The organism is Anaerolactibacter massiliensis (assembly GCF_900290205.1).
Taxonomy (GTDB): Bacteria; Bacillota_I; Bacilli_A; order Erysipelotrichales; family Erysipelotrichaceae; genus Bulleidia; species Bulleidia intestinalis.
On record NZ_OLMH01000002.1, the window covers coordinates 645,597 to 703,267 of the forward strand.

Sequence of the window (57,671 nt, forward strand, 5' to 3'; positions counted from 1 at the left end):
ATGACGTGCTGGAATGCAAAGGAAGCTTTCCGTCATTTCAGAAGGAAGGAAACATTCATTGTCCTGTTTGCAGGACTCCTGTTTCTGTATCTTGCCTCGAAGAATCTGATGGTCTCTGCCGGGATTCCGGGGGGCTACTTCCATTGTCATGCCAATGAGATCGGATCCGGTCTGTTCCAGGTCTATCCCCAGTTTCTCAGAGTTCTGACCTGGCTCAATGAACTGCCCCATCTATTGCATCTGTCTTTTGTCCCGGCAGACTATATCTTCTGTGAGATGGTCGGCGGAGGACTGTTATTTGCGGTCATCAGCTCGATGTTCATCGTGAATGTCGTCCGCAGCTTCCATCTGCGCAATCACTGGCTGGAGTTCTCGATCATCGCGTTCATGTTAACGTATGAGAACTATGTGTCCTGGCACTTGAGCACCGCATATCTTGGCACGGCATGGTCGGAGCTGATGATGGCAGAAGGACTGTTTGTGATCTGGAGATGGCATCAGGAAAGCAATGAGCAGATCAAGTATCTGCTGATTCCGGTGCTGATGGCAGGACTTGCGTTTGATAACGGATTCGGCTTAGCCGGCATTGCCATTCTCTATGGCCTGCTTGCGTATCAGCTCAGAACACGGACGATCCGGTGCTTCTTCGAGCTGTTCAGCAATCTTGCCCCATATGTCCTGTATTCAGCTGCATTGCTTTCGAGAACTTCAGAAGCAGGTGCCTGGATCCTGTTCCTGTTCTATCTGGCATTTCTGTTCTTCCGCTATCGCAAGCCTTTCCGCAGATGGATCACGCTTGGCGAAGAATGGCTGTTCGATCACGGAGATCTGATTCTCTTCGGCATCATTCCGGCTGCCGCTGCCGGTCTCTCGCTGTATCTGAGCATTGCCGAGCCATGGGCAGCAACTGCCTATTCCTATTATTTCCAGGACTTCACGGAAGTAGGGGATGCCAGGGACTATCTGTTCATCCATTCCAGCTGGCTGGAAATCGTGCTGAACATCTTCCGCTGGGGCGGACTGGTCCTGCTGATCATCTTTGCAAAGACCAAGGATGAACAGATCATGCGGATCATGATGATCACGACATTGCTTGTCTTCCTGAATCCGCTCTGCACGCCGTTTCTGACCTATATCACCGGTCCGGCGTTCTACCGGACGTTCACGGTGCTCTTCAATCCGTTTACGGAAACCGTGATGTTCCTGAAGTTCTATCATCTGTTTGAATGGAATGCAGTCGGCCAGTGGATCCTGGAACTGGTGCTGTGCCTGGCTGCGTTCATGGGACTGATCACGATTCTGTTCTGAATGTTCTGCTAAGGGCGATCTGCCCTTGGCTTTTTTCATATGCTTCAGTCATTCCCTGCATGGTAGGACCAATCGGGCTGAAAAAAGGTATTTCTGACTGAAAAAAGGATGAATTATCTTGAATATGTCCTCAATCATCCCATCAATTATTTGATTAAAATAATTTATAAAAAAGCTGCAATATTGATGGGATAACTTTATCAATGAAACCGTTTATAACTGTTAAATCCTGACATAAAACGTTTCCAGACATCCTATAAGTACTGAAATATTCTGATTTTCATTTTCATTAGTCCTTGGGCTTTTGAATTTTTTTCCTGTTTCCATCCAATTTTTAGGGGAATGAATTATCATTCAAGTGCATCCGCAAAGAGGATGAATGAAAAAGGACCTGAGATCCTTGAGGAGAACAGATCAGAGAAATATGAAGAAGTTCATGAGAAAAATGATTGCAGCTGCAGCAGCGATGATGCTCAGCTTCACAGTAATCAGCGCAAAGGGAACCACGGTCCATGCGGAAGATGCCATGGGCACCGGCGGAAGAATCTATTTCAATAATGGATACAGTGTTGCATTGAACTGGGCTGATCCGTTTGATGCCTATGCAGTTCAGTCCATCACTGATGCACAGGATTCAGCCGTAGAAGAATCCTATGGCGGATCTACCCTGATCGCGGATCATAACACCCAGGGCTTCGATGTCATCAAGCAGTACGGAGTCGGCTCCACGATGAAGATCATCGATGAACAGGGCAATACCACCACTTATGTGTGCATCAGCTATTATCCGAGTGTCTCCTGGTACAATGGCATCGTGACGCTTCCGGATGGAAGAGATGCCTGGTATGGAGATTCCGCACTCTGGCTGAAGACCTGCAACAGCGACGGAACGAATACCGTTTCCTACTGGACACCGCTCTGGTACTGAGATCATAACTGAAACGGGATCTGACGAAATGTTCAGATCCTTTTCTTTCGCTTTCTGACGCGGCATAATGAAACAGAAGAAACGGGGAAAAAGATTATGCCAGATAACAGACCGCACGCAAGAACACGCGGGGAGCCGACCTCTTCAGGTGCTGTAAACAGACATGGAGCCGGACTGCATTCCGGATCTTCCGGACCGCGCATGTCATCCGGCGGAGACCGGATCTATTCGGGCGGCTTCGGCAGGGGACCGCGCAGATCTTCCGGCTTTTTCATGCTGGTGGTGATTGCGATCGTTCTGTTTCTGATCATGCCCTCCTGCGAAGAGAATACCTATGAGCCCTCAACCCATTACACTTCAGATACCACGACCAGCTCCTATGGCTACCAGCCTCCGGCAGCCCAGCATTCCGACACGAATATGAGCACGCCGGATCTCTCGGTGTCTTCTGAGGCAAGAGCGAAATATACTACTCTGCGCAATGATGGCACCGATGAGGCGACAATTCTCGTCTATATGATCGGAACCGATCTCGAGTCTCAGTACGGGATGGCGACCTCTGATCTCAATGAGATGCTGAAGGCAGAGAAGTCCGATCAGGTACATATTCTGATTGAAACCGGCGGCACAAAGCAGTGGCAGAACAATGTCATCTCCAGTCGGAACAACGAACTGTATGAAGTGACCTCGAACCATCAGCTGCAGCGGCTGGATACGTCCGCAAGCAGGGATATGACTGATCCGGATACGCTGACGGAGTTCATTCAGGATGGCGTTTCCAGATATCCGTCTTCCAACCGGGTATTCCTGATTCTCTGGGACCATGGCGGCGGATCGGTGAGCGGCTATGGTCATGACGAGCTGTATCCGAACGGAACGATGAATGTCTCCGAATTTGCGGATGCCCTGAAGAATGCGAATGTGAAGTTTGATGCGGTCGGATTTGATGCTTGTCTCATGGCCAATGCGGAAACCGCTCTGACTGCTTCTCCGTATGCAGACTATCTGATCGCCTCGGAAGAAACAGAGCCAGGCACCGGCTGGTACTATACGGACTGGATCACTGCCCTTTCGAAGAATCCATCTCTTTCTACTGTAGAACTTGGCAAGCAGATCATTGATGACTTCATCTCGGCCAATGCCTCGACCGGAGATAAGACGACGCTTTCCATCACGGATCTTGCGGAGTTTGAAACCCTGGTACCGCCTGTGCTGAATACGTTCTCGGAATCCCTCAACGAGGAAATCCAGGCAGGGGAGTATCAGAAAGTCGCAGACGCCCGTTCCGTGACAAGAGAATTCGCGGCTTCCAGCCACATCGATCAGATAGACCTCGTTCATTTCTGCGAGAATCTCGGCACTGACGAAGCAGAAGCACTTGCCGATGCGGTCCGTTCTTCGCTGAAATACAACCGCTCCAATGGCATCAGCGATGCCAGCGGCCTATCGATCTACTTCCCATACACCCGCACGAAATATGTGACCCAGGCTGCCGGCATCTATGATGAGATCGGCATGGACAGCTCGTATACCGAAGCCATCCGTTCCTTTGCAACCCTGGAAGCTTCCGGCCAGATCGTGACCGGATCTTCGACGCCGACGATCTTCGGACTGCTGAGCGGCAGCAGTTCCTATAACGGCAATGATTCCTGGAATTATTCTTCCGGAGATATCCTGAGTCTGCTCCTGGGTTCTTCCTCGGCTCCTGCTTCTTCCAGTTCTTATGGCAGCAGCCTGGAATCTCTGCTTGGCGGAAACAGCTATGACAGCGATCTGCTCAGCCAGTATGCCGCACTGCTTTCGGATCGGGGAACGTTTGATACCTCTGAACTGACGGTGAGTGAAGTCAATGGCAATGCCGTCCTGCAGCTCTCTGAGAGCCAGTGGTCCCTGATCCGTCAGATCACCCAGAACGTCTGGGTGGATGATGGCTTGGGGTATATCGACCTTGGCAGCGATAATGTCTTCAGCTTTGATGACGAGGGCAATCTTCTGGTGGACTATGACGGCACCTGGCTTTCCATCGAAGGCCAGCCGGTATCGTATCAGATGCTGAGCGATGAATATGACGACAGCGATGGATCCTATGTCACAAAGGGAAGTGTTCCGATCCTCCTGAATGACGAACCTGCTTCGCTGCTGGTCGAATTCACCGAGGAACATCCGGATGGATTTGTGACCGGAGTCCTGAAAAACTATGAGGACGGGGTTTCTTCCAGAACATTGCAGCTGGAAGAAGGGGATGCGATTGAATTCACCGCTGATTATTATTCCTATGGCGGCACTTATCAGGACTCTTACCGTATAGGTACGCCGATCACGTATGAGGGCAGTCTTGAGCTTGGCACGTACCGGATCAGCGGTCAGAAATGCATGTATACGTATGTGCTGACGGATGTGTACAACAATGAACTGCGTCTGCCGATGCAGAACTGGGAAGGCGAATAATCCGCTTCTGCCGTATAATATTCCTATGAAACAAATCCTGACTCTCTTAATCTGCACGATCCTGCTTGCCGGGTGTGCCAGCAGCGACAGCACTGCAGTCAGCACTTCTGATGACACCAACGGACCGTATATCAATATGGTTCAGTATGAATTCACGACGACTGTCAGCAATCCGATCGATTTTTCCAATATCTCCGGTTATGACGACGTCGATGGATTATTGCCTACTTCGGTGCGGGGCTATGTGAATTATGAGCAGCCTGGCGACTATTATCCGAGCATTGTCTGCACAGACCTTTCCGGAAATGAAACAGCTATTCCGATCACGGTCCATGTGCTGAATACGCCAGCCCCGGTTCCGTCTGCTTCTGCAGAACCTTCTCCTTTTCCGGAAAGCACTTCGTGTCCGGAAGGAAAAGATCCGGATCAGCCTTGCTCGATTGTCTTATCAGAAGATCTTTCTTCGTATCAGACAATCTATGAAGGCGAATCCGGATATGATGCATGTCTCAATGCCGCATACGGAGACGAAACTGCCTGCAAGATCATCACGGCCAATGACGGCTCCTTCTGGGGCTATGGCCTGAAATGATTCTCTGAGCAGAAATTCAGAGCGAAAGAATATTCCGATAGACCATGCGATCATACAGCATGGTCTTTAATGATTCCGGATCATCCGGTACGTGATCAAGAGAAGAAAGATAAGTTCTTGTCTTCTTCATGCGCGCTTCCCATCCGGGTGCAGTCTTCTGATGCACTCCGGTAAACCATTCATACATGGCCATGACCAGGAGCGTCCGCATAGGCAGAATACAGGAATCCTCAATCCAGAAATCTGCCTGATCCAGGGAAGGAACATCCTGCTCAAGCAGTTTCTCCATCCAGTCCAGGCCATCTTCCGAAGAACGCCAGATATCGGTATAGATATAATCAAACTCAGAAAGAGCATCTTTCTGAAACCAGTCCAGCGCATCTCCTTCGATCAGACGAAGCGGAACCTGATCCGGAAACTGCGGCAGCAGGTTCTTGCGGAACATGTCGAGCACTTGAGGAGATTTCTCTACCACGGTGATGGAAGAGACGCTGGGATTCCGCATGGTCATATACACAAAATACCCGATTCCGAGCCCGAAGGTCAGCACCTTGCCATGTGCCTTATGGGCAGGGGGATCATTCGTATATGCTTCTGAAGGGGCACACATCATCCAGTCTTCGTCATTCTGATACAGATAGATTCCTTCGACATCCTGATCCAGTGCCCGTAATTTCATCCAGTCTGCACAGCTTCGATCCGGATCATCCTGGATAGCTTCTGCATTGAACAGATATCCGCCCTCGATCCATTCCTTCTCATACCGGAATCCGCCATCTGATACCTGATCCAGACGGATGTTCTGATAATAAGGATTCTGCTTCCAGTCTTCTGCAGAAAGAAACAGCGAAGGCCATTCTGCTTCCGGACCATCAAATTCTTTCTGTCCGGCAGCTTTCAGCGCTCTCTGCATCTTCTTCTCGGTTTCTTTTGTCACATAGGCATCCAGATAGGCATTCTGTTCCTCGTTCTGAAGATTGCGCAGGCAGCATTTCAGATAGGATAAAACCTCCGGATTCGGTTTCTGTTTCATGGAAATTATGATAATCTGACTCCCGGAGGAGTACAAGATGCGGATCTTAGCAGTGAATGATGATGGAATTGACAGTGAAGGAATCCGGGAATTAGTCAGGGTTCTTTCGAAGAAATACGAGGTGGCAGTCGCGGCCCCGGATACTCAGCGCAGCGCTGCCAGTCATTCAGTCAGCTATTTCATGCATGATCTGCGGGCAGAAAAGAGAGCATTCCCGGGAACTGCTGAAGCCTGGGCCATCAGCGGAACACCAGCCGATTGCGTCTATGCGGCCTTGAATGGATTATGTGCAGAAGACTTTGATCTTGTGATCTCGGGCATCAACAATGGTCCGAACTTCGGCACGGATGTGTTTTATTCCGGAACAGTTGCTGCAGCTGAAGAGGCGACGATTCTCGGCAGGCCGGCAATGGCGGTTTCGCTGAATTCGCCAGCCGTCCACTATGAAGACGCTGCCAGCATCGTTCCTGAACTTCTGGAGCAGTATCTGAATGATCCGGATTGCCGGAACTACACCTTGAATGTGAATATCCCGGACCTGAGACGGACAGACTGGAAGGGGATCCTCGCAGCTTCGCTCGACGGCATCCGCGCATATGGAAGACCGCTAACGATCACAGACAATCCGGATGGCTCTAAGAACCTGCATTGTCCCAATGATACCGATCTCGCTATCCGCAATCCGGCAGTCTGCGGAGATATCACGAAGATCAAGGAAGGGTATGTGACCCTGACTGCACTTTCCCTGGATCCGGAACATTCCGGGTATCAGAAAAAACTTGAAAGCTGGTATAATCACTAACTATGAAACAGCGTACCGCCAGAACCTGGATCAATGTCCTTTTTGTGATTCTCATTGCGGCAAGCCTCGTGCTTGCCTTTATGCCGCGCTCCAGCCGTCTGCAGCTGTTCGTGCCGGAAAAGAGCCAGACCGATGCCAAGGAGCAGGTCCTTTCTGCAGCCGGAATGTATTCAGGCACTGCAGCAGAAGGAGTCAGCGATACGACGGACTCCGGCCAGGAATGCATCACGATTGAGCTTCCGAAAGAAGAATCGGATCAGGATTCCATTGCGGTTGTCAGCCAGAGCCCCGATCTGAATGCATATTACTACTGGGGCATCCAGTTCATGAAGTACTACAGTGCCAGCTCTCTGAATGCCTATTCCGAGACCACATTCACCCATCCGAAGAACACGTATTTCGAGGATAACATGACCTTTGCCGAAGCAGTCGAGAAATATCAGGCAGAAGGATATATGCTGCTGTTCAGCGTCAAAGGCGACAGCAGAAGAGGCTGGAGCGATGAGATGGAAGAAGCCATGCGCAGTGCCGGCATTGAAACCACACCGCGCAAAGGCACGTACTTCAGCGCCTATATCGCTTATGTGTATCAGGGCGAAACGTTCAGCGAGATAGACGATACCACCGTAACCAAATACATCACGATCAACGGCCATCGGATCTATATGACGAGTGCTGGGGTCTACCATGGCAACCGCAGCTCGATCCGCATTGACGGAGATGAATGCAGTGCTTCCGGAAACGGCATCAACCTGACGGTCTATGATCCGGAAACCGGAAGACTCATCGATGCCATTTCCTGGAATACGAATACGTCTGACCCGGTCATGACCAGAGACGACAGTCTCTTCTATACGGAATACACGATTACAATCAGCGGGCAGCTGCTCGACATGTTTGCCGTCAGACAGCAGATTGTGACCATGCTGTTCCGGGATCTGTATCTGCTGCTGGCCTTTGTGCTTGTGCTGATGTTCCTCGATGCTCGCAATATCGAGAAACATATTGCCCTCGGTACTCCGGTGAAGACGTGGACCATCATCCTGAAGCAGATTCCGATTGTTCTGCTCGGAGTCCTGGCAGCAGCTGCGGATATCGGCTATACGTATCTCCGCACGAGCTTCAAGGATGTCTCGATGGAGCAGCTCGTATTCCATATGAATACGAACCTCACCGGCACCAACTGGTCTACCTTCAGCGATCTCTTTGAGGGCATGGGCTTAGGAGCAGGCATCATTGCCGCATCCGGCATCCTGCTTGCCATCCTGTATGTGCACCTCGGAAAGCATCCGGAACAGAAGAAATGGAAATTCCGCATGCGCTCTGTCTTCTGGCTGCGCTGGACCACGGTCTTAGCTGCCATTGTCGCAATCAGCGTCGCCGTCGATTCGTTCTGGTGGAACTACGGGGTCTATGATTACCTCGTCAATTCGAACTTCGATGCCGAAGTCTTCGATGACTATTATGCTGATCCTTCTGAGGTGCAGATCATGTTCCCGGAAGAAAAGAAGAACCTGATCTACATCTACATGGAATCCATGGAAATCTCGGCCGCCGATGAAGCATCCGGAGGCGGAAAGGCATTCAATGCGATTCCGGAACTCACGGAGCTTGCCTTTGAAAATGATAACTTTGAAGGCGAAGAAACCGGTGTTCTGAACGGCGGCATCCCGCTGACCAACTGCACGTGGACGATTGCCGGCATCACGGCTCAGTCAGCCGGTGTCTATCTCGGCGTGGACAACGCTATGGCAAACCGCCGCGGCAGTATGGAGCAGTTTCTGCCTGGGGCGACCACGATCGGCGATATTCTCGAAGAGAATGGATACACGAATGTGTTCATGCTCGGCAGCGATGCCAAGTTTGGCAACCGCAATGAATTCTTCGGCGAACACGGCGACTTCGAGATTGATGACTATTACTGGGCGAAGCGGGAAGGCTTGATACCTCCAGACTACTTTGTCTGGTGGGGATATGAAGACAAGAAGCTGTTCGAGTATGCCAAGGATAAGGCGACGGAACTTGCCGAAGGGGATCAGCCATTCAATCTGACACTATTAACGGTAGATACCCACTTTACAGGCGGCTATCTCTGTGAAGACTGCCCGGATACGTATTCCCAGCAGTACAGCAATGTCATTGCCTGCAGCTCCAAGCGGGTCGCAGACTTCGTGGCATGGGTCCAGGAACAGGACTGGGGCAAGGATACGGTCATCGTGCTCTCTGGCGATCATCTTTGCATGGACAGCCAGTACTATTCCGATATGCCGTCGGGCTATGAACGCAAGACCTATGTCTGCATCATCAATTCCCAGAAAGAAGAAACCGACAAGCGCCGCACGTTTGCAACCATCGATCTCTTCCCGACCACGCTGGCTGCGCTCGGTGCGGAAATCGAAGGCGACCGCCTCGGCCTTGGAACCGACCTCTATTCCGATACTCCGACCTTGGTGGAGCTAAGAGGAGAGGACTGGATGAACAGCCAGTTTGCGATGAACTCTGATTTCTATAAGCAGAAGATCCTGTACGGAAACGACGATACCGACAGCGAATAGCAGAAAAAATCCCGCGGAATTCCGCGGGACAGGATTTATAACAGAATCGTCAGCACCTGATATGCAAGCAGGTAATGGCAGAGACTGCCGGCCATCACGAAGAGATGAAACAGCTCGTGATTGCCGAAGCCAGTCTCTTTTTCATTAGCAAATAATGGTTTCTTTCTGGCATAGATCACCGCACCAAGTGTATAGAAGATGCCTCCAAGAAGAAGCAGGGAGAAGCCGCTTCCAAGTCCTATCAAAAGTGCAGGAAGCTCTGTGAGGCATGCCCATCCCATCGCGGTATAGATGACGGAAGAAACCCATTTCGGACACGTTACCCAGCAGAGCTTGAAGACGATTCCGAGCAGAGCGATGATCCAGACTGCTGCTAACAGTATGACGCCGCTTTCTCCTTTCAGCACCGTCAGGCAGATCGGCGTATAGCTTCCGGCAATCAGCACGAAGATGCTGCAGTGATCCAGCTTTTTCAGAACCCGATCGATTCTCGGACTGATGTGAAATGAATGATAGGCAGCACTTGCTCCATAGAGCAGAATCATGCTCGCCATGAAGACGGCATAGCCGATCATCTGCACTTCTGAGGCACCAAGCAGGGAAGCATGGATCAGCAGGACCGGCATGCCTGCAATGGAGAGCAGGAACCCGATAAAATGAGTCAGAGCGCTGATTTTATCCTTTGCGACGAAGATTCCTTCCGGATGATTCAGATTCATTGCTGTCATAAGTTACCTCCTAATCGGTTATTAAATAACTGATTACATCGATAACTATATCGGTTAATAAATAACCTGTCAAGAGATATAACAAATTTGACTTCGAAGATTTCAGAAGCTATAGTAGAACTATGGAAAAACAGGATCTGAATCAGTTCAATCTTCCGGAATACCGGGAAATCCCGGATGTCGGTCTGTATCTGGATCAGGTGGTCAAATACCTGAATGGATATCTGGATCTATATCCGGAACTGCCGGTCACCGGCTCGATGATTTCGAACTATGTGAAACTCAAGCTCGTCCCGAAGGCAATGAAGAAAGCATACAGCCGGGATCAGATTGCGATGTTCTTCTTCATCGCCCTGGCCAAGCAGGTGCTGTCCATCGATGAGATCCGGGAAGCCCTTGCCATCTCTGCGGAATACTGCAATACCGAAAATGCCTATACTCGTTTCCGGGAAGAACTTCTGGAGGTGCTGGCTGGAACGGAAGAACCGTTTTCCAGCAGCCATGAAGAGCGGCAGTTGCTTCATCTGACCGTTCTTTCGATCGGCCATAAGATGGAACTCAGCCAGTGGTTTGCAAAGCGAAAAGAAAAAGTGCTCTGATCAGAGCACTTCCAGCAGTTCCGTCAGCAGGTGATACATCCGATCAAATGCCTTGAGATCCAGGCGCTCTTCCGGCGTGTGGATCTTTTCTTCGACCGAACCGATCGAGATGATATCGCTGTCCGGATGAAGACCGCTCCAGATGCCGGTCTCATTGCCGCCATGCGTTCCCTCGATCACGAGGTCTTTTCCGTAATGTTTCTGAATCAGAGGATTCAGTGCATCTCTTAGGGCAGACTCCGGATGGTAGTTCCAACCTGGATAGCGGATCAGCACTTCGACAGATGCCTGATTGAGTTCAGAGGCAATCCGGATCTTGCGCAGCTCATCATCCAGTCCGCTTTCATAGAGCGAACGGATCCGGAACAGAACAATCGCCTCGGATTCCTTCAGCTCCATCGTTCCGACATTATCAGAAGTAGCCGGAATATCGAGGGTGAGGTTTCTCTGGGTGACACCATTCGGAACAAGATTCATGAGAGCAATCAGACGTGCTCCGGATTCTTCCGAAAGGGGAGTGACTGCAGGCTTGCATGGATAGAGCTCGAGCTTCATGCCCGGATCCGTCGGACCGTATTCCGTGAATACTTCTTCTTTGAACTTTGCAAAAGAAGTTTCCAGCTTTTCAGTTTCTGCTGTTTCAAGCTGCAGTTCTGAAAACTGCGGAATCGAATTATCAGCAGCGCCGCCATTCCAGTTCACCAGCCGGAAGGGAACCTTCTGCTCCTGCAGTTCTCTGAGGAATCTGGCCAGAAGCAGAATCGGATTTGCATGTTCCTGGTCGATCTCAATGCCGGAATGACCACCCAGACACCCGGAGAAGGAAACCTTCATGCAGGTACCGGAATAGGTTGCTCTGCTAAACGGGACATGAATCGCTCCCTTGATGCCGCCGGCTGCACAGCACATCGTCGAAGTCTCGCTGCCTCCATCAAGAGAGATGACTCTACGCGAGCGGATGTTCTCGGGCTTCAGATGCAGAGCACCTTCTAATCCGATTTCTTCCATGACTGTGAAAACACATTCAAGCGGCGGATGGGAAAGCGTATCGTCTTCCAGGATTGCAAGCATGTAGGCAATCGCCACGCCGTCATCCGCTCCCAGCGTCGTTCCATCAGCCATCAGGTAATCTCCCTCGACCTTCAGAGAGAGGGGATCCTTTTCCCAGTCATGCACCACGCCAGGCGCACAAGCCGGAACCATATCCAGATGTCCCTGCAGCATGACTGAGTCTTCGTGTTCCCTGCCGGGGGAAGCTTCTTTATAAAGAATGGTATTGCCCCATTCATCCTGCCACCATTCCAGCTTATGGCTCTCTGCGAACGCCTTGACCCAGGCGGCTGCCGCTGCTTCGTGACGGGAAGGGCGGGGAATCTTCGACAGCTCATTGAAGTACCAGCACCACCGTTTGGAAAGATCAAATTTCATAGTCTGCCTCCATGTCCATTATCATAGCTCAGATTGATTCCGGAAGCTTTCCGTTTGTGCTAACATACTATTGCGAAATGGAGCTGACTGCATATGACTGAAAAACGAAAAGTCCTGCTTATTGAATCACTGATTCTCGGGTTAGCAGGAGCCCTGATCACCGATCTCGGCAATAATCGAAAAGGCATCGTCTCCTCCACCCCGCTCTGGGCCGTCTTTTTATACTATTTCCTGTTCGGATTAGTCTGGTTCTCGCTCGTGAACTGGCTTCTTGGAAAACGCGAACAGAAAAAGAAGAAATGAGAAAGTATCGCGCGCTTTCCAGCATTCTGCTCTATCTCCTGGTCTTCGTGGCAGCGGCAAGAAAAGATCTTGCGGCTTCGGAATTTCTGACTGCGCATGGCTGGAATGCGCTGATTTCGTTCGGCAAGCATGCCGGACCGCTGCCGATGTTTCTCGTACCGGCTTTCTGCTTTCTGGCCCTCAGCCGGATCAGACACCAGAAGCTGTTTCAGGCTGCAGGCTTCATACTTTGTCTTGCCGCAGGGATCCAGGTTATCGGAATGACCACGATCAATCTGCCGGAACTGATCGGAGCGACTGGTCTCGGGATTCTGTTCTTTGTGCTTCTGATTCCAGAAGCACAGCAGTTTCCGATCGCATCTGAAGCCGGAGCGAAGACGGCAAGAGCTGGTATCACGATGGCCTTCTGGTCGTTTCTGATCATCCAGGCGATGAAGATCATCTGGGGAAGACCCCGTTTCATCTCGCTGTCAGATCCCTCTGTCTCATTTGAGCCATGGTTCCATATCAGCGGACTAGTCTTCACGGATGATCTGTACAAGTCCTTCCCGTCCGGCCATACCGGAGCAGCGGCCATGATCTTCTGGATCACGTTACTGCCGTATGTCGATCCGAAGCTGAAAAAGGGAAGGCTGTGGGGCCTTGCAATTGTGTATACCGCTCTGATCGCCGTTTCCAGGATCATGGCAGGCATGCATTATATCAGCGACGTCATGGCAGGATGCGCAGTCACGCTGTCTATCTGCCGGATTCTGAGATACCGGTATTTCATTGCACCGGAAAAGGAGATACTGCATGAATAAATTTCAGCAGAAGATGTACCGATTCATGCAGGGGAGATACGGCTATGACAAGCTCAGCTCTTTCCTGTTAGTCTGTGCGGCAATTCTGGATATTGCCGGAACTTTTGCCCGCCTGACGATTCTCGTGCTTGTGGCTGAGGTGCTTCTGATCTATATCATCTATCGCAGCATGTCTCGCAACATGATAAAGCGGTCGAGCGAGAATGCGGCCTTCCTCGAGCACACCAGAGGCATCCGCAGAAGATTCCTGGTATGCTCAAGGAATCTGAAAGATAAAGAACACCGGTACAGTCTCTGCCCAGGCTGCGGCCAGATGGTGCGTGTGCCGCGCCATCATGGCAAGGTGGAAATCACATGCCCGAAGTGCGGACAGACGTTTGAAAGAAGAAGCTGAGAAAGGAATGGACCTATGAAACCGATTGAGATTGATGAATTGAAACAGCTGCAGGAAGAATACCGTAAGAATGATAAGGCAAGAGTCGTGCGCAATGCGCTGACCACGACCAGCATCACTTCCATCTCGAATGTGCTGGAAGCACAGGAAGCTAATCCGTTCTTCTTTTCCGTCGAAGTGCCGACGATGAAGGTGACCAATCAGCTGCAGTCCGGCCGCTGCTGGATCTTCAGCTCGATGAACGTGCTCCGCGAGATCATCGCGAAGAAATACAAGATCGATCAGTTCGAGCTCTCTCAGAACTATGTTGCCTTCTATGACAAGCTCGAGAAGTGCAACTGGTTCATGAACTGCGTGCTGGAGCAGATTGATCAGCCGTATGACGACCGCACGCTGCAGTGGCTGCTTGACAATGGCGTCGGCGACGGCGGCCAGTGGGACATGGTAGTTTCACTCGTCAAGAAGTATGGCATCTGTCCGAAGACGGCTATGCCGGAAACGTACCAGTCCAGCCATACGCATGATATGAACGGACTGCTGAACAAGAGACTGCGGAAATTCGCTTCTGAGGCAAAGGCGCTGAAACCGGAGAAGCGCGAAGAACTGCGCACGAAGGTGCTTGCGGAATGCTATACGCTGATTGCCGACTGCTTCGGCCTGCCTCCGAAGAGCTTCACATTTGAATACGTGGATTCGAAGAAGAAGTATCATTCGGTTTCCGATGTGACGCCGAAGGAATTCTATGAGAAATACCTTGGCGAGGATCTCGACCGCTATGCGGTCATCATCAATGCCCCAACTGAAGACAAGCCTTATCACAAGATGTATTCCGTGAAATACATCGGCAATGTCGTCTCCGGCAATGAGATCCGCTATCTGAACCTGCCGATGAACGAATTCAAGAAAGCTGTCATCGCGCAGCTCAAGGATGGCAAGCCGGTATGGTTCGGATGCGATTGTGGCAAGGACGGCAACCGTCAGTCCGGTCTCTGGGATGATCAGCAGTTTGACTATGAGCATACGTTTGATATGGATCTTTCGATGACAAAGGAAGAAATGCTCAATACCAGATACAGTGCAATGAATCATGCCATGGTGCTGACGGGCGTCAATCTCGTCAAAGGAAAGCCGACCCGCTGGAAGATCGAGAACTCCTGGGGAGACAAAGTTGCCCATGAGGGCTACTACATCGCCAGCGATTCCTGGTTTGAACAGTATGTCTATGAAGCCGCAGTTGATCGGGAATACCTCACGGATGCCCAGCAGAAAGTGCTGAAGCAGAAAGTGAAGCTCCTGGATCCGTGGGATCCGTTCGGAACCCTGGCTGACTGAACCATCTGCCCGCATTCCAAGCGGGCTTTTATCTGCTTCCTTTGGGAAAGAAGCAGTGTGATACAATAAGACAGATCGGAGAACATATGAAAGTCGGAGTAATATCGCTTGGCTGTGCCAAGAACCTGGTGGATACCGAAAATCTGCTCGGCATCCTGAAGGCAGGAAACGTTGAGGTCGTGACCTCCTGGAAAGATGCAGATGCAGTCATCATCAATACGTGCGGATTCATCGAGTCCGCAAAGAGCGAAGCGATCTCGACGATCCTTGAAGCAGCAGACCATAAGCAGGAAGGCCTTCAGAAGCTCATCGTCATGGGCTGCCTGGCCGAGCGCTACAAGCCCCAGCTCGAACAGGAGATGCCGGAAGTAGACCGGTTCATTTCCATCGATGAATACAAAAACCTCGGATCCATCCTCTCGGAAGTACTCGGAGTGAAGATCCCGAATACGTACGGAAAAGCCCCGCGCGTGCTTTCCGGAAAGCCATGGATGGCTTATCTGAAGATCGCTGATGGCTGCGACAACCGCTGCAGCTACTGCGCGATTCCGAATATCCGCGGACCGCTGCGTTCGATGAATGAAACCGATCTGGTCCATGAAGCAGAACAATTAGCTGCGTCCGGCGTGAAAGAACTGAATCTCATTGCCCAGGACAGTTCCCGCTACGGGTTTGACCGGGATCATCAGCTGCATCTTTCTGAATTACTGAAGAAGCTGGATCAGATTGACGGCATTCACTGGATCCGGATTCTGTATCTCTATCCGGATGAGATTCCGGATGATCTGATCCAGACTATCCATGACAGCCGTCATGTGATTCCGTATTTTGATATTCCGGTTCAGCATGGCAGCGACCGCATGCTGAAGGCCATGCATCGAAGAGGCAGCCGGGCAGAGATCATCGAACGCTGCGCGAAGATCCGTGCTTCGTTTGACTCGCCCGTCATCCGCACGACGCTCATTGCCGGCTTCCCGGGAGAAACCGAAGAAGATCATCAGGAGAATCTGTCGTTAGTGGAAACAGTGCGCTTTGATCATATGGGTGCCTTCACGTATTCCAGAGAAGAAGATACTCCGAGCTACGCGCTCGAAGATGATGTTCCGCCGGAAGTCAAGGAACAGAGAAAGGCAGAACTCATGAATCTGCAGATGAAGATTGCGGCAGAAGACCGGAAGAAATGGATCGGAAAGACGGAAGAAGTGCTGATTGAAGGAAGAGACGGACTGACAGGGATGTATCTTGGCAGATCGTGTCTCTATGCGCCGGACGGCGTTGACGGCATGGTCCGCTTCCGCAGCAATGTCCCGCATGAAGCAGGGGACTTTGCGATGGTGACCTTCACGAAGACGGCCGGTCAGAATCTGCTCGGGGAGGAAGTTGAACATGCCTGATCAGAAGACGCTGAGAAATTATGCCCGTCTGGCGATTGAGACTGGTGTCAATGTGCAGAAGGGCCAGCTGTTGGTGATTTCGTGTCCTGTCACGCATTCCGACTTTGCCCATCTCTGCATGGAAGAAGCATATCGCTGCGGGGCTGGCGAAGTATGGATGAACTGGGCAGATGAAGATGCCGAACGCATCAATCTGCTTTATGGCGAAGAAGCATTCCTTGCGAAAATCCCGGAATATCAGCTTGCTAGAGTGAAAGAAGCCCAGGAACGCAAAGCAGCTTTCCTGCATATCATCAGTCCGGTGCCTGGCATCATGGCCGGGGTTGATGAAGCAAAGGCCGGCCGCATCTCTAAATCCCGCCGGAAGGCAATGGCACCTTATCAGGCCTATTCGATGGCTTCCAAGGGACAATGGTCCATCCTTGCTCTGCCGAATCCGCGCTGGGCAGTACAGGTATTCCCGGAAGAAAAAGATCCGGAAATTGCCGAGCAGAAACTCTGGAATGCCATCCTGAACACCGTATATGTAAATGCTGAGGACGATCCGGTTGCCACCTGGAAGGCACACAGCAGAGAGATCCGCCATCATTGCGATCTGCTGGATCAGAAGCACTTCAAGGCCATCCATTTCCATAATTCCCTCGGCACGGACCTGACCGTAGGCCTTGCGGAAGAACACCTCTGGGGAGGAGGAGAAGAGAAGGCTTCTGAAATCGGCTGTCTCTTCAATCCGAATCTTCCCACTGAAGAAGTCTTCACGACCCCGGACCGCATGCATGTCGACGGAACGGTCTATGCAAGCAGGCCGCTGCTTTATGAAGGCCATCGCATCGAGAACTTCAGTGTGACCTTTGAACATGGGAAAGCAGTCTCCTGCCATGCGGATAAGGGAGAAGAGACTCTGAAGCAGATTCTTTCTTCGGATGAGAATTCGGATCGCTTAGGCGAAGTTGCTCTGATTTCGTATGATACGCCGATCTCGGAAATGAAGATTCTGTTCCTCAATACGCTTTTTGATGAAAATGCGTCGTGCCATCTAGCCTTCGGAGCAAGCTATCCGGGACAGATTGAAAACGGTACGAAGATGAGCGAAGAAGAACTGAAGGAACATGGCGGCAATGTTTCAGAGATCCATGTCGACTTCATGTTCGGTACTGCTGATCTTACTGCCGATGGCATCTATGAAGACGGAACTTCCGAACCGGTCTTCCGGGATGGCAGATTTGTATTCTGAAACAGAAAGGCTCTTCTATGTTCCATATTTCTGACCTGAAAAAATTCAATCGATGCCAGCGTCTGTTCGCACTGGATCAGGCTGCTCCGCCCCAGGACTGGGAGCGATATGTCCGTCTGGACGAGCAGGTCACCGACTTAGCAGCCCAGATGCTTGGCGTCACGGACCCATTCCTCGGTCAGCGCAATGATCCGCCTGAGCTTGCTATGCAGGCTCTGAAAGAGAAAGACTGGCTGATCAAAGCCCGGTTTGAATATCGGAATCTTCGGATCAAGGCGCCGTTTCTGCATCGCAATGGCGATGGATGGGATCTGTATTTCCTGTTTCCGGGATTATATCCGCACGCCGATGATCTGCTGTTCTACTGTGCCATGGTATGGGTTCTGGAGCATTTAGGCATCCATCTGAAGAATATCCGCATGGTTCATCTGAACCGGGAATATCAGCGGAAAGGGGATCTGGATGTGAAACAGCTGTTCACGGTCACGGATTACTTCTATAACGCTGCCAATCATCCGACTGTCCTGATCCGCGAAGCGATTGCGGATGGCATGCGCGATTACACATCCCAGCTGGATGCGATGGAAAAAAGTCTTTTGAAGCCTGCCCCATCTCCCGTCCGGAAACCGCGCTGCGCAAGCCGTCAGAAATGCCGCTTCTATGAGGAATGCTTCCCGGAAGAGCAGAAAGAACCATGCAACAGCATCCTGACGCTGATCGGCTCCAGATACCGCTATGAGATGAAGGCAGAAGGAAGAAATTTTCTGAAAGACGCCGATCTCAATCGCATTGAAGGCACCCGCCAGCAGTTTGCTCAGATCCGCGCAGATCAGAATGGGGGTCTGTTTGCCGACCATCTCGGTCTATCTGCCTGGCTGAGCGATATCAGATATCCGATCTCCTTCCTGGATTTCGAATGGGAGTGCTATGCGGTACCGCAGTACGAAGGCATGCATCCATATGATGTGCTGCCCTTTGAATACAGCCTGCATATCATGCAGAAAGACGGAACGATGACTCATCAGGTATTCCTCGGCATCCACGATGACCGCAGGAAGATGGTGGAGTCTCTCTTGAACGAAGTTCCTTCGGAAGGAACCATCATTGCCTATAATGCCGAAGGTGCAGAAAAGATCCGCCTGCAGGAATTTGCGGATCAGTTTCCGGAATACCGGGAACGGCTTCTGGATATGAAAGCCCGCATGAAGGATCTGCAGGTTCCGTTTACTTCCGGTCTTGTCTATGACACCCGGATGGGCGGGGCATGGAATCTGAAGCGCATCATGTCGATGATGGATGATCCGGGCTACAGAGATCTTGATATCCATGAAGGCATGGCGGCAGTATTTGCCTGGCGGCATCTGGACCGCGGCGATGAAGAGGCCGACCAGGAACAGATTATCCGGGAACTCAAGGAATACTGCGGGATGGACAGCTATGCTATGACGGTTGTCTACCGCTGGCTCACGCAGATTGCATGAAAGCTTTCTGCGTTTTTTTGTTCAAAATCAGAAGATTGTCTAGCAGAATTCACGAAGCTTTCACGCTTGTTCTGCTATACTGAAATCAGAAAGAGAAGAGTAAGAGAATTGTAAAGAAAAACGAAGGAGCATGTGCTCCGGTTTCATAGAAAATTCCACGCATAGAGAAACAATAGAAAGAGAGGTTCCAGTTATGCGTTTTGAGATTATCGGCAAGAATATCAGCGTTACCCCGGCAATGCGGGAAAAGATCGAGAAGAAGCTTTCCGGCCTGGAGAAATATCTCCTGATTGACGAGGACACCACCGCTCGGGTGGTCGTCCGTGTGTATCCGAATTCCCAGAAAATTGAAGTCACGATTCCTACCAGAGTCGGTATCCTCCGTACGGAAGTAGAGCAGGAAGACCTGTATGCTGCAATTGATCTTGCTGTAGACAAGCTCGAAGATCAGCTCCGCCGTCAGAAGACCCGCCTCAGCCGCAAGCATCGCAGCTCCCTGGCAGAGACCTTCGCTGCTGAAGAAATCGCCGAAGAACCTGAGATTCCGGTCAAGACGAAGACCATCAAGGCAGAAGTTATGGATCTCGATGAAGCAATCATGCAGATGGAACTGTCCAACCATGACTTCTATCTGTACACTGATGATGAGAGCGGCAAGATTTCCGTGGTCTATCGCAGAAACAGCGGCGGCTACGGTCTGATCGAAACTGAGTAAACCTGGAAACGTTCGTCCCTGATCGGGCGGACGTTTTTTTCTGTCCCGAATTTGCGGAAGGTCAGAAAAAGAAAATAGCTTTCTCAGAATGAATCGGGGGATTGCTGAAAACATAAGTGATGTTTCAGAAGCTGCTGAGAATTACAGCATCAGCTGAATGCAGAGGATCAGATAAACCGTACCCATGGAAAGAATTCCAGGCATCAGATTTCCGGACTGGTTATAGAGATAAGACAGGATCGTGACCAGGACGACATTGTAGAAATAGCCGGGAACAAACTCCGTCAGGGAGATCGGATAGCTGACTTCTGCCAGCGTGAAGCATAATCCGAACAGGAAGCCGGACATCAGGATCACGACTGCTTCCTGGGTCTGGATCTTGAAATGATCGGTCAGACACTTGAAGGTCATATTCACGACTGCAGACTGGCTGAAGCTGAAGGCTGCCAGGATCACCGGCACGGCCAGCGGATAGCGGGCAAGCGTATCCTTATCCGGAAGCAGGACAGAGCCATGCAGAAGCCGCTGATTGAAGAAGAACCAGAGACCGAGAGCTGCAAACCCGATCACCGCCCAGAGCAGGGATTCAGCAAGATGGTTCTTGAATCGGTTCCAGTGCAGACCGAACAGGTTCCAGTCATACATGATCAAGGCAGCCGCCCCGAGGTTCAGCGCAAACATCGTGCACAGTGTTTCGTTGAGAATATACTGATTCAGAAACCGCGAAAGCAGCGGAATCATCGCAAAGATCGCAAGCGAAATCAGAATTCGTCTGATGGAAAGAGAAGAACTGTATTCTTCGCGCATGGAACATTCCTTTCTGTCAATCAGTTTACCGGGATCAGCCATAGCATGCAAGCAGACGATCCTTTCATTGCAGGAAAGATATCGTTTCCGGGATTGTAGAAAACTGGAAATCGTATTCAAAACCGTAAGCGCTTACAGAACTGATCTTGAAGGAGAAGATTCCTTCGATTATATTGAGGACACGCAGAGGTCCGGAACTCATTGAATCCGGAAGATGAGGGGTAGAAAGGCTTCATATCATGTGTCCGAACAAACCTTTTTCTGATTCCGAGAAACACATCAGAACTTCTGAGGAGGCAATGGAGTTTATACGATTGCAGACGCTTCACTGCCTGATGATCATTCACCGATGCGCAGATGACCCGGAACACTCCGATCAGAACCTTCTGGATTCGTATTCCTGGATGCAGGAACTCAACCGGACACTGGAAATGATGGATCCGACTTCCCGGTTTCTGATGCAGAACCTGTTCCGCAATGAGAAAACGGACTGGTATAAGCCTTACTGGAGCAAGACTACGTATTACCGCCTGAAGAAGAAAGCAGTTCAGGAATTCCTGAATTGTTTCATGCCGGCTTTCTGAATCCGGTTGTGGAAGGGCTGGAACAATGATAAAATTCTGGCAGGGAGAATCTCTTATGAATTATCTTGAGGTGCTGGATCAGCTGGTCCGCGAGTATGCGCCGGATCACCATAATCTGACGCCGGAAACCACGTTTGAGGGGCTTGGAATGGACGGGATTGATCTCGTCGATTTCATGCTGAAAGTTGAAGAGAAATTCGACATCGTGGTCCCGGATTCGAAGATGCTTGATCTGCATTCAATTCAGGATGTTCTGGACATGATCTCGGAAAGTACCGGACAGGAGGAAAAATATTAAGTCATGCTGAAAGGAATTGCTGCATCACAGGGTATTGCGGTTGCCAGAGTCTATAAGCTTGAGCAGCCGGTGCTTCACATCGAAAAGCAGGAACATGCTGATGTGGAAAAGGAACTGGCACGTCTCGACGCTGCCTTTACGAAGACGGTGAAGGATATTGAAGGAATCAAAGCTGCTGCTTCAAAGAACCTGAAGGAAGAAGAACTTGCGATCTTCGATGCGCACCTGATGATGATCCAGGATCCGGATTTCCGCAGCCAGATTGAAGATGAGATCCGCAATGGGGAAGAGAATGCGGACTTTGCTGCAAAGAATGTATCGGATATGATGGTCTCCATGTTCGAAAGCATGGATGATGCCTACATGAAGGAACGTGCAGCAGATATCAAGGATGTTTCGTTCCGTCTGCTGTGCAACCTGGAAGGCAAGGAGATTCCGAACCTCGCAACGCTGAGCGAACCGGTTGTCATCGTTGCCAAGGAACTGACCCCGTCTGACACCGGCAGCCTGAACAAGGAATTTGCAAAAGGATTTGCAACGGAAATCGGCGGCCGTACGAGCCACAGTGCCATCATGGCGCGTTCGCTGGAAATTCCGGCAGTTGTCGGCATCACCGGCATCATGGATCAGGCGGAGAATGGCCAGCAGATCATCCTCGATGCCATTGACGGCACCGTGATCCTGAATCCGAGCGAAGCAGAGACGAAGGAATATGAAGCAAAGGCTGCTGCCTTCGAGAAGGAAAAGGAAGAACTGAAGACCTATGTGAATAAGGAAACCGTATCCACGGATGGTCATAAGGTTCTTGCAGTAGGCAATATCGGATCCCCGGCAGATGTGCAGGGTGTCATCGACAACGGCGGCGAAGGCGTCGGCCTGTTCCGCACCGAATTCCTGTACATGAAGAGCCAGGACGACTTCCCAAGTGAAGACGTTCAGTTCGAAGCTTATAAAGAAGTCCTGGAAGGCATGAAGGGCAAGCCGGTTGTCATCCGCACACTTGATATCGGCGGTGACAAGAAGCTGAACTACTATCAGTTCGAAGAAGAGATGAACCCGTTCCTGGGTGTCCGTGCAATCCGCTTCTGCCTGATGCGCAAGGATATCTTCCGGGTACAGTTGAGAGCTCTGCTCCGTGCCTCCGCATTCGGCAAGCTCTGCATCATGTTCCCGATGATTGCCACGCTGAATGAATTCCGTGAAGCAAAGGCAGTCTATAACGAAGAACGTGAAAAGCTCGTTGCAGAGGGCGTCAAGATCGGCGATGATGTCGAAGTCGGATGCATGATCGAGATCCCGGCTGCTGCAGTTCTCGCCGATAAGATCGCTGAAGAAGCAGACTTCTTCTCCATCGGAACGAATGACCTGATCCAGTACACGATGGCTGCAGACCGTATGTCCCAGCAGGTATCCTACCTGTATCAGCCGCTGAATCCTTCGATTCTCCGTCTGATCAAGCATACGATCGATGGTGCTCATCAGCATGGCCGCTGGTGCGGTATGTGCGGTGAGATGGCCGGCGATGAGATGGCCGCACCGGTGCTGCTTGGTCTTGGCCTGGATGAGTTCTCGATGAGCGCATCCTCCATCACCCGCGCCCGCCGCATGATTGACGGTCTCTCCTATGCTGAGATGCAGAAGCTGGCAGACCAGGCACTGAACTGCTCCACTGAGGAAGAAGTTACGGAACTTGTCCGTAAGGCCCTCGGCAAGTAGTGTATACTTAAGGTGCACAGAATCCTGTGTGCCTTATTTTTATTTTATGGAACCCAACACGAAAATACTCTTCATCTCAAGTACCGGCGGTCATCTGACCGAATTGCTGCAGCTCTCTCCGATGTTTTCTCATTGCGATTTTCATCTGATTACCGAGAAGACTCCTGCCAACCTCAGTCTGAAAGAAAAATACGGAGCAGATAAAGTGGACTTTCTTGCCTATGGCTCGAAAAGCCAGCCATGGACTTATCTGTTTCATTTCACGTATAACTGCATCCGTTCTCTCGTGCTGTATTTCAAGCTGAAACCAGACTATGTCATCACGACCGGAACGCATACTGCTGTTCCGATGTGCAAGATCGCACATCATTTCCATAAAAAGATTATCTGGATCGAGACGATGGCAAACAGCCAGACTCCGACCATGGCAGGCAAGATGGTCTATCCGATTGCCGATCTCTTCGTCGTGCAGTGGGAAAGCATGAAGAAGGTATATCCGAATGCCGTCTATGGAGGCTGGATCTTCTGATGATTCTAGTGACCTTAGGAACCAATGACAAGAAGTTCACCCGTCTGCTTGATGCTGTGGAACAGGCCATTCACGAAGGAGCCATCACAGGCAAAGTAGTGGTCCAGGCAGGCTTCACGGAATACGAGAGCAGCGACATGGAAGTGATCGCCTACATCGATCAGCAGAAATTCGCAGAATATATGAATCAGGCGGACCTCATCATCACCCATGGCGGCGTCGGCACGATCATGACCGCACTGCGCGAAAAGAAAAAAATTCTCGCCGCAGCGAGACTTGCAAAATATCACGAACACGTCAATGATCATCAGACCCAGCTGCTGGAATCCTTTGAGCAGGCGGGGTATCTGATCTATATGAGAGATCTGACGGATATCCGCCCGTATCTGAAACAGGCAGAGACCTTTGAGCCGAAGCCCTATGTCAGCCAGCGGGATCACATGGTCTCCCTCATTGAAAACTGGATCGATCAGGATCAGCACGCAGGACACTGAAGCCTGCGTGTTTTCTTAGGTTCTGACTTTCAGATACGGATACGTCGAAGGCACATAGAATTCCTTCTGATCCTCAAGCCTGACGCATCCGAGCCTTCTTCCGTAGACGCATCCGCAGTCGATATGGAAAATGGATTTCTTCTTTCCATGGATGATCTTCCCGTCATATTCCTTGCCATACAGGAACGTCGGCATATGCCCGACGATCATCGTCACATCATCATACGGATTATCTTCAAGACCAATATGAGGCCAGATCAGCTCGAACTCCGGAACTTCTGCCGGATTGACCCCGGCTCTGCACCAGCTTCCGAGTCCTGAATGAACCAGCAGGTACTTTGTTCCCCCGACTTCGAGAAACTGATACAGCTTATGTTCCTGCAGGTAGTTCTGGATGTCATAGCACGTCGGGTAATCAAGGTCCATGAACTGATCCGCGGTGGTCAGCCCGCCGTTGTAGCTCAGCCACGTCACGAAATCATCCGACATCGTCGGCATATAAAGCGTTCCTTCATCAGACTTCCCGCGGATCAGCTCCGGGATATATCTGGCCAGCCAGACATCATGATTGCCGAAAATCAGATGCATTGAAGGGCAGTGCATGATCTCGAGAAGCAGTGGAATCGAATCCCTGCCACGGTCGCACACATCGCCGACAATCCACATCTCATCATACTCCGCATGAAAATCGATCACTTTCAGCATATGATCGAACTCGGTTTTGCTGCCATGCAGATCGCTGATCACGTACGTTGCCATATCACAGATATTCTATCATCCCGAGTTCCTGAAACGTCACAAACATGCTTCGCCGCAAATCACTGATGAATAAGCATTTTTTCTTTTCATCAATGGAGGTCTTTGCTATAATGTCACAGGTATTTCTCTAGGAAAACTGAAGGGTGGTATTGATTATATGGGAAGAGCACATGAAGTGCGCGCAGCCTCAATGGCTAAAACAGCTGCTGCAAAGTCCAAGCTGTATTCTCGCTTCGGAAAGGAACTTTATATTGCAGCAAAATCCGGCGTGCCTGACCCTGATATGAACCTTGCTCTGGCAAGAAAAATCAAGGAAGCAAAGTCCAACCAGGTACCGGCAGACGTCATCAAGAGAGCAATCGAGAAAGCAAAGGGCGGTACAGACGAGAACTATACGGAGTGCCGTTATGAAGGATTCGGTCCTGGCGCAAGCACCGTCATCATCGACTGCCTCACCGACAACACAAACCGTTCTTATACTGAAGTGAAGACCGCATTCAACCGCTGCAAGGGCTCCAAGATCGCTAATGCAGGTTCTGTTTCCTTCGGCTATGAGCAGATCGGCCTCTTCGAATTCCCTTATGAAGACGAAGACAAGATGATGGAAGCCATGATGGATGCAGACGTAGATCTCAAGGACATCAGCGTTGAAGACGGCATCATGCAGGTCAAGACCTCATTCCAGGACTTCGGCAAAGCTCAGGACGCAATCGAGAAGCTTCTTCCGAATGTGGAATTCTCTACCTGCGAAGTGACGATGTATCCGAATGAATGGGTCACTCTGGACTCCGACGAAGACAAGGCCGCATTCCAGAAGCTCATGGATACACTCAATGACATCGATGATGTCAACAAAGTCTATTCCAACGTACAGGAAGGCTGAAGCAAACCCCGGCATCTGCCGGGTTTTCATTTGACTATTCATTCGATCTGAAACCACGGCCCTTCAGGACCGGAGTAATTGGGTTGCCCGGGTTTCTGATTCTGCTATACTGGAGCCATGATACGTGTAATTACTTATGGAACTTATGACCTGCTGCATTGGGGACATATCCGTCTATTGCAGCGGGCAAAATCCCTCGGCGACTATCTGATCGTCGGTCTCTCCACAGATGAATTCAATGCCGGAAAAGGCAAGCAAGCCTACCATCCTTATGAAGAACGGAAAGCAATGCTTGAAGCCATCCGCTATGTCGATCTCGTGATCCCGGAAGAAACCTGGGAACAGAAACGGTCCGATATCGTGAAATACCAGGCAGACATCTTCGTGATGGGCGATGACTGGAAAGGAAAGTTCGACGATCTCTCCGATCTCTGCCGAGTTGTGTATCTCCCTCGCACCGAAGGCATCTCCACCACCAAGATCAAGCATGATCTGGAACTGTTAGGCAGAAAGGGCTAATCTTTCACAAAATTTCATTCGGTAGAAGCCACGCCCCTTTACAGGGCGGTTTTACGTTGTTTAGCCCTGATTCTCAATATAGTTTTCAATGGTTTCCTGAGATACCTGTCCTATCGATGCAGCAAAATAGCCATCTGACCATAACGTTTTTTCTTTCCAGTAATGTTTTTTCAGCATATGCCCATGATTTTTCCACGCCTGATATGTGCTGTATTGTTTGAACACCGAAACGATACCAGTGATACTATCCATAGGATTATATTGCAGAAGAATATGGATGTGATCCTTATCTGTCTCCATACGCCTGATATACCAGTGATGTTCGATGCAAGCATCAAACATGTATTGCTTAACGTCAGTTCTGAACGTGCCGAACAGTAAGGCTTTGCGATACTTTGTCGCAAAGATCAGATGTACCATGAGCAGATTCTTGTTATGCCGTCGGTGCTGATAAATGTTATTCATATGCTTACATTCTCACTATAAATATTATATAATATTTATATAGTGAAATCATGTTCTCACGAAAAGGAGCAGGTCCAACATGCAGATTGGCGAAACGATTAAAGTACGTCTGACTTCTGAGAGTGGCACTAATCTGCTGTTTTTTCAGACCGCTTATCAATATATGCTTGGATGTAATTTTGCCTCCGAATGGATCTTTCAACATGACTTCTGCATCAATTCCAATGAGGTTCAGAAACATGTATATTACGATCTGCGTGAACTGTTTGGACTAAAGGCACAGATGGCTATCTCGTGCATTAAAACAGTTACTGCCAGATATCAGACCGTCGATACGCAGATGAGAAACAATCCGTACCGGTTTACCGCGGATGGTAAACACTACAGCTTTCATCGGGATATGACATGGCTTCAGAAACCAATTGCGTTCAACCGCCCGCAGTGCGATCTGGTACGGAACCGTGATTACAGTTTTGTACATAACAAAATCGACGGCCACATTCAGCTCTCCATCAACACGCTCGGCAAACGGGCTGTATGCGATTTTGTACTGCCCGAATCCATGCAGAGATTCTTTGACAGTAGCTGGACGCTTGGCACAGCGAAACTTGTGGAACTGAATGGCATCTGGTATCTGCATATTTCCGTAACAAAGAACGTTGATGAATTTGAAAGAGGTGATGTGAAGCATGTTGTGGGCATTGACAGAGGTCTTAGATTTCTGGCATCTGTCTATGACGAACAGCAGAAAACACAGTTTTTCAGTGGCAAAGAGATTTTACGCAAACGTGATAAATTTGACGCTGTACGTGCACAGCTTCAGGCAAAAGGAACACGGTCAGCCAAACGCAGACTGGCAAGTATTTCCGGGCGAGAGAACCGTTGGATTAGGGATGTCAATCACTGCATCCGCAAGGCACTCGTCCGGCGATACGGTTCGGGAACATTGTTTGTACTGGAAGATCTGACCGGTGTATCTTTTGAAGAAGAAAACATGCACGGCGCAAAGCAGACACACGACCTGCGGAACTGGTCATTCTATGACCTTGAAACAAAGCTGACGTATAAGGCAAATGAATCTGGCTCCAGTGTGCTGAAGGTAAACCCGCAGTACACTTCTCAGCGCTGTCCGAGATGCGGTGCTGTCGTAAAGGGAAACCGTGATCACAGAGAACACTTATACAGGTGCAGGCAATGTGGCTATACCAGCAACGACGATCGTATCGGGGCAATGAACATCTACACGCTCGGCACGCTCTGGGTCAGCGGAAATGAAAATCCGCAGTTCGATAAGATTAAGCTGATCGAGCCTGCGGAATCAGTATCAGTAAATTAAGCTAAGGCTTCGGTATACCGGAGCGCTATCAAACGGGTGTTGTCAATCATCCGGCGATGTGACGCCACAGGAGGTATAATCCTCGCTAGCAGAAACCAGGAGGCTTATATGAGCACGCTTGTACTGGTGGAGGCAGTCACAAGCCTCGGCCCTTTACGGGACGGGGTAATTGACATAATGAGCACCTGCAATCTCTTCTCTGAGAATGCGGGTGCGTTCTTTTTCCGGAAGCACTGAAGTATAAAGCAGACATGCACGGTACTCCATCTCCCGGTACGGATAGGGGACATCCGCAAAGCGGCTGGCAAATCTCACGCCGCTTTTGCGCATGTCATGGAGATACTGCCGTCCCCTGTCATTGAATGCCAGGACACGGATGGTGTCATAAGGAGGAAGGGAGTTTACTTCCTTCTTCTCCAGCTGCATCATTGCGGAAAGACATGTCCTGCGGATCCGTCCGGCCGTATAACGGTAATTCACGCATGCCGAAAGGAAGCCATCCCAGGTGCTTTCCTTCTTTGCGTTGGCAATCAGATGATTCTCAATTCCTTCCCGGAACAGGAAGAACTCGGCAAGCCGTTCCGGTCTGCTCGTCAGCAGGAACGTTCTGAGATATGGGTAGAACTGTTCCATATAGACACGATGCCCATTCAGCAATGCTTCTTTCATCGGCGTTGTTTCTCCGAGATCTTTTCCTTCCTTCAATGCAGTCCGGATGGCGAGCGCACTGCTGGTCTCATGAAGCTCCGGATCCAGATAGGAAGTCGTGCGCGGAATCAGAACCGGCTCAATCGCCGTACCGGCAATTTCCTTGAGGTAGGAGACCGCAAGGATATCATTCGGACGCATGCTTGTAGTCAATAGACTGTAAGCCCTCGGGAAACTCATGCCTGTATCCATGGACTGATGCAGATGATCCGGATTTACCGGAGTCTCTGCAATTTCTTTGAGATTTTCGAGATTGCCGCACTCGCTGCCGAAGCTGATATAGTTCACGCCCGCCGCCTTCATGACCGAAACTGCGCCATGGGCAAAGCCCGTGGCACTCTGAGTCGCATAAATATAAGGAAGCTCCGCCACCAGATCCACCCCGCCCCGGACCGCAGCTTCTGCTCTTGCAAACTGATCCAGGATCGCCGGCTCACCCCGCTGCACCCAGTTGCCGCTCATGACTGCCATCACGACATCGCAGTTTGTCTTCTTTCTTGCTTCTTCAATCTGATACTGATGTCCCTTGTGGAACGGATTATATTCTGCAGCTATGGCCAGAACACTTGTCATAATCTGTCTGATCCCTCGTCTTTCGAATTGTATTATACTGAACTCAGCGAAAGGAATTTCCATAATATGAATTCATTTGATACGATTTACCGTCCGGAAGGGGAGGTAAAAGGCGCAGTTGCCATCGTTCACGGCATGAGCGAGCACCAGAAGCGCTACCGGGACTTTGCCGAATACCTGAAGAACCGGGGCTATGGCGCAGTTACGTATGACCTGCCTGGACATGGCGAACACGCCGAAGAACTCGGGTGGTTCAAAGAAAGCGGCGGTGCGGATATGCTGATTGACAGTGCGGTCGACCGCCTTCGCGAGGCCAGGGAAACATTCCCGGATGTTCCGCTCTTCCTCTTCGGCCATTCGATGGGCACGATGATTTCCCGCTGCCTGCTGCAGGATCATGATCAGGAACTGGACGGCCTGATTCTCTCGGGCGCACCATGCTGGCAGAAAGCCGCAGACGGCGGCATCGCTGCCGGAAAGGTGATCCGCTTCTTCAAGGGAAAGAAGGGACACTCCCGCTTCATGGATCAGGCAGTGACAGGATCGTTCAACAAGTGTGTCAAGAATCCCCGCACCCAGTCTGACTGGCTGTCCTGCAACACGGCAAATGTGGATGCTTATCTGGCTGATCCGCTGTGCGGTTTCCCGTTCACGATCCAGGGCTATCTCGATGAGATGGAACTGATGAAGCGCATGCACAATGTCTCCGGGTATCATGTCACGAAGCCGGATCTTCCGATCTGGTTCATCAGCGGCGAAGGCGATCCGTGCCGCGGAGGAGATGAAGGCTTCAATGACAGCATCTCCACCCTCCGCCGAGCAGGCTATCAGGATGTAGATGCTAAACTATGGCCGAACATGCGTCATGAGATTCTGAACGAAACCGATCGCATGCAGGTATTTGAGGCCGTCGGGAACTGGCTGGACGAGCATTGCTGAGCCTGAAAACGTGCATTGACTTTGTTTCATGGTCTGCTATAATTGTGGCGTTAACGAGCGAAGGAGGCCCTGGCGGTGAAGTGGACGAGGTCTATGCTGAGCGGTTCTTCATCTGAAGAGATTCGCTTTGATGAAGCTGTTGAGATTGACCCGGAAGTATTCGCATCCAATTCCCGCATCAATGGAGTCAAGGATGTCCGGGTATCCGGAACTGGGCTGTATCAGGAAGCTTCAGAACGGTTCTATGTGAAGATGGAGATTCATGGCATCATGTGTCTCCCGGATGCAGTGACCGGTCTGGAGATTGAATGCCCCTTCGAGACGGAACGAGAACAGGTCTTCGCATTTGAAGACACTGATGAAGATGACGTCTGGGTCGTTAAGGATGAAGTCATCGAGCTGCTTCCGGTCGTGATCGAAGAGATCCTCTCCGAAGTGCCGCTGCAGGTGACGGAGGCCTCTCCTGAAGATTATCCGAGCGGCGATGGCTGGCGGGTGATTTCCGAAGAGGAGTTCGAGAAGAGTCAGGCAGAGAAGGGTGATCCGCGTCTGGCAAAGCTCAGAGATTACGGTAAAGAATAACAGGAGGTGTCAGACAGATGGCAGTACAGCAGAGAAGAAATTCCAAGACCAGAAGAGATAAGAGAAGAACGCATTATAAGCTCGCTGCTCCGACTCTGGTTAAATGCCCGGTCTGCGGTGCATATAAGCAGCCGCATCATGCTTGCCCGGTCTGCGGTTCCGTCGGCGATGCGAAGAAGACCGCACAGCCGGCTGAAGAACAGGCATAAGAAACAGAGAAGTCCGGATTTTCTGAAACCATTTCCTTCATGGAGATGGTTTTTTTTGCTGTTTCTTAAGTTTTTCTTAAGAGAGATTCTTGTAAAACGGTCCTCCTGTGGTAGACTTGTGGTAGAAAGTATCAGAAAGTGGAGGGAAGTAGAGTCTGATGTTCATCGGTGAATACCAGCATAGTCTCGATGCGAAAAACCGGCTCATCATTCCGTCCCGCCTCCGCGAGGAACTAGGGGATACTTTCGTTGTCACCAAAGGGCTGGATGGATGTCTGACCATCTATACCGGCCATGAATGGGACAAGGTTCAGAAACAGCTGGACGGCTTGCCGACCACGAACCGTGCAGCCCGCCAGTATATTCGCTTCATGACGAGCGGTGCCGCCGAATGCTCCTGTGACAGCCAGGGAAGAATCCAGCTGCCGCAGAACCTGGTCACTTATGCAGGGATTGATCATTCCTGCGTGATCATCGGGGCAAACGATTACGTCGAAATCTGGAGCGAAGAGCGCTGGCAGAAGTACAACGCCGATACGGCAGAGAACTTCGATGATTTGGCAGAGTCGCTGACGGAGTACCTGAAGTGATGGAACACAAGAGTGTGCTGCTGCATGAAACTGTCGATCTTCTGAAGGTCAGACCGGATGGCATCTATGTGGATGGCACCCTGGGAAGAGGCGGACATTCCAAACTGCTGCTGTCCAAGCTCACGACCGGTCATCTGTATGCATTTGACCGCGATGAGACTGCGATCGAAGAAAGCCGCAAGGTGCTTGCAGGGGACATGGACAAGGTCACGATGATCCACGACAACTTCAGCACCATGAAGGAACGTCTTTCCGAGTACGGCGTGACCGGAGTCGATGGGGTCATGATGGACCTCGGGGTCAGCAGCCCGCAGTTCGATGATCCTTCTCGCGGCTTCAGCTACCGCTTCGATGCAAAGCTGGATATGCGCATGGATCAGAGCCAGAGCCTTTCTGCCTATGAAGTGGTCAATACGTATTCCTATGAAGACCTGTGCCGGATTCTGTTCCAGTATGGCGAAGAGAGGAATGCAAAGCAGATTGCCCGTGCCATCGAGCGCGCAAGGGCAGAAGCACCGATCGAGACAACATTGCAGCTGGTAGAGGTCATTAAATCCGCACTTCCGGAAAAGGTGCTGCGGAAGAAGGGACACCCTGCTAAACAGACCTTCCAGGCACTGCGCATTGAAGTCAATCACGAACTCGATTCGCTCGAGCAAGGACTTCGCAAAGCCTGCGATCTATTGAATCCGGGCGGCCGCTGCGCCGTCATCACCTTCCAGTCGCTCGAAGACCGCATGGTCAAGAACTGTTTCAGAAGCTTATCCTCTGCTCCATTCAGAGACCCGAAGCTTCCGCTGAAGGAATCTGAACTGGAGCAGGCCTCCTTTGTACTTCTTACCAGGCACGCGATCACTGCATCCGAAGAAGAGCTTGAAGAAAATCACCGCTCGCACAGCGCCAGGCTGAGGGGCATTGAACGGAAAACGGGGTAAATGAACTATGGCAGCACGCAAGAGAAAAAAGAAGAGTCTGAAGCTGGTGAACTTTACGTTCTTCTGCTTCATGATATCTGTGATATGCTATCTCGTAAGCGCATTATTTCTGCGCTCTTTCAACAACAGCCTCAGCACTCAGTGCCAGGAGCTCGAAACGAAGATCTCGACGCTGGAAACCCAGAATGAGGCCGTTGCGGTAGAAGTGAATACCCTTAACAGCAAGGATCGTGTTTCCTCGATTGCCGAGGAAGACGGACTGTCCCTGAACCAGGACAACATCGTTACGATCACGAAGCAGGGTGACAGCGGAGACTGACGAATGAAAAAAAACCGCGGAGATCGGGCGGTGCGAAGCATATTTCTGCTGGCATTGGCTGTGATGATTCTGCTCGCAGCCGATGTTTTTTTCGTTGCTATCGAGAAAAAACATCTCCGCTCCGGCACGGATCTTTCCGCTTATGCTGATTCGGATAATCTGCGCACCGAGGTCACCAAAGCCATGCGCGGCAATATCTATGCTTCTGACGGCACCGTGATTGCCGAGGACAGCCGCACCTACAACATCATCTGCATCCTCGATTCCAGCCGTCCGTCGGTCGGCGATACGATCAGCTATGTTCAGGACAAGGAAGGAACGGCAGAACAGCTTTCGAAGATTCTGAAGATCGATTACGATACGTGCCTGAATTACCTGAATCAGGACGTCTATCAGACCGAACTCGGAACGGCGGGCAGAAATCTCTCCGAATCCGTGAAGGATGAAATCGAAGCATTGAACCTGCCTGGCATCGAATTCACGAATTCCATCAAGCGGGTTTATCCGCTCGGCCAGTTTGCCTCGAATCTGATCGGCTTTGCGCAGTCTGATGAAAACGGATCCGTCGTCGGCAAGATGGGAGCAGAGCTCTACCTGAACTCCTACCTCACCGGAACCGATGGCTATCGCACGTATCAGGCAGATAAGAACGGTTATATTCTGCCGGGCATGAAAGAAGATACCCAGGCTGCCGTCAATGGCAATGATGTCTATACAACTCTGAATGTCTCCATTCAGCAGGCCCTGGAAGATTCGTTCCAGATGACGGAAGATACATTCGGGGCGATCCGCATCTGGGGCGCCGTCATGGAAATCTCCACCGGGAAGATCCTTGCCTGGGGCCAGTATCCATCCTTTGACCCGAATACGCTCGATATCACCGATTACAACAACTACGGCTCTCAGCTTCCGTACGAACCAGGCTCTACGCTCAAAGGCATCACCTGGTCGGCAGCTATCAATGAAGGCGTCTACAATGGCGAAGATACGCTGTATTCCGGACCGTTCTATTACGACTGGGATGAAAACCGGAACCCATACCGGGTTGACTATCATAAGGACTTTGTCATCACGAACGCTTCCGGCAATAACTGGGGCTGGATCACCTATGACCAGGGCCTGATGCTGTCCAGCAACGTCGCTGCCGCAACCATTGAAACCTCGCTGATCACGCCGGATATCCTGCTGGAATACGAGAAGAAGTTCGGCTTCTTCCAGCCGGTCCGCTCCGATGGCATGCCGGAAGAATCCGGCTATCTGCAGTTTACATGGCCAGGCGACAAGATCTCGCTTTCCTACGGCCAGGGCTCTACCGTGACCATGCTGCAGATGCTGCAGGCATACAGCGCCATCTTCGGCGACGGCACAATGAAGCGGCCGTATTACATCGAATCCATCCGCGATGGCTATGACAGCAACAAGGTTCTCTACCAGGCATCCACGAAAGTCACCGGAACCCCGATCACCGAAGACACCGCTAAGCAGATGCAGGCCCTGCTGTATCAGGTTGTCAATAACGATACGTACGGCACGGCAAAACATTATAAGATCGATGAAACAGAAATCATCGGCAAGACCGGAACCACGCAGGTCGCTTCCAACGGAAACTACCTGTCCGGCTATACGATTGCTTCTCTGATGAGCGCCATGCCTGCAGACAATCCGCAGGTCCTTGTCTACTATTGCTTTGAAGCACCATACAACCATGATGCCCATTACAAGACCGATGCCGTGAAGAACCTGCTCAGCAGAACGGCCATTGAACTTGGCTTTGCAAGCAATACCTCCGCAGGCAGCTCTTCTGAATCTTCTGCCGGAGACGGCGATGCGGTTCTCGTATCCGGGACGATGCCGAATCTCGTCAACCATTCTCTGAGCTATGCAGATGAGAAGCTGAACGGACTGGATATCACGCTGTATACGCTAGGCAATGGCGATTCCGTGATTGCTCAGTATCCGGAAGAAGGCGAATCACTCAGCAATGGCGAACGCGTGTTCTTAGTCACCGATACGAACAGCTTCACGATGCCTGACCTGACCGGCTGGACAAGAAAAGACGTCACGGCCCTCTGGCAGGTCACTCAGTTCGGCTTCCGCCTGAAAGGCGAAGGCGTTGTGACGAGCCAGAATATCGCTGCCGGCACGACTGTGACCAAGGGTACCGAAATAGAAGTTGAGTTCGGCTGATTCCGGGAGTTATAATGGTCCCGTTTTAACAGCGATATCTGCAGATAAGATAAGGGGAAAACGATGATAGCACTGAAACTTCTTCTGGCTTGGGCAATCAGCCTGGCAGCCGTGCTGATCCTGATGCCGCACTGGATCGATTATCTGAAAAAGCTCAGTTTCAACCAGACTGTGAGCGAATACAGTCTGGAAGAATATAAGGAAAAAGCAAAGACGCCGATCATGGGCGGCGTGCTGTTCATCGTGATTCCGATTCTCGTGACGATTCTATTCGATCCGAAAGGGGCATTTGCACTGGAGAATACGATCGTGTTCATGACCTTTCTGATGTATGGTCTGATCGGCTTCATCGATGACTTCCTGATTGTCGTCAAGCAAAACAACGACGGCCTCAAGCCATGGCAGAAATTCGGCATGCAGATCTTCATGGCCATCGTGTTCTACGTGATCTACCGGAATAACGCGGACCTTGCGGTCCATATTCCGTTCACGGATCATGCCTGGGTGCTCGGCGGATTCTATGGTCTGCTGATTCTGTTCATGTTTGCAGGTGCATCCAACGCCGTCAATCTGACCGATGGCATGGATGGTCTGGCTGCTGGCTGCATGGTATTCTCTCTGATTCCGTTCCTGGTTTTCTGCCTGCAGCAGTCGAAGTTCACGCTGGCTACGTTCATCTGCGCACTGGAAGGCGCACTGCTTGGCTATCTTCACTACAATGTGAAGCCGGCCAGAATCTTCATGGGCGACACCGGCAGTCTTGCCTTAGGCGCAGTGCTTGCCGCATTGGCCATGGTCACGAAGAAAGAACTGGCCTTGATCGTGATCGGCGGCGTCTTCGTGATTGAGACGCTCTGCGTCATCATCCAGATTTCCAGCGTGAAGCTCCGTCATAAGAAAGTATTCCCGTATACGCCGATTCACTATGCCTTTGTGATCAAGGGCATGGGCGAACGTCAGGTCGTCCATCTGTTCTGGCTGGCCGCATTCCTGTTCATGCTTGCAGGTCTATGGGTTGGCCTGAACTGATCCATGCATTCTTAGGAATTTCTGAAGGATTATTTCTGAAACCGCATCATTAAGCCATTATTCTCATCTCTGAGCGAAGAGAGAACCGTCAGCCTCATTGCAGGAATGACGGTTCTTTTTTATACTGAAAGCGAACAAGCCGTCATTTCCGGATCTCTGACTGGCAATTTCAGAGCATCCGGAAACATGCCAGCATCCATGGCAGTTGAACACCATCCACAATAGAGAAGGGGGCTTTATGAATGCACTGAAACGTGCCTGGGCCTATGTCCGGCGCAGACCTGCCAAAACCATTCTTCTGATGATTACGTTTTTTCTGATCGGCAATCTGGTGATTCTGGGACTTGGAATCTCTGAGGCTGCAGACAATGCCAAGACATTGACCCGGAAGTCGATGCGGGCAGCAGTGAGCTATGAGGTGGATTACGATGGCTATTACAGCTATATCAATACGCTCACGGATCAGGATGAGATCAATGCGGCCTATGAGAACTACCCGCAGATTGATCCTGCTGCTGCCCAGGAATTTGCCAAGGATGAGCGGGTAACTGCATTCAATTACATGGCCACCTCGATTGCCTACAGCAATGGGTTTGATAATGTGCCGGTCGGCAATGAAGAAAATCGCTCCGATATGACGACTTATACCGATGAGAATGGCAATGAGGTTACATACCGGAATCCGAATCTCATGATCTATGCCATCAAGTATCCGAATCTGATTGAGTTTGCGGAAGGGACGTTCCAGATCGTTTCCGGTTCCATGTTCACGCAGAGTGATATCGATGACGCGAAGAACGTCGCTGTCATCACGCAGGAACTGGCCGATCAGAATGCGCTTCATGTCGGGGATACGATTTCTGTTTCCACACTGGATGATGATACGAAACGTGATGCTCTGGCAAATGGGGCAGCACAAGAAGACCTGGATATGGAACTGGAGATTGCCGGAATCTATACCACGGCAAATGATGTGGATCCTTCTTCCGAATATTATCAGTGGATGTATCCGTATGAGTCGCCGAAGAATATCATTCTTATTCCGATGAATGCTTATACCGAATACATAAAACAATATGTCTCCACGGTCTATCGGATTCATCCGGAGTACTTTGAAGATACGACCCTGGAGGAAGTTCTGTCCTCGTTTGAAGAGACGCCTACTTCTGTGGTCTATCTGCTGGATGATCCTTTGCATGTGGATCAGTTTGTGGAAGATCATAGCGGTGCTCTGACCTCCTATACGCTGCTCAATGCGAACAATGAACAGTTCAGGAAATTGTCCAGACCGCTGGATACACTGAGTTTCTTCTCGGACATCGTGGTATGGATTGTCGTGGTCAATGCGGTGGTGATCATCACCCTGGTGACTGCACTGACACTGAAGACACGGGAATTTGAGATCGGCGTGCTGCTTTCGATGGGCGTATCGAAATTTAAGGTAGTGCTGCAGTTGTTTGCAGAATTGTTCCTGATTGCGATCGTGGGCTTTGCACTTGCGTCGGTTTCGGGATCCCTGCTTGCCGGGAAAGTGGGGGACAGGGTGCTCAGCTATCAGACGGCAAATGATGCGCAGTATGCAAGTGATGACGATGATATGGGCTACTATTTCAGCGGGGATGTCGACTACTTCACGGAAGTAACGCAGGAAGATCTGCTGTCCCAGTATCATGTGTCGGTATCGCCGCTTCTGATCGGAAAGATCTATATGCTTGGAACGGGTGTGGTGTTGATTGCCATCATCATTCCTTCCTTCATGATCATGCGCCTCAATCCGAAACAGATTCTGCTGGAACAGAACTGAGGAGGTATTTATGTCAGCGATACTGAAACTGGAAGATCTCTGCTATGGCTACATTGACGGCGGCTATAAGCGTGAGATTCTGAAACACCTCTCCTACAGCTTTGAAGAAGGAACGTTCTATACGATTCTTGGTCCTTCCGGATCCGGAAAGACCACTCTGCTATCAATTATGGCTGGCCTGGATAAGCAGGAAAGCGGGCATGTGTACTATCAGGATGAAGACATCGATCAGATGGGACTCTACCAGTACCGCCGAAACAAGATCGGGGTGGTTTTTCAGTCCTATAACCTGATTACGTATCTCACGGGTCTTGAGAATATCCTGGTAGCGATGACGGAGACGGATAATGATATTCCGGGGAACCATAAAGACATGGCATATGCCTTGCTGAACATGGTTGGCATTGCCAATACGAAGGCAGATCGTCTGGTGACGCATCTCTCCGGCGGCGAGCAGCAGCGTATCGCAATTGCCAGAGCCATTGCCGCAAACGTGGATCTGATCTTCGCCGATGAGCCGACTGGAAACCTGGATACGGAAACAGAACAGGAAATCATCAAGCTGTTCCAGATGCTCAGCGAGAAATACGGAAAGACGATTATCGCAGTAACGCATTCCAATGAAGTATCCAAGCTCAGTGATCATCGGGTGCTTCTGAAGAATGGCGTGCTGCAGGATCTCTGAACGGATGCTGGATCTCATTTTGAGGTCCGGCTTTTTTCGGGGTCTTTGTGTGCGGCATGCGGTTCTGAGTGTTCTGAGCGGGCGGTTTCAATTATTTCTACCAAACGGTGCTTTTCCGGTATAATATACAGGTTGCACAGGGAGATAGGACATTTCATGAAAAGTGAGCAGTTTGATATCAATAATACGCAGGTACAGATGATCCTGGTAGTCAAGCTGCAGCAGCTTCAGAGGGAAGTCCTGCCGACCTTGACCTATGGATGCCTGGAAGAATATGTCAGTGAGAAGCTCTGGAAGGACAAGCTTCCTTCTTCGCTTCATGACGCGGCTGATCAGATCCTGAGAGTCACTGCTGATGATATCGTGCATTATATGTCAAGGAAGGCACTGTTTGAAGGAAGACGCGGAAAGCTGTCTGACTTCGCAGATGTAATTGGAGGAAAGTAGTCATGGAATCAAAGAAGAAAAAGAAAGGTCTGGCCGGGTTCTGGGCGGTCCTGGCAGTCATTGCCGTGCTGATCGGCAGTACTTTCGGCGTGATCCGGGAACATCTGAATCTCGGTCTGGATCTGGTCGGAGGATTTGAGATCCTGTACGAAGTCACGCCGCTGGAAGATGGCGGAACGGTCGATATGACCGCAGTCACCAACAGCATTCAGAAGCGTGTCAATGTGCTCGGGGTCTCGGAACCGGTCATCACCGTAGAGGGAGACAACCGGATCCGGGTTCAGCTGGCGGGTGTTGCAGATCAGGAAAGTGCCCGTGAGATGATCGGCACGACTGCCAATCTGACATTCCGTGATGTGAATAACAACCTGCTGGCGGATTCTTCCATCATCCAGGAGGGCGGCGCATCACTTGCCTATCAGGATGGCAAGCCGGTCGTCTCATTGAAGATCGCGGATGAATCAAAGTTTGCCGAAATCACGAGCACCGTCTCAAAGATGAGCAGCGGCGACAACATCATGGTCATCTGGCTTGATTATGAAGATGGCGATGATTACAAGACCGAAGCTGCCAAAGCAGCCCAGGGAGAAGAGCCGAAGTACATCAGCGCTGCGAGCGTCAACAGCACGATCAGCGGCGACTGCATCATCGAAGGAAACTTCACCGCTACGGAAGCTACCACGCTTGCCAATCTGATCAACTCCGGCTCACTGCCGGTGAAGCTGACGGAAATCAGCTCCAACGTGGTCAGTGCCGAATATGGCCAGGATGCCCTGTCCAGAACCGCATTTGCCGGACTGATCGGCGTCATTGCGGTCATCATCTTCATGATCTGGAACTACCGCATTCCGGGCGTCATCGCTTCGATCATGCTGGTGGCTTATCTCTGGACAGTATTCGGAGTATATGCTCTGATGGGGGCAGTCTTCACGCTGCCTGGCATCGGCGCACTGGTGCTCGGCGTCGGCATGACCGTAGATGCGAATATCATCAACTATGAACGCATCCGCCAGGAACTCTGGAAGGGACGTTCCGTACGTGCTTCGGTTGCAGAAGGCCAGAAGCTTTCCTTCTCGGCAATCTTCGATGCGCAGTTCACGACGCTGCTTGCCGGTCTCATCATGTATATCTGGGGCAATGGCGCCGTCAAGGGATTTGCGACGATGCTCATCGTGACCGTGTTCATGACTCTGATCGTCAACGTAGCTCTGTCGAGATTCTTATTGAACCTCGTGGTGAACAGCGGTGTCCTTGACGACAAGCCGCAGGCATTCGGCGTGAAGAAGAATCAGATTCCGGACATCACGAAGGGTCAGGAACAGTTCTACTTCGGACGCTTCCATGGCGTGGATTATCTCAGCTTTGCCAAGTATGAAATCCGTACGGCACTTGCAATTCTTGCGGTTGCTCTGGTCTTCGGCATCGTCAACACGGCAAAAGGCAATGGCTTCATGAACCTCGGCATCGACTTCTCTTCCGGTACGAAGCTGACCATCACGAGCGAATCGGCAGTCACGATCAGCGATGTGCAGACCGAGATGGAAAGCCTCGGCTATACGAACTTCAGCTACCAGGAAGCAGGCGATACGACCGTTTATGCGACGACGAAGGATTCTCTCAGCACCGAGGATCTGGAATCGATCAAGAGTGCGTTCAAGGATCTGTACGGCGAAGAGCCTGGCGACAACGTCGTCACTCCGGTCGTCGGCAGAGAACTCGTGCGCAATGCCTTCATTCTGACGATCGTCGCTTGGATCGCCATGCTTGCATACATTGCGTTCCGCTATGAATGGGACTACGCAATCGGATGTCTGGTCGCCCTGATTCACGATGTCCTGATCACGCTGGCCGTGTTTGCGATCTTCCGGCTTGAAGTGAATACGGAAGTTATCTCGGTGCTCCTGACGATCATCGGCTATTCGATCAATAACTCGATCGTCGTCTTCGACCGGGTCCGCGAGAATATGAAGAGCGAGAAGAACAATATGAAGCCGGAAGACTACCGCAGGGTCATCGATACGTCTCTGGATTCGACGCTGAGCATGTCGGTCTACAGCTCCTTGACGACGCTGCTTCCGGTCATCTTCCTTCTGATCTTCGGATCGGATTCGATCTTCACCTTCACGTTTGCCATGTTCATCGGCATGATCGCCGGAACGTTCTCTTCCCTGTTCCTGGCTCCGGATGTCTGGTATTACATCCGCACGCATCATAAGCCGAAGAACCGCAAGCCGAAGAAAGAACAGAAAGAAAAGCTTGACGAGTACACGATCAAGGGAATCAACGCATAAGGAATCCAACGGACAGCGGAAGAATCTGCTGTCTGTTTTTGAGAAAGGACAGAGTTTATGGAGATCCAGGCAGTACTATTTGATTGCGACGGACTGATGTTCGAGACGGAGATTGTCTCCCAGCTGATGTGGAAGAATCTCATGGACCGATACGGCGTGAAGCTGCCGCCGGACTTCTTTCTGAAGATCACCGGTGCTTCCAGAAATGACAGCGATGCGTATATGCGCTCGATTCCGGGTCTGGAAGAACATCTTCCGGAAATCTACCAGCGCCGCTTCGATCTGTCGTTCTGGGGTCATATCCAGAAAGACTGCCTGAACAAGAAGGGGCTGCTGGAACTGGTTTCCTATCTGGAAACTCATAAGTATCAAATTGCCATCTGTTCCAGCAGCTCTGAGGACTATGTGAAGGCGCTGCTGTCAACGGTGTCGAAGCCGATTTCCTATGATGCGCTGATCGGCGGCAATCAGGTGTCTCATGCCAAACCGGACCCGGAGATTTTCCTGAAAGGGGCTGAAGCTGTTTCTGTATCGCCGGAACACTGCCTGGTTCTGGAAGATTCCAAGCAGGGTATCCTGGCGGCCATGCGGGCAGGCATGCACCGGTGCTTCATTCCGGATACGATCGTTCCGGATGAAGAGATGAAGGAAGCTATGGAGTTTCAGTGCAGCGATCTTTCTCAGGTGATTGATCTTCTGAAACAGAGCAGGCAGGGGAATTGCCTGCCGCAGGAAAGAACTATATAATTTTCGAAGCGCAGCGGGGAGTGTTTTATGGAATGGAAAGATCTGAAGGGGAAGTATCCGGTATTCTGCTACCATGATTTTGCAATCATCGAGAGCGATACGGAACTGCAGGTGCATTTTGATTTTGAAATCGAAGGACTGAGTCATTTCAATCCGGAGTTCACGCTGAAGAAGCCGGAAGGCTCCGTGAATGCCGGCAATCTCAGGGTAGTAAGAGAGATGGCTTTCTCGCTCGGCATGATCGAGCTCATCTCCTACTGGAAGCTGACCTGCAGCCATCAGGTGATCGTGGAATGCGGCTTCCTCGATCAGAAGCAGATTGCCTGGTGGAAGCATCTGTATTACTGCGGACTCGGAGAATTCTTCTACCGCAATCACATTGATCTGACCGAGGAGAATTTCATGGATCTAACGGCCATCGGCGAACGGGCCATCGGCGAAGAGGATCCAAGAACCTATCACGGCAATCTGATCCCGGTTGGCGGAGGCAAGGATTCGTTCGTGAGCCTGGAGCTTCTGAAGGGCATGAAGGCAGATAACGATGCGTTCGTCATCGGCCAGGTTCCTTCGGCGATCCACTCTGCCGAAGCAGCTGGTTATACCGGTGTGCATCTGATCCAGGCGGAACGTTCGCTGGATCCGCGCATGCTGGAATTCAACAAGCAGGGCTATCTGAATGGCCATACGCCATTCTCCGCACTGGCCGCATTTGCCAGCTGTCTGACGGCAGTGATCTACGGTCGGAAGTATGTCTGCCTCTCGAATGAGGCAAGTGCCAATGAGTCGACGATCCATGGCTCGAAAGTCAACCATCAGTACTCGAAGACGTTTGAGTTCGAGCAGAATTTTACCCGGTATCTTTCCAGGTATGTCACGGATCAGGTGCACTACTTCAGTCTGCTGAGACCGCTGTCCGAACTGCAGATCACGAGCATCTTCGCAACCCTGAAGCAGTACCATTCCGTGTTCCGCTCGTGCAATGTCGGGCAGAAAGAAGAAAAATGGTGCGGGCACTGCGCGAAGTGCCTGTTCGTCTGCATCATGCTGAGTGCGTTCCTGAAAGACGAAGACCTGCTGAACATCTTCCATGCGGACATGCTGAATGATGAAACGATGCAGGATCTCTTCGAGCAGCTCACCGGCATTCTCGATGACAAGCCGTTTGAATGCGTCGGAACAAGAGAAGAAGTCAATGTGGCGATCGCGATGTCGATCCGCCATCACGAGGCTTCCGGCACGCCGCTGCCGAAGCTTTACGAATATTACAAGGGCACATCCTACTATGACTCTTTCCGCAATCGCACGCTGGACTATCAGATGTGGAACCGTGAGAATCAGGTGCCGGCAGAGTATGCAGAACTGATTCATGAAAAACTCAATGAGGCACAACGCATATGGAATTAGAATCCTGGAAAGCTGAATTCGAAGGAAAGAAAGTCCTGATCTGGGGCTATGGCATGGAAGGAAAGTCTTCCTATGCTTTCATCCGGTCCCTGCTTCCCGATCAGAAGCTGATGATTGCAGATTCCGGAAACGAAGACCGTCTGGAAAAGATCAGGAAGGAAACGTCAGATACGGAAGTCCTTTCAGACGCTGCCGTGGATTTCTCTGAGTATGATCTGATTCTGAAATCCCCGGGCATCCTCATTCCGGAAGGATTTCCGAAAGAACATCTGTCCGGCGAAGCCCAGCTGTTTCTGAAGCATTACCGCAATCAGGTAATCGGCGTCACCGGCACGAAAGGCAAGTCCACGACGACCAGCCTCGTCCATGCAGTATTATCTGAGAAGTACCGGACGCATCTCGTCGGCAATATCGGAAAAGCATGCTTCGACGTGATTCCGGACATGCAGGAAGGGGATCTCGCTGCATTTGAACTTTCCTGCCACCAGCTGGAATTCTGCCCGTACAGCCCGCATGCGGCAGTCTATCTGAATCTGTTTGAAGAACATCTCGATCACTATGGAACCCTGGAACGCTACGGGGCCGCGAAGGCAAATATCTTCCGCCACCAGCAGAAAGGCGATCTCACGATCCTGAATCAGAATCTCCCGTACTGCAGGGAAGTTGCGGATGCCATTCTGATCGGAAAAGACATCCGGGCAGAAGGCAATCATCTCATTGTCCCGGGACATGAGATCGATGTGAACGACTGCCGTCTGATCGGTTCGCATAACTATCTGAATCTGGCGGTGGCCTATGAGATCGGGCTTCGCTATGGCATCTCGGACAGCCAGTTCCTCCATGCGGCTGCAAATTTCCAGCCTCTGCATCACCGGCTGGAGGACCTCGGAGAATTTCATGGCATCCGCTATGTGAACGACTCGATCTCGACGATCGGCCAGTCGTGCATCCAGGCCCTCAAGACGCTTCCGGAAACCGATACGGTTCTTGTCGGCGGAATGGACCGCGGCATTGAATATCAGGAACTGGAAGACTATCTCGCTTCCCGGAAAGATCTTCATATCATCTTCATGTATGCGACCGGAAAGCGCATTTATGAAGAACTGAAGGAACAGGGCAGACTGACGGACAATATGGTGCTGACTGACGATCTTTCTTCCGCAATGGTAATTGCCAGAACGGCAACCCGCCCGCATCATATCTGCCTGCTGTCTCCTGCCGCAAGTTCCTATGATCATTTCAGGAACTTTGAAGAGCGCGGCGATGTATTTGCGAGGATGGCCAAGGATGAATTATAACCTTCACACCCCGGATCTCGCTTCCATCACAAAACGCTTTCCGACTTCGCCATTAGTTGCAGCGCTGATCGCTTCTTCTTCGCTTTCAGAAGAACAGATTGAAGAACTGCTGCATGGCTCTGATACGCCGACGGTCTCTTCGGCGATCTGCGTGCAGAAAGCTGCTGCCAGAATCCTTGCCGCAAAGAAAGCCGGCGAGAAAGTATTCATCGGCGGTGATTATGATGCCGACGGCATCTGCAGCACTGCGATCATGAAAGATACGCTCGACAAACTAGGCATCGCCAATGGCTACTACATTCCCAACCGCTTCAAGGAGGGCTACGGCCTATCTGCCTCGACAGTGGAAGCTGCGGCGAAGAAGGGCTATACGCTGATCCTGACCGTCGATAACGGCGTTAGGGCATTTGATGCGATCGCCAAGGCAAAGAAACTCGGATTATCCATCATCGTCACCGATCACCATGAAATCCAGGATCCCGTACCGGCAGAGATTGTCGTCCATCCGGATTACATGGAGCCGGACTATACAACGCTTTCCGGAGCCGGGGTAGCCCTGCAGATTTCCAGGACGCTGATCGGCGACTATGCGCCGCATACCTGTCTTGCCGCAATTGCGGCAATTGCAGATGTGATGCCGCTATGGAAAGAGACGAGGCGGATCGTGAAAGCAGGGATGCGCTTATTGAATCAGAATGCGCTGCCTTCGGCATCCGCACTGCTTCGGGAGGGCTCTGTCTTTGATGAGACTTCGCTTTCCTTCCAGATCATCCCGAAGCTTAACAGTGTCGGAAGGATGAATGACATCTCGAATGTGAATACGCTCGTGCCATTCCTGCTGAGCAGGAATCCGGACACGATCCTGCGTTATGCTGCTCAGCTCAATCAGGTCAACGAAGAACGCAGAAACCGTTCCCGTTCGATGAGCCTGAAAGCAGAAAAGATGGTGGATGAAGAAGACTTCCAGCTGATCTTTGATGAGTCGTTTGAAGAAGGTATCTGCGGCTTGGTGGCGGGGAGAATCGCCCAGGAAACGCATCACCCGACGGTCATCCTGGCAAGAAGCGGCAATCTCTATAAGGGCAGCGGCCGCAGCGTTGCCGGCTTCAATCTGTACGACTTCTTCTCGGACTTCAGCGAGCTTTCTGCCTTCGGGGGTCATGCGATGGCCGTCGGGCTTTCGATTCCGGAAGAACAGTATGAACCATTCTGCCGGCATGTGAAGGAGAAGATGAAGGAGACTTCGTTCATCTATGAAGAACCGGTTCCGGAAGCAGTGCTGATTCCATCGGATCTGATCACGCTGGATCATGTCGCGGATCTGAAGCTTCTGTCTCCGTATCCCAAGGAGATGGTTCCTGCCGTCTTTGCGATTCAGCGGCCTGTGACTGAGCATGTGTTCCGCAGCCCGAAGGTCGTGAAGTATTCGTTCGGCAATGACAGCACCGGGTTTGACGGGGTGCTGTACACGCGGAAGGGGATTCCGGCTCCGGAGTCTCCGGTCTTTGCGGCAGGACCGCTCTCGATCAATCGCTGGCGCAGTCTGGTCCGGGTGCAGATGGACCTGGAAGCCATTGAGTAACGCCTGTTTGACATAGACCGGAAAGTTGTATAATAACGATATTCACATGAGGGAGGAGAGATACACATTCATGGCCATTGATCTGAAAGACTACATTGCCAGCATTCCTGATTTCCCGACCAAGGGAATCCTGTTTCGCGACGTAACCCCGATTCTGGAAAACGGTCCGGCATTCCAGGAGGCAGTACGTCAGCTGACTGATTATGCAAAAAGCGTGAATGCGGATATGATTGCCGGTCCGGAAAGCCGCGGATTCATTTTCGGCTGCCCGGTTGCGATCAGCCTGGGAGTCGGATTCGCAGTTGTCCGCAAGCCGGGCAAGCTTCCGCGCGAGACCATTTCCTGCAAGTATGATCTGGAGTATGGTTCCAATGAGCTGTTCATGAACAAGGACAGCATCAAGCCGGGACAGCGTGTCGTCATCATCGACGACTTACTGGCTACGGGCGGAACTGCGAAAGCAACTGCTCAGATGGTAGAACAGATGGGCGGCGTTGTTGCGGGCTGCGCATTCGTCATCGAACTGGATGGTCTGCCTGGCAGAGAAACACTGAAGGATTATGATGTCTTCCGCATCATGAATCTCTCCGATCACTGATCTGGCTTTTAAGAATGCACTGAAAAATCGAAGAGCTCTTCTCTTCGGTTTTTTGTAAAGAAAGGGGGTGCGGGTCAATGGCAGAAGTCAAGAATGCAGGCGTCAGCGACGTGCTGGAGGAAGCGGGGAAGTATATTCATAAACCGGAGAATCTGGCGCTGATCCAGCATGCGGCAAACTATGCGGCAGAACACCATGCTGGCCAGTTCCGGCGCAGCGGCGAACCTTATACCGTTCATCTGAATAATGTAGCCTACATCCTGGCCACGCTGAAATGCGGACCGAAGACCATTGCCGCAGGCTTTCTGCACGATACGATTGAAGATACCGGCGTCTCGAAAGAAGAACTGGCCGCCGAATTCGATCCGGAGATCGCAGATCTCGTGGAAGCCGTCACGAAAGTCGGAACCCTCGAATACAAAGGCAAAGATGATCCGGAATACCAGGCAGCCAATCACCGCAAGATCTTCATTGCGATGGCCAAGGATGTCCGCGTCATCCTGATCAAGCTCGCCGACCGTCTCCATAATATGCGGACGCTGGAATATCAGCCGGAAGCCAGCCAGCAGCGCATTGCCGCAGAAACGCTCGACGTCTATGCGCCGATTGCCCACCGGCTTGGTATCAGTTCCATCAAGAACGAACTCGAAGATCTTTCCTTCTATTACCTGAACCGCGAAGAATACTACCGCATCGCGCATCTCGTTGAGGCCAAGAAGACCGAACGCGATGCGTCTGTGCAGAAGATGATTGCCGAGATTTCGGCCATGCTGAAAGAACATGGGCTGGAATTCCGCATCTTCGGCCGCTCCAAGCATCTGTACTCCATCTATCACAAGATGGTCGTCCGCAACAAGCGCTTCGATGAGATCCTCGATCTATTGGCGATCCGCATTGTCACGAAGACTGAGCTCAACTGCTATGAGATCCTCGGATACATTCATGCAAAGTACCGGCCGATCCCGGGCAGGCTGAAGGATTATATCGCCGTTCCGAAGACGAACATGTACCAGTCCCTGCATACGACGATCATCGGTGATGAAGGCAAGATCTTCGAGGTGCAGATCCGTACCGAAGAGATGGATGCCATCGCTGAACGAGGCGTTGCCGCACACTGGCGCTACAAGGAAGGCTCCAGATACGATCCGAAGACCGAGCAGAAAGAGATTGAAGACAAGCTCTCCTGGTTCCGCGACTTCGCCGTATTCACCGGTGAGAACGAGAACGAATCTGCTTCGGAATACATGGCCACCCTGCAGAAGGATGTCTTTGAGGCAAACGTCTATGTCATGACGCCGAAGGGCAGGGTCATTGACCTTCCGAATGGCGCCACCCCGATTGATTTTGCCTACCGCATCCATACCGATGTCGGCCATACCGCCGTCGGTGCGATCGTCAATGATGCGATGGTGCCGCTGAATACCGAGCTGCATACGGGCGATGTCGTTCAGATCAAGACGATGAAGGGCACCGGCCCTTCCGAAGACTGGCTGAAATTCGTCAAGACGAATCAGGCTAAGCAGAAGATCAAAGCCTACTTCGCCAAGAAGGAAACCGAAAAGCGCGAGCAGCTGATCGATGCCGGCGAGAAAGTGCTCAGCGATGAACTGCGCAAGCGCGGCTTCGATCCGAAAGACTGGATGGACAAGAAGAAGCTCGAGAATATCTCGAACCAGTTCTCTGCCCAGACCTATACCGATCTGATGTACGGCTTAGCTGTCAAGACGATCAATCCGACCTCTGTCTGCGAGAAGCTGACAAACCAGAAGCGCTCGCTGAATGACAACGAGTCCATGCAGAAGCTGCTCTCCCGGGAACCTTCCCGCAAGCAGCACGTCCAGACTCGTACCGGCATCATCATTCCTGGCATCGAAGCCATGAAGCTTTCGATTGCCCAGTGCTGTCTGCCGGTATATGGCGATGACATTGTCGGCTTCGTGACCAAAGGCGAGGGCGTCAAAGTCCATCGGGCCGACTGTCCGAATGTCGCCTCGGAAAAAGCCCGCATCATGCATGTCGAATGGGACGAGGAGAATCCGGATCGTGTCTATGACAGCGATCTGACGATTTCTGTCCATGACCGCAGCTTCCTGCTGACGGATATCGTGACAGCTGTCTCGCAATCAAGAGCACCATTGATCAAGGTCAGTGCGGATGCCAACCAGGAAACCTTGATGACCCTCATCAAGCTGAAGATCCAGGTTCATAATCTTGCCCAGCTCACCACATTGATCGCAAATCTGCGCAAGGTGGAAAGCGTGATTTCCGTCGAGCGGGCGGTGCACTAGAAACGCTTGCCCAACCCGATCTGCGCATGTATAATGCAGTCGTACAAATTCCTAGACGAAGAAATTTCCTGAAGAAGGACTGGCAGAGACATTCCGGCTGGTGAAAGGAATGGTTCCCGAAACAGGAAAACGACACTTCCGAGAAGACTCCCGAACTCAGTAAGGAGCTCCGTATTCCGCGTTAAGGACCAATGAGTGCATGAACCTTCCGGTTCATGAATCGAGGTGGTACCGCGCAATCCAGCGTCCTCATCTGAAGGACGCTTTTATTTTTCTGTAAGGAGGATCCATTCATGAATTATCAGACTCCAAGAGGCACGTATGACATTCTGCCTGATGAGATCAGCCGCTGGCATGAAGCCGAAGCCCTGATCCGCGAGAAATGCCGTCTGTACCGCTACCATGAGATTCGCACGCCTTATTTCGAATCTACCTCCGTCTTTGCCCGCAAAAACGACAGCTCCGATATGGTCAATAAGGAGATGTACAGCTTCGGCAGCGGCGACGAAAGCTATACCCTGAGACCAGAAGGAACGGCAGGCGTCATCCGCGCCTTCGATCAGCACAAGCTCTACGGCTCGATGGAAATGCCGGCCAAGTTCTATTACATGGGCCCGATGTTTCGCCATGAGCGTCCGCAGAAGGGCAGACAGAGACAATTCACGCAGTTCGGCGTCGAAGCCTTGGGTGTCCGTTCTCCGCAGCTCGATGCGGAGTGCATTGCCCTTGGCATTGACATTGTCAAAGCCCTCGGCATCCGTTCTGTGAAGGTATGCATCAATACACTCGGCGATGATGAGTCAAGAGCTGCCTACCGGGCTGCTCTGAAGGAATACTTTACGCCGCATATCAATGAGCTCTGCAGCGATTGCCACCGCCGCCTGGAACAGAATCCGCTGAGAATTCTCGACTGCAAGGTGGATGCCGAAAGCCCGATTCTCAAAGGTGCTCCGCGGCTCAGCGACTATCTCAACGAAGCCTCGAGACAGTACTTCCAGGAAGTGCTTGCTTCGCTGGATGCGCTTGGCATTCCGTATGAAGTTGACGACCGCCTGGTAAGAGGCCTGGACTACTACACGCATACGGTCTTCGAAGTCAAATCCGTCCGTCCGGATGCCGGCGCCCAGTCGACGATCTTCGCCGGCGGCCGCTATGACCATCTGATCGAATACTTCGGCGGACCCGAGATGTCCGGCATCGGCTTTGCGATCGGCATGGAGCGTCTGCTGTCTCTGGCTGCAGATGAAGGCCATGTATTTCCGGATGAGAATACGACCGATGTCTATGTCATCGGCATCGGCAATACTGCTTCCTCAGTGCTGCCGTTTGCTGAACAGCTGCGTACGGCAGGCTTTGTCACCGAAGGAAATCTTGTCGGCCGTTCCCTCAAGGCGCAGTTCAAGAGCGCGGATCGCAGCGGCGCGAAGTACATCGCTATCATGGGCGAAGAAGAAGTTCAGAACGGCACCGTCAACCTGAAGAAAGCAGGCGGCGAACAGGTGAATGTCCGCCTCGATCAGGCGATCGATACTCTGAAGCAGTGGGAAGAAGGGAAATAACAGAATGGAACGCACATGTGGAAACGGCACTCTCAGAAAAGAAGATGCCGGCAAATCTGTCACGCTGATCGGCTGGGTCAGCAAGAGAAGAAACCTCGGAAGCCTGGTCTTCGTGGACCTCAGAGACCGCTCTGGCATCTGCCAGATCGTCTTTGATGAGACGATGGCTGAGCAGGTAAAAGACGTCCGCTCGGAATACATCCTGCAGGTATGGGGAAACGTACAGCTGCGCAAAGATGCCAATCCGAAGATGGCAACCGGCGAGATCGAAGTCCATGCTGAGAAGGTGAAGATCATCAACACCGCCAATACGACGCCGATCACAATCAGCGACGACACCGACGCTTCGGAAGATGTCCGTCTGAAGTACCGGTATCTGGACCTCAGAAGACCGTCTCTTCAGCATAATCTGATGGTGCGCCATCGCATCTGCATGATTGCCCGCAATGTCCTGGATTCCGAAGGCTTCGTCGAAGTGGAAACTCCGATCCTGGCTCGCTCGACCCCAGAAGGGGCAAGAGACTATCTCGTTCCTTCCAGAATCTACAACGGACGCTTCTGGGCGCTGCCGCAGTCCCCGCAGATCTTCAAGCAGCTGCTGATGATCGGCGGCATGGAGAAGTATTTCCAGATTGCTCGCTGTTTCCGCGATGAGGATCTGCGTGCAGATCGTCAGCCGGAATTCACTCAGATCGATATTGAGATGAGTTTCATCGATGAAGAAGACATCTTCGCAGTTGTCGAGCATCTGATGAAGGAAATCTTCCGCGATATCCGTCATGCGGAACTCGAAGACCACTTCATCCGCATCACCTGGAATGAATGCATGAAGCGCTTCGGATCCGATAAGCCGGATCTGCGCTTCGGCAATGAGATCCAGGATCTCTCTGATCTGTTCAAGGACACGCAGTTCCATATCTTTGCGGACTGCCTGAGCAACGGCGGTGAGATCGATGCGATCAAGTTTGAAAACGCAGCTGACAAGTACAGCCGAAAAGCTCTTGATAAGCTGCAGGAATTCATCCGTTCCGGCTTCAAGGCACATGCGCTCGCTTACCTGAAGATGGAGAACGGAGTGCTCTCCGGTTCCATTGCCAAGGGGCTTTCCGAAGAAGAGAAGCAGGCAGTGATTTCCAGACTGGACCTCAAGGACAATGATCTCGTCCTGGTTGTTGCGGACAAGCCGCGGGTTGCAGAAACCTCTCTCGGTGCACTGCGTGTGAAGCTTGCCCATGAACTCGGACTCGTGAAGAATAATGTCTTCAAGTTCCTGTGGGTTACGGAATTTCCGATGTTCGAATGGTCTGAAAGCGATCAGCGCTGGGTTGCGGCACATCATCCGTTCACTGCTCCGAAAGAGTCTGATATCGACAAGCTCTTCACGGATCCGGAACACGTCAGCTCCCGTGCCTATGATCTCGTGCTCAATGGCTATGAACTGCTCTCAGGTTCCATCCGTATCCACGATCAGGAACTGCAGGAGAAGGTCTTCGAAGCCATCGGCCTCACGATGGAACAGGCCAAGCAGAAGTTCGGCTTCTTCCTGGATGCCTTCAAGTTCGGCACTCCGCCTCATGGAGGAGTCGGCATCGGTCTGGAACGCCTCTGCATGGTGATTCTCGGAACGGACAATATCCGTGATGTCGTTGCCTTCCCGACTACCAACAGCTCGCTGGATCTGATGAGCGAATCTCCGAATGTCGTCGATGACGATCAGCTGAAAGTACTCGGCATCGAGATTTCAAAGAAACAGTAATCTTCTGAAAACTATTACAGAAGACCTGGATCAGGAATCCCTCTTCTCACATCATTGCCGGTTGTCAAGACTATACATGAAGAACAGGGATCTGATATAGTTTAATTGCCGGAGGGAACACATATTTTTCCAACACATTGATATAAGGGAGTTCTGACTGGCGACGCCTGTTGTGAATGCCCGGTGCGCCCGGGAATCCTGATGGAAGACCAAGGACACCCACCTCTACTTAAGAGGGAACATATCAACCTTCCGGTAATATTGAGAAATGAGCGGACATCAGTACGGTGCCCGCTTTTCTTTCGCCGCATAGTTCTGAATTCTGCCCAATATGACTGGAAATACGATCCCAGCGTGCATGATTGAGTACGATTCAGAGCTGATGCTGGCAGTGCACTGCCTTCTGAGAACGGCGGCGGATCATGGACCTGCTGTGCCTTTTCCGTTAATTTTCCCGTAGGAAACATGGCAGTATTTCTGCAGAAAGACTGAGCAGAAATTCTGACTCTTCAGAACAATAAAATCTTCTTCAGAGCATTCTGCGGAAACACATTTCTGCAAGTTCAGAATCTTCAGGACTGCAGTTTTTTTATCTGCGGAACGATCATCTATTCTCCGCAGGCCGATTTCTGATAGACATTTAAGCATCAGCGATAAATACAATATATTTTTAACTAAGATACATTGACAGATGAGGTAACTAAGAATATATTATGGGTGTGAGGTAAAGGGTATGAAGAAGAATGAAACCGAGAAGAAAGCATTGCGGAAAGACCAGAAAGAAATCCGCATCTACCATGCGCCGGTAACGGAATGGGAGAAGAACATGGCAAAGGTTCATGGCGTGATTGATTACACTGGAAGGAGAAGCTGATGGCTGGAATTGCTGCAGATCTGATCCGTGGGAATACTGATCTCATCATTCTCCGGTTTCTGAAAGATCATGATAGCTATGGCTATGAAATCAACAAGAAGATCCGGGAACTGTCAGAGGGAAAGTATGAACTGAAGGAAGCTACCCTGTATACCGCCTTCCGCAGACTCGAGCAGGATGGGCTGATTGAATCCTACTGGGGTGATGAAAACAATGGAGCAAGAAGACGGTATTACCGGATCACGGATTCAGGAAAAACAAGGTATGAACAGGGGATTCAGGAATGGGAAGATGCCCAGAACCTGATTGAAAAGCTGATCCGCTCGGATGATCAGAAGTGAGCGACCAAGAAAGGACAATGATATGAATCGTCTCAGAGTTTATATTGAGGGATTATTTGCCAGCTTTGATTCTTCGAAGGAAGTAGAAGAGCTCAAGGAAGAACTGCTCGCCAATTGCGAGGACCGGTATCAGGAATGCATCGAAAGCGGACAGAGTGAGGCAGAAGCATTCATGACCGTGATCGATTCCATCGGAGATCTTTCCGGAATTCTTGAAGAAATCCGGAAAAAGGAGGGCAGAAGCCCGATGAATCTCCGAAACTCCCTACAGGTGATGGCTGCCTCTCAGCAGGAATCAGAAGAATCAGAAACTACGGAAAATTATCCGAAAGAAATCACGGAACTGGAAATCAATGTTACCAGCACTGATGTTGTTCTGGTCGGAACGGACAGCGGTCTGCTGGAAGTGGAATGCGGCAGCAATATGGACCAGCATGTCTCCGGAAATAAGCTGACGATCCAGGAACATACCATCATCAGCAGGTTCTTCGGGTTCAGCATCTCCGATGGTTCCGATAAAGATCTGATCGTGCGTTTTCCGAAAGGACTTCAGAAGGTCACGATTCATACTGCTTCCGGCGATCTGAACTTTGAGAAGCCGATGGCAGAGGAATGGTCTGTTACGTCTGCCTCCGGGGATCTGAACGGAGAACTTGCTCAGGCAGAACGCTTTGCGATCAGGACTGCTTCAGGTGACCTCGATCTGTCATTCCCCGGGTTTGAACAAGGATCGATCACGTCCGCAAGCGGCGATGGACATCTGAACCTGAAGAATGATTTTCAGGATCTCAGGATCAAATCTGCTTCCGGTGATTATGAGATTGATACTTCCCGTATTTCCGGAGCAGAAGTGAACTTCACATCGGTGTCCGGAGATGCGGAAATCCGCACGCATCTGATCCAGGGAACCAACCGGATTGATGTCACGACGACCAGCGGAGATCTGCAGGTATTCTGATGACAGAGAAAGGGAGCAGCTGAATGGCTGCTCCCTGCATGCATGATTCCTTGCTTCAGCTGTGGCGCCGATGTTTCCGATTGCGGCGCTTTTTTCTGACTCTCGCATTATGGATCTGCACATGGATGATGCGGATCAAGAGAAGAATCAGAACAACCAGGGCTATGGCGAAGACACGGTGATTCGTCCAGAGATCATCCAGCCTGGCCAGGATCACGGCAAGCGTGCTTCTGGATACGGACTGATCTGAAACTGCTGAAGCAGTATAGAGAATCTGATCATTCACTGACACAGAGTAGGTACCAAGCTGCTGACCTGCGCTGATGGGTGCTTCGATCGTTTCCGGAAGATCTGAGACAATGGAGACTTCTGCATCTGACGGAAGATCCATGGTCACGGTATCTGCTGCGGAAGTTTCTAAGGTTGCCTCCGGCAGGGAATAGACGACCGGGATCGAGGCGATGGACTGGCCGGCTTCTAAGATGGTTCTGCGGCTGTAGTTCTGGGCATACCAGTTATAAAGCGTGGCCGCATCGGCGACATGGCCGGTTCCTTCGCTCTGTCCGGTGACCAGGATCAGATGCATCCCATTGACTTCGGCATGACTGGCGAGACATCTGCCGGCTTCTGTCGTATAGCCGGTCTTCCCGCCGAGGAAGCCATCGATGGAATAGCTGTTTTCGCCATTGTTGACCATGGACCAGACAGAAGAGGAGAGCGTTACCGTCGTGCCGGACGCATCAATCGGTCCGGTCGTATAGGAAGGGGTTAAGAGAATCTGACAGAACGTATCGTTCTGAATGCAGTACTGCAGCAGGATGGCCATATCATGGGCGGTACTGTAATGATCGCTGTCATGAAGACCGGTCGCATTGGCAAAGTGCGTATCATTCATGCCGAGTTCTGCAGCTTTCTCATTCATGAGATCGATGAAGGAGGAGACACTGCCGCTGACCGTGATCGCAGCTGCCTGCACGGCATCGGCACCGCTGGGCAGGAGAATTCCATACAGCAGGTCTTTCACCGTTACCGTATTGCCTGGCCAGAAGCCGGCGACGCTGGCATTGGCCTCGATGAGGCCATCCCACATCGCATCGGTGATTGTGACTTCCTGATTGAGATCGAGATGCTCAATTGTCAGGATCGCAGTCATCATCTTCGTCATCGAAGCAGGTTCCATCCGCTCTTCGCCATTGCGGTCCAGCAGAACCTGGTTCGTATCGGCATCCATGAGATAGCAGTACGTGCTGGTGATGGAAGGCGCATTGGTTTCTTCGTAATCCGTGATGGAAGTTTCAGGAGGAGATGCAGGTTCTTCGGCAGAGACAGGAACAGATGTGCTGGCCGACAGCAGCACGAGACAGCAGGCTAATCGCAGTAATTTCATGACTTTTATTCTAGAACCGAAGACACCTGATAGGCAACGCAGGATTGAAAAGGGGAATGTTTCAAGATAGAATAAAAGCATGTTTCAAGGCAGATAGAGGAGTGAGGTTATGTCAGTATTCTGGTCTTCCCTTTTGTGGTTTGTATTAGGCGGTGCCGTCGGCGCGCTGATCAGCTTCTATTTCACAAGAAAGAATTTCGAGAAGCAGCTGAAGGAGAATCCTCCGGTTACGGAGAAGATGATCCGGGCAATGTTCATGCAGATGGGCAGAAAGCCTAGCGAAGCGCAGATCAAAGCGGTCATGCGCTCGATGCAGCAGAAATAACAACAGGAGAAAGCCTTCCGGAAGGCTTTTTCATTTTTTCAGAAATTGCTGAAATAATATACAGAATTGCATATTTCATGGATTCATGCGGGAAATCCCGCAGAAAACAAGTTCATATTTCATGAAAATTTGTCATATAATGAACCCGTAACATAACAGGAGGACATATGAGTTCAGAGAAAAAGGTTTTCCAAGCAATGGATGGAAATACCGCTACTGCGCATAGTGCTTATGCGTTTACTGAAGTAGCAGGAATCTATCCGATCACACCGTCTTCACCGATGGCTGAGAACGTTGATGCATGGGCTACAGCAGGCCGCACCAACATCTTCGGCGATAAGGTTAAGGTGGTTGAAATGCAGGCAGAAGGCGGCGCTGCTGGTGCAGTTCACGGAGCTGCTCAGGGCGGTGCACTTGCGGCAACGTTCACTGCATCCCAGGGACTTCTGCTGATGATCCCGAACCTCTACAAGTGGTCCGGAGAAATGCTGCCGATCGTTCTTCACGTCGCAGCTCGTACATTAGCAACTCATACACTTTCCATCTTCGGCGATCACCAGGACGTCTATGCATGCCGTCAGACTGGTGTTGTCATGATGTGCTCTCACTCCGTTCAGGACTGCATGGACCTGGCTGGCGTTGCTCACCTGATTGCCATTGACGGTTCCGTACCGGTCATGCACTTCTTCGATGGTTTCCGTACTTCTCATGAAATCGACAAGATCGAAGTCATGGATTATGACTATCTGAAGTCCCTGCTGCCGGCTGATAAGCTCGAGGCATTCCGCG

Annotated in this window: 56 protein-coding genes and 1 other annotated feature (2 of these 57 cut by a window edge); of the genes, 48 read left to right on the forward strand and 8 right to left on the reverse strand. The window is 51.1% G+C overall.

Annotated features, from left to right (window positions below; translation table 11 throughout):
• From C7E00_RS06595 to C7E00_RS06610, 4 genes are all read left to right on the forward strand, one after another.
• On the forward strand, positions 1-1,308 hold the 3' portion of the coding sequence (locus C7E00_RS06595) for a hypothetical protein (RefSeq protein ID WP_135358178.1). It extends 228 nt beyond the left edge of the window; the window shows 1,308 of its 1,536 coding nt (coding positions 229-1,536); its start codon lies beyond the left edge, outside the window; it ends in the stop codon at positions 1,306-1,308.
• 436 nt (positions 1,309-1,744) lie between these two features.
• On the forward strand, positions 1,745-2,236 hold the full coding sequence (locus tag C7E00_RS06600; RefSeq protein WP_135358179.1) for a hypothetical protein: 492 nt from the start codon (positions 1,745-1,747) through the stop codon (positions 2,234-2,236).
• Between the two features lie 96 nt (positions 2,237-2,332).
• On the forward strand, positions 2,333-4,684 hold the full coding sequence (locus C7E00_RS06605; RefSeq protein ID WP_105303539.1) for a clostripain-related cysteine peptidase: 2,352 nt from the start codon (positions 2,333-2,335) through the stop codon (positions 4,682-4,684).
• 25 nt (positions 4,685-4,709) lie between these two features.
• Positions 4,710-5,276 carry a hypothetical protein gene (locus C7E00_RS06610; RefSeq protein ID WP_135358180.1) on the forward strand — a complete coding sequence of 189 codons (567 nt, stop codon included), beginning with the start codon at positions 4,710-4,712 and terminating at the stop codon, positions 5,274-5,276.
• Positions 5,277-5,292: 16 nt separating this feature from the next.
• On the opposite strand, the gene C7E00_RS06615 is transcribed toward C7E00_RS06610, so the two are convergent.
• On the reverse strand, positions 5,293-6,309 hold the full coding sequence (locus tag C7E00_RS06615) for a polyamine aminopropyltransferase (RefSeq protein WP_105303541.1): 1,017 nt from the start codon (positions 6,307-6,309) through the stop codon (positions 5,293-5,295).
• Positions 6,310-6,346: 37 nt separating this feature from the next.
• Between C7E00_RS06615 and surE the strand changes: the two genes are divergently transcribed.
• Both surE and C7E00_RS06625 read left to right on the forward strand, forming a co-directional pair.
• Positions 6,347-7,111, forward strand: a complete 765-nt coding sequence (surE, locus tag C7E00_RS06620) for a 5'/3'-nucleotidase SurE (RefSeq protein ID WP_105303542.1) — start codon at positions 6,347-6,349, stop codon at positions 7,109-7,111.
• A gap of 2 nt (positions 7,112-7,113) precedes the next feature.
• Positions 7,114-9,666 carry an LTA synthase family protein gene (locus tag C7E00_RS06625; protein WP_105303543.1) on the forward strand — a complete coding sequence of 851 codons (2,553 nt, stop codon included), beginning with the start codon at positions 7,114-7,116 and terminating at the stop codon, positions 9,664-9,666.
• A gap of 35 nt (positions 9,667-9,701) precedes the next feature.
• Here the strand turns inward: C7E00_RS06625 and trhA are convergent, their stop codons facing one another.
• Positions 9,702-10,394: a PAQR family membrane homeostasis protein TrhA gene (gene trhA / locus C7E00_RS06630; protein WP_105303544.1), complete on the reverse strand. Its 693-nt coding sequence runs from the start codon at positions 10,392-10,394 to the stop codon at positions 9,702-9,704.
• Between the two features lie 122 nt (positions 10,395-10,516).
• On the opposite strand from trhA, the gene C7E00_RS06635 reads away from it, so the two are divergent.
• On the forward strand, positions 10,517-10,993 hold the full coding sequence (locus C7E00_RS06635; RefSeq protein WP_105303545.1) for a DUF1836 domain-containing protein: 477 nt from the start codon (positions 10,517-10,519) through the stop codon (positions 10,991-10,993).
• On the opposite strand, the gene pepD is transcribed toward C7E00_RS06635, so the two are convergent.
• Complete coding sequence (gene pepD / locus C7E00_RS06640; protein ID WP_105303546.1) at positions 10,994-12,421, reverse strand: beta-Ala-His dipeptidase; 1,428 nt, start codon at positions 12,419-12,421, stop codon at positions 10,994-10,996.
• Positions 12,422-12,514: 93 nt separating this feature from the next.
• Here pepD and C7E00_RS06645 point away from each other — a divergent pair, with 93 nt between their 5' ends.
• From C7E00_RS06645 to hpf, 8 genes are all read left to right on the forward strand, one after another.
• The gene (locus C7E00_RS06645) at positions 12,515-12,724 is read left to right on the forward strand and encodes a hypothetical protein (protein WP_105303547.1); all 210 of its coding nucleotides are present in this window, start codon (positions 12,515-12,517) and stop codon (positions 12,722-12,724) included.
• A complete protein-coding gene (locus C7E00_RS06650) occupies positions 12,721-13,527 on the forward strand; it encodes a phosphatase PAP2 family protein (RefSeq protein ID WP_105303548.1) in 807 nt (268 codons plus the stop codon). The genes C7E00_RS06645 and C7E00_RS06650 overlap by 4 nt, the downstream gene beginning before the upstream one ends.
• On the forward strand, positions 13,520-13,921 hold the full coding sequence (locus C7E00_RS06655) for a hypothetical protein (RefSeq protein WP_105303549.1): 402 nt from the start codon (positions 13,520-13,522) through the stop codon (positions 13,919-13,921). The genes C7E00_RS06650 and C7E00_RS06655 overlap by 8 nt, the downstream gene beginning before the upstream one ends.
• A 15-nt stretch (positions 13,922-13,936) precedes the next feature.
• Positions 13,937-15,253, forward strand: a complete 1,317-nt coding sequence (locus tag C7E00_RS06660) for a C1 family peptidase (RefSeq protein ID WP_105303550.1) — start codon at positions 13,937-13,939, stop codon at positions 15,251-15,253.
• An 86-nt stretch (positions 15,254-15,339) separates the two neighbouring features.
• The gene (gene rimO / locus C7E00_RS06665; protein ID WP_105303551.1) at positions 15,340-16,647 is read left to right on the forward strand and encodes a 30S ribosomal protein S12 methylthiotransferase RimO; all 1,308 of its coding nucleotides are present in this window, start codon (positions 15,340-15,342) and stop codon (positions 16,645-16,647) included.
• Complete coding sequence (locus C7E00_RS06670; protein WP_105303552.1) at positions 16,640-17,881, forward strand: aminopeptidase; 1,242 nt, start codon at positions 16,640-16,642, stop codon at positions 17,879-17,881. Before rimO ends, C7E00_RS06670 begins: the two co-directional genes overlap by 8 nt.
• Positions 17,882-17,898: 17 nt before the next feature.
• Complete coding sequence (locus C7E00_RS06675) at positions 17,899-19,362, forward strand: DUF2779 domain-containing protein (RefSeq protein WP_105303553.1); 1,464 nt, start codon at positions 17,899-17,901, stop codon at positions 19,360-19,362.
• A 193-nt stretch (positions 19,363-19,555) separates the two neighbouring features.
• Positions 19,556-20,077: a ribosome hibernation-promoting factor, HPF/YfiA family gene (hpf, locus tag C7E00_RS06680; RefSeq protein ID WP_105303554.1), complete on the forward strand. Its 522-nt coding sequence runs from the start codon at positions 19,556-19,558 to the stop codon at positions 20,075-20,077.
• 141 nt (positions 20,078-20,218) lie between these two features.
• On the opposite strand, the gene C7E00_RS06685 is transcribed toward hpf, so the two are convergent.
• Entirely contained in the window at positions 20,219-20,884 is a 666-nt protein-coding gene (locus tag C7E00_RS06685; RefSeq protein ID WP_105303555.1) for a hypothetical protein, read from the reverse strand.
• Between the two features lie 299 nt (positions 20,885-21,183).
• Here C7E00_RS06685 and C7E00_RS06695 point away from each other — a divergent pair, with 299 nt between their 5' ends.
• From C7E00_RS06695 to pssE, 5 genes are read left to right on the forward strand one after another with little or no spacing between them, the layout of a single operon-like run.
• Positions 21,184-21,468: an MG284/MPN403 family protein gene (locus C7E00_RS06695; protein WP_135358181.1), complete on the forward strand. Its 285-nt coding sequence runs from the start codon at positions 21,184-21,186 to the stop codon at positions 21,466-21,468.
• Positions 21,469-21,523: 55 nt separating this feature from the next.
• Entirely contained in the window at positions 21,524-21,766 is a 243-nt protein-coding gene (locus C7E00_RS06700) for an acyl carrier protein (protein ID WP_167836500.1), read from the forward strand.
• A 3-nt stretch (positions 21,767-21,769) separates the two neighbouring features.
• Complete coding sequence (gene ptsP, locus C7E00_RS06705; RefSeq protein WP_105303559.1) at positions 21,770-23,482, forward strand: phosphoenolpyruvate--protein phosphotransferase; 1,713 nt, start codon at positions 21,770-21,772, stop codon at positions 23,480-23,482.
• 46 nt (positions 23,483-23,528) lie between these two features.
• Entirely contained in the window at positions 23,529-24,011 is a 483-nt protein-coding gene (gene pssD / locus C7E00_RS06710) for a PssD/Cps14F family polysaccharide biosynthesis glycosyltransferase (RefSeq protein ID WP_105303560.1), read from the forward strand.
• Positions 24,011-24,505: a PssE/Cps14G family polysaccharide biosynthesis glycosyltransferase gene (gene pssE / locus C7E00_RS06715; RefSeq protein WP_105303561.1), complete on the forward strand. Its 495-nt coding sequence runs from the start codon at positions 24,011-24,013 to the stop codon at positions 24,503-24,505. The genes pssD and pssE overlap by 1 nt, the downstream gene beginning before the upstream one ends.
• Before the next feature lie 15 nt (positions 24,506-24,520).
• On the opposite strand, the gene C7E00_RS06720 is transcribed toward pssE, so the two are convergent.
• A complete protein-coding gene (locus tag C7E00_RS06720; protein WP_105303562.1) occupies positions 24,521-25,264 on the reverse strand; it encodes a metallophosphoesterase in 744 nt (247 codons plus the stop codon).
• Between the two features lie 157 nt (positions 25,265-25,421).
• Here C7E00_RS06720 and C7E00_RS06725 point away from each other — a divergent pair, with 157 nt between their 5' ends.
• Both C7E00_RS06725 and tagD read left to right on the forward strand, forming a co-directional pair.
• Positions 25,422-26,147, forward strand: a complete 726-nt coding sequence (locus tag C7E00_RS06725; RefSeq protein WP_105303563.1) for a YebC/PmpR family DNA-binding transcriptional regulator — start codon at positions 25,422-25,424, stop codon at positions 26,145-26,147.
• A 117-nt stretch (positions 26,148-26,264) separates the two neighbouring features.
• Positions 26,265-26,666, forward strand: coding sequence for a glycerol-3-phosphate cytidylyltransferase (gene tagD / locus C7E00_RS06730; protein WP_105303564.1), 402 nt, complete (start codon positions 26,265-26,267; stop codon positions 26,664-26,666).
• 60 nt (positions 26,667-26,726) lie between these two features.
• Here the strand turns inward: tagD and tnpA are convergent, their stop codons facing one another.
• The gene (tnpA, locus tag C7E00_RS06735; RefSeq protein ID WP_105303565.1) at positions 26,727-27,131 is read right to left on the reverse strand and encodes an IS200/IS605 family transposase; all 405 of its coding nucleotides are present in this window, start codon (positions 27,129-27,131) and stop codon (positions 26,727-26,729) included.
• Between the two features lie 79 nt (positions 27,132-27,210).
• Here tnpA and C7E00_RS06740 point away from each other — a divergent pair, with 79 nt between their 5' ends.
• The gene (locus C7E00_RS06740) at positions 27,211-28,467 is read left to right on the forward strand and encodes an RNA-guided endonuclease TnpB family protein (RefSeq protein ID WP_105303566.1); all 1,257 of its coding nucleotides are present in this window, start codon (positions 27,211-27,213) and stop codon (positions 28,465-28,467) included.
• A 153-nt stretch (positions 28,468-28,620) separates the two neighbouring features.
• Here the strand turns inward: C7E00_RS06740 and C7E00_RS06745 are convergent, their stop codons facing one another.
• On the reverse strand, positions 28,621-29,748 hold the full coding sequence (locus C7E00_RS06745; RefSeq protein ID WP_167836501.1) for a tRNA(Met) cytidine acetate ligase: 1,128 nt from the start codon (positions 29,746-29,748) through the stop codon (positions 28,621-28,623).
• 66 nt (positions 29,749-29,814) lie between these two features.
• Here C7E00_RS06745 and C7E00_RS06750 point away from each other — a divergent pair, with 66 nt between their 5' ends.
• The 23 genes from C7E00_RS06750 (at position 29,815) to C7E00_RS06860 (ending at position 55,170) form a co-directional block, all read left to right on the forward strand.
• Entirely contained in the window at positions 29,815-30,687 is an 873-nt protein-coding gene (locus tag C7E00_RS06750) for an alpha/beta fold hydrolase (protein WP_167836502.1), read from the forward strand.
• 75 nt (positions 30,688-30,762) lie between these two features.
• Positions 30,763-31,269: a YceD family protein gene (locus tag C7E00_RS06755; RefSeq protein ID WP_135358182.1), complete on the forward strand. Its 507-nt coding sequence runs from the start codon at positions 30,763-30,765 to the stop codon at positions 31,267-31,269.
• Between the two features lie 17 nt (positions 31,270-31,286).
• The gene (gene rpmF / locus C7E00_RS06760; protein WP_105303569.1) at positions 31,287-31,478 is read left to right on the forward strand and encodes a 50S ribosomal protein L32; all 192 of its coding nucleotides are present in this window, start codon (positions 31,287-31,289) and stop codon (positions 31,476-31,478) included.
• Between the two features lie 158 nt (positions 31,479-31,636).
• Positions 31,637-32,068 (forward strand): division/cell wall cluster transcriptional repressor MraZ, encoded by a 432-nt coding sequence (mraZ, locus tag C7E00_RS06765; RefSeq protein WP_105303570.1) that lies wholly within the window; start codon positions 31,637-31,639, stop codon positions 32,066-32,068.
• Positions 32,068-33,003 (forward strand): 16S rRNA (cytosine(1402)-N(4))-methyltransferase RsmH, encoded by a 936-nt coding sequence (rsmH, locus tag C7E00_RS06770; protein WP_105303571.1) that lies wholly within the window; start codon positions 32,068-32,070, stop codon positions 33,001-33,003. The genes mraZ and rsmH overlap by 1 nt, the downstream gene beginning before the upstream one ends.
• Positions 33,004-33,010: 7 nt before the next feature.
• Positions 33,011-33,322, forward strand: coding sequence for a cell division protein FtsL (gene ftsL, locus C7E00_RS06775; RefSeq protein WP_105303572.1), 312 nt, complete (start codon positions 33,011-33,013; stop codon positions 33,320-33,322).
• A gap of 3 nt (positions 33,323-33,325) precedes the next feature.
• On the forward strand, positions 33,326-35,509 hold the full coding sequence (locus C7E00_RS06780) for a penicillin-binding protein (RefSeq protein WP_105303573.1): 2,184 nt from the start codon (positions 33,326-33,328) through the stop codon (positions 35,507-35,509).
• A 63-nt stretch (positions 35,510-35,572) separates the two neighbouring features.
• A complete protein-coding gene (gene mraY, locus C7E00_RS06785; protein WP_239928540.1) occupies positions 35,573-36,538 on the forward strand; it encodes a phospho-N-acetylmuramoyl-pentapeptide-transferase in 966 nt (321 codons plus the stop codon).
• Positions 36,539-36,776: 238 nt separating this feature from the next.
• A complete protein-coding gene (locus C7E00_RS06790; protein WP_105303574.1) occupies positions 36,777-38,342 on the forward strand; it encodes an ABC transporter permease in 1,566 nt (521 codons plus the stop codon).
• A gap of 10 nt (positions 38,343-38,352) precedes the next feature.
• Entirely contained in the window at positions 38,353-39,027 is a 675-nt protein-coding gene (locus C7E00_RS06795) for an ABC transporter ATP-binding protein (RefSeq protein ID WP_105303575.1), read from the forward strand.
• Between the two features lie 156 nt (positions 39,028-39,183).
• Positions 39,184-39,474 carry a post-transcriptional regulator gene (locus C7E00_RS06800; protein ID WP_105303576.1) on the forward strand — a complete coding sequence of 97 codons (291 nt, stop codon included), beginning with the start codon at positions 39,184-39,186 and terminating at the stop codon, positions 39,472-39,474.
• 2 nt (positions 39,475-39,476) lie between these two features.
• Complete coding sequence (secD, locus tag C7E00_RS06805) at positions 39,477-41,765, forward strand: protein translocase subunit SecD (RefSeq protein ID WP_105303577.1); 2,289 nt, start codon at positions 39,477-39,479, stop codon at positions 41,763-41,765.
• A 57-nt stretch (positions 41,766-41,822) separates the two neighbouring features.
• Entirely contained in the window at positions 41,823-42,512 is a 690-nt protein-coding gene (locus C7E00_RS06810; RefSeq protein ID WP_105303578.1) for an HAD family hydrolase, read from the forward strand.
• A 27-nt stretch (positions 42,513-42,539) separates the two neighbouring features.
• Positions 42,540-43,916 (forward strand): MurL-like N-terminal domain-containing, encoded by a 1,377-nt coding sequence (locus tag C7E00_RS06815; protein WP_105303579.1) that lies wholly within the window; start codon positions 42,540-42,542, stop codon positions 43,914-43,916.
• Positions 43,907-45,214 (forward strand): UDP-N-acetylmuramoyl-L-alanine--D-glutamate ligase, encoded by a 1,308-nt coding sequence (gene murD / locus C7E00_RS06820; RefSeq protein WP_105303580.1) that lies wholly within the window; start codon positions 43,907-43,909, stop codon positions 45,212-45,214. Before C7E00_RS06815 ends, murD begins: the two co-directional genes overlap by 10 nt.
• Positions 45,204-46,796, forward strand: a complete 1,593-nt coding sequence (locus C7E00_RS06825) for a single-stranded-DNA-specific exonuclease RecJ (RefSeq protein ID WP_167836503.1) — start codon at positions 45,204-45,206, stop codon at positions 46,794-46,796. Before murD ends, C7E00_RS06825 begins: the two co-directional genes overlap by 11 nt.
• A 76-nt stretch (positions 46,797-46,872) precedes the next feature.
• A complete protein-coding gene (locus tag C7E00_RS06830) occupies positions 46,873-47,394 on the forward strand; it encodes an adenine phosphoribosyltransferase (RefSeq protein WP_167836617.1) in 522 nt (173 codons plus the stop codon).
• A gap of 77 nt (positions 47,395-47,471) precedes the next feature.
• Positions 47,472-49,682: a RelA/SpoT family protein gene (locus tag C7E00_RS06835; protein ID WP_105303583.1), complete on the forward strand. Its 2,211-nt coding sequence runs from the start codon at positions 47,472-47,474 to the stop codon at positions 49,680-49,682.
• Between the two features lie 43 nt (positions 49,683-49,725).
• Positions 49,726-49,936: a binding site (T-box leader), on the forward strand.
• 39 nt (positions 49,937-49,975) lie between these two features.
• Positions 49,976-51,241 carry a histidine--tRNA ligase gene (gene hisS, locus C7E00_RS06840; RefSeq protein WP_105303584.1) on the forward strand — a complete coding sequence of 422 codons (1,266 nt, stop codon included), beginning with the start codon at positions 49,976-49,978 and terminating at the stop codon, positions 51,239-51,241.
• A gap of 4 nt (positions 51,242-51,245) precedes the next feature.
• Positions 51,246-52,997 (forward strand): aspartate--tRNA ligase, encoded by a 1,752-nt coding sequence (aspS, locus tag C7E00_RS06845; RefSeq protein WP_105303585.1) that lies wholly within the window; start codon positions 51,246-51,248, stop codon positions 52,995-52,997.
• A gap of 733 nt (positions 52,998-53,730) precedes the next feature.
• On the forward strand, positions 53,731-53,871 hold the full coding sequence (locus tag C7E00_RS16180) for a hypothetical protein (protein ID WP_167836504.1): 141 nt from the start codon (positions 53,731-53,733) through the stop codon (positions 53,869-53,871).
• A complete protein-coding gene (locus C7E00_RS06855) occupies positions 53,871-54,212 on the forward strand; it encodes a PadR family transcriptional regulator (RefSeq protein WP_105303587.1) in 342 nt (113 codons plus the stop codon). Before C7E00_RS16180 ends, C7E00_RS06855 begins: the two co-directional genes overlap by 1 nt.
• A gap of 22 nt (positions 54,213-54,234) precedes the next feature.
• Positions 54,235-55,170 carry a DUF4097 family beta strand repeat-containing protein gene (locus tag C7E00_RS06860; RefSeq protein WP_167836505.1) on the forward strand — a complete coding sequence of 312 codons (936 nt, stop codon included), beginning with the start codon at positions 54,235-54,237 and terminating at the stop codon, positions 55,168-55,170.
• 55 nt (positions 55,171-55,225) lie between these two features.
• Here the strand turns inward: C7E00_RS06860 and C7E00_RS06865 are convergent, their stop codons facing one another.
• The gene (locus C7E00_RS06865; protein WP_167836506.1) at positions 55,226-56,557 is read right to left on the reverse strand and encodes a D-alanyl-D-alanine carboxypeptidase family protein; all 1,332 of its coding nucleotides are present in this window, start codon (positions 56,555-56,557) and stop codon (positions 55,226-55,228) included.
• Positions 56,558-56,666: 109 nt separating this feature from the next.
• On the opposite strand from C7E00_RS06865, the gene C7E00_RS06870 reads away from it, so the two are divergent.
• Together C7E00_RS06870 and nifJ are read left to right on the forward strand one after the other, a co-directional pair.
• Positions 56,667-56,882, forward strand: coding sequence for a YneF family protein (locus C7E00_RS06870; protein ID WP_105303590.1), 216 nt, complete (start codon positions 56,667-56,669; stop codon positions 56,880-56,882).
• Positions 56,883-57,049: 167 nt separating this feature from the next.
• On the forward strand, positions 57,050-57,671 hold the start of the coding sequence (nifJ, locus tag C7E00_RS06875) for a pyruvate:ferredoxin (flavodoxin) oxidoreductase (RefSeq protein WP_105303591.1). Its footprint extends 2,930 nt past the window's final position; 622 of the gene's 3,552 nt are visible here — the first part of the coding sequence; the start codon lies at positions 57,050-57,052; its stop codon lies beyond the right edge, outside the window.

Coding starts and splice junctions, on each gene's coding strand:
- C7E00_RS06600 (WP_135358179.1), top strand. CDS start 1,745: ATGAGAAAAATGATTGCAGCTGCAGCAGCGATGATGCTCAGCTTCACA.
- C7E00_RS06605 (WP_105303539.1), top strand. CDS start 2,333: ATGCCAGATAACAGACCGCACGCAAGAACACGCGGGGAGCCGACCTCT.
- C7E00_RS06610 (WP_135358180.1), top strand. CDS start 4,710: ATGAAACAAATCCTGACTCTCTTAATCTGCACGATCCTGCTTGCCGGG.
- C7E00_RS06615 (WP_105303541.1), bottom strand. CDS start 6,309: ATGAAACAGAAACCGAATCCGGAGGTTTTATCCTATCTGAAATGCTGC.
- surE (WP_105303542.1), top strand. CDS start 6,347: ATGCGGATCTTAGCAGTGAATGATGATGGAATTGACAGTGAAGGAATC.
- C7E00_RS06625 (WP_105303543.1), top strand. CDS start 7,114: ATGAAACAGCGTACCGCCAGAACCTGGATCAATGTCCTTTTTGTGATT.
- trhA (WP_105303544.1), bottom strand. CDS start 10,394: ATGACAGCAATGAATCTGAATCATCCGGAAGGAATCTTCGTCGCAAAG.
- C7E00_RS06635 (WP_105303545.1), top strand. CDS start 10,517: ATGGAAAAACAGGATCTGAATCAGTTCAATCTTCCGGAATACCGGGAA.
- pepD (WP_105303546.1), bottom strand. CDS start 12,421: ATGAAATTTGATCTTTCCAAACGGTGGTGCTGGTACTTCAATGAGCTG.
- C7E00_RS06645 (WP_105303547.1), top strand. CDS start 12,515: ATGACTGAAAAACGAAAAGTCCTGCTTATTGAATCACTGATTCTCGGG.
- C7E00_RS06650 (WP_105303548.1), top strand. CDS start 12,721: ATGAGAAAGTATCGCGCGCTTTCCAGCATTCTGCTCTATCTCCTGGTC.
- C7E00_RS06655 (WP_105303549.1), top strand. CDS start 13,520: ATGAATAAATTTCAGCAGAAGATGTACCGATTCATGCAGGGGAGATAC.
- C7E00_RS06660 (WP_105303550.1), top strand. CDS start 13,937: ATGAAACCGATTGAGATTGATGAATTGAAACAGCTGCAGGAAGAATAC.
- rimO (WP_105303551.1), top strand. CDS start 15,340: ATGAAAGTCGGAGTAATATCGCTTGGCTGTGCCAAGAACCTGGTGGAT.
- C7E00_RS06670 (WP_105303552.1), top strand. CDS start 16,640: ATGCCTGATCAGAAGACGCTGAGAAATTATGCCCGTCTGGCGATTGAG.
- C7E00_RS06675 (WP_105303553.1), top strand. CDS start 17,899: ATGTTCCATATTTCTGACCTGAAAAAATTCAATCGATGCCAGCGTCTG.
- hpf (WP_105303554.1), top strand. CDS start 19,556: ATGCGTTTTGAGATTATCGGCAAGAATATCAGCGTTACCCCGGCAATG.
- C7E00_RS06685 (WP_105303555.1), bottom strand. CDS start 20,884: ATGCGCGAAGAATACAGTTCTTCTCTTTCCATCAGACGAATTCTGATT.
- C7E00_RS06695 (WP_135358181.1), top strand. CDS start 21,184: ATGGAGTTTATACGATTGCAGACGCTTCACTGCCTGATGATCATTCAC.
- C7E00_RS06700 (WP_167836500.1), top strand. CDS start 21,524: ATGAATTATCTTGAGGTGCTGGATCAGCTGGTCCGCGAGTATGCGCCG.
- ptsP (WP_105303559.1), top strand. CDS start 21,770: ATGCTGAAAGGAATTGCTGCATCACAGGGTATTGCGGTTGCCAGAGTC.
- pssD (WP_105303560.1), top strand. CDS start 23,529: ATGGAACCCAACACGAAAATACTCTTCATCTCAAGTACCGGCGGTCAT.
- pssE (WP_105303561.1), top strand. CDS start 24,011: ATGATTCTAGTGACCTTAGGAACCAATGACAAGAAGTTCACCCGTCTG.
- C7E00_RS06720 (WP_105303562.1), bottom strand. CDS start 25,264: ATGGCAACGTACGTGATCAGCGATCTGCATGGCAGCAAAACCGAGTTC.
- C7E00_RS06725 (WP_105303563.1), top strand. CDS start 25,422: ATGGGAAGAGCACATGAAGTGCGCGCAGCCTCAATGGCTAAAACAGCT.
- tagD (WP_105303564.1), top strand. CDS start 26,265: ATGATACGTGTAATTACTTATGGAACTTATGACCTGCTGCATTGGGGA.
- tnpA (WP_105303565.1), bottom strand. CDS start 27,131: ATGAATAACATTTATCAGCACCGACGGCATAACAAGAATCTGCTCATG.
- C7E00_RS06740 (WP_105303566.1), top strand. CDS start 27,211: ATGCAGATTGGCGAAACGATTAAAGTACGTCTGACTTCTGAGAGTGGC.
- C7E00_RS06745 (WP_167836501.1), bottom strand. CDS start 29,748: ATGACAAGTGTTCTGGCCATAGCTGCAGAATATAATCCGTTCCACAAG.
- C7E00_RS06750 (WP_167836502.1), top strand. CDS start 29,815: ATGAATTCATTTGATACGATTTACCGTCCGGAAGGGGAGGTAAAAGGC.
- rpmF (WP_105303569.1), top strand. CDS start 31,287: ATGGCAGTACAGCAGAGAAGAAATTCCAAGACCAGAAGAGATAAGAGA.
- mraZ (WP_105303570.1), top strand. CDS start 31,637: ATGTTCATCGGTGAATACCAGCATAGTCTCGATGCGAAAAACCGGCTC.
- rsmH (WP_105303571.1), top strand. CDS start 32,068: ATGGAACACAAGAGTGTGCTGCTGCATGAAACTGTCGATCTTCTGAAG.
- ftsL (WP_105303572.1), top strand. CDS start 33,011: ATGGCAGCACGCAAGAGAAAAAAGAAGAGTCTGAAGCTGGTGAACTTT.
- C7E00_RS06780 (WP_105303573.1), top strand. CDS start 33,326: ATGAAAAAAAACCGCGGAGATCGGGCGGTGCGAAGCATATTTCTGCTG.
- mraY (WP_239928540.1), top strand. CDS start 35,573: ATGATAGCACTGAAACTTCTTCTGGCTTGGGCAATCAGCCTGGCAGCC.
- C7E00_RS06790 (WP_105303574.1), top strand. CDS start 36,777: ATGAATGCACTGAAACGTGCCTGGGCCTATGTCCGGCGCAGACCTGCC.
- C7E00_RS06795 (WP_105303575.1), top strand. CDS start 38,353: ATGTCAGCGATACTGAAACTGGAAGATCTCTGCTATGGCTACATTGAC.
- C7E00_RS06800 (WP_105303576.1), top strand. CDS start 39,184: ATGAAAAGTGAGCAGTTTGATATCAATAATACGCAGGTACAGATGATC.
- secD (WP_105303577.1), top strand. CDS start 39,477: ATGGAATCAAAGAAGAAAAAGAAAGGTCTGGCCGGGTTCTGGGCGGTC.
- C7E00_RS06810 (WP_105303578.1), top strand. CDS start 41,823: ATGGAGATCCAGGCAGTACTATTTGATTGCGACGGACTGATGTTCGAG.
- C7E00_RS06815 (WP_105303579.1), top strand. CDS start 42,540: ATGGAATGGAAAGATCTGAAGGGGAAGTATCCGGTATTCTGCTACCAT.
- murD (WP_105303580.1), top strand. CDS start 43,907: ATGGAATTAGAATCCTGGAAAGCTGAATTCGAAGGAAAGAAAGTCCTG.
- C7E00_RS06825 (WP_167836503.1), top strand. CDS start 45,204: ATGAATTATAACCTTCACACCCCGGATCTCGCTTCCATCACAAAACGC.
- C7E00_RS06835 (WP_105303583.1), top strand. CDS start 47,472: ATGGCAGAAGTCAAGAATGCAGGCGTCAGCGACGTGCTGGAGGAAGCG.
- hisS (WP_105303584.1), top strand. CDS start 49,976: ATGAATTATCAGACTCCAAGAGGCACGTATGACATTCTGCCTGATGAG.
- aspS (WP_105303585.1), top strand. CDS start 51,246: ATGGAACGCACATGTGGAAACGGCACTCTCAGAAAAGAAGATGCCGGC.
- C7E00_RS16180 (WP_167836504.1), top strand. CDS start 53,731: ATGAAGAAGAATGAAACCGAGAAGAAAGCATTGCGGAAAGACCAGAAA.
- C7E00_RS06855 (WP_105303587.1), top strand. CDS start 53,871: ATGGCTGGAATTGCTGCAGATCTGATCCGTGGGAATACTGATCTCATC.
- C7E00_RS06860 (WP_167836505.1), top strand. CDS start 54,235: ATGAATCGTCTCAGAGTTTATATTGAGGGATTATTTGCCAGCTTTGAT.
- C7E00_RS06865 (WP_167836506.1), bottom strand. CDS start 56,557: ATGAAATTACTGCGATTAGCCTGCTGTCTCGTGCTGCTGTCGGCCAGC.
- C7E00_RS06870 (WP_105303590.1), top strand. CDS start 56,667: ATGTCAGTATTCTGGTCTTCCCTTTTGTGGTTTGTATTAGGCGGTGCC.